The sequence below is a fragment of the Vreelandella glaciei genome, assembly GCF_013415125.1.
Taxonomy (GTDB): domain Bacteria; phylum Pseudomonadota; class Gammaproteobacteria; order Pseudomonadales; family Halomonadaceae; genus Vreelandella; species Vreelandella glaciei.
In genome coordinates this window covers 171152-228822 of the sequence record NZ_JACCDE010000003.1, presented here as the reverse complement: position 1 = coordinate 228822, position 57671 = coordinate 171152, and the positions used below count along the sequence as shown (strand labels likewise).

Here is a 57671-nt window from a genome sequence, read left to right as displayed (position 1 = left end):
CTAATACGATAGAGACGTTTGTTGGGCATCGTTTCTGCTTCGCTGCGTGTATCATAGGCAGGGTTTATTGACAGTGAAGTCCCTCGATCGAGTCGGCAGCCTAGGAGGATGACTTGTCGCACGCCCAGTTGCTCATCAGTTATGGTCAAGCATTTGTTGCGCCGGACCGGCGCCTGCACCGCAGCTCAATGTCGGTTCGCTTTCCTGAAGCGCCGCTGCTGCGCGCCAAAGGTGGCTGTGCCGTCATCAGCGACTCTATCTCACGCAATACCATGGCCAAGCAGGCCGGTGATTTAAGCGTGCGCGGCTTTCTGGCCGATTACTTCTCGACCCCTGATCACTGGGATGTCAAAACATCGGCGACGAGAGTGCTGCGCGCGCTCAATAGCTGGTGCTATAGCCAAAGCCAGCATGTGAAAGAGGGCAGTTTTGTTTCCTCCATGTCGGCGATGGTGTTCCGTGGCCGCGAAGCGCATCTGTTTCACATGGGCGACACGCTGGTGTTCCGTTTGCGCGGGGCCGAGTTTGAGCAGTTGAGTCGTGATCATGTCACCGACTTAGGGGGGTACCGTTATCCTTCCCGGGCGCTGGGCATGGATGGCAGTGTTGATATCGATTACACCCATATAGCGCTCAAACAGGGTGACCTGTTCTTGTTCACCACTCAGGGTGTGCGCGGTACGCTGCTGCCTTCCGACTATGTGCGCTTGATCCGCCAAGATGCCAGTGATCTGGATGCCGCCTGCGAACGGCTTGCCGATGAAGCGAAGCAGCGCGCCCAGGATCGTGGCTACGGTGGCGATCAGTTCTGCTTCCAGTTGGTGCGAATCGATGAGTTGCCTGACGAAGTGACAGAGCATCCCGGGCAGCTTTATGGTGACCTGCCGATTCCGCCCGAGCTGGCGCCAGGGGAGCGTTTAGACGGCCTTGAAGTTCTCGCTGTGCTGTCTCGCACGGCGCAGTCGCGGGTTTATCGCGTCCGCGATGTGCATAGTGAACGTGAAATGGTCATGAAAGCGCCCAGCCCGGAACTTTCGTTGCGCAACGCTTATCTGGAGCACTTTCTGCTTCAGCAGTGGGTGGTCGAGCGCGTCAATTCGCCGTTTGTGGTCAAAGTGATGGAGCCGTCGCGGCCGCGCCGTTATCTCTATTACCTGATGCAGCACATTGAAGGTGAAACGCTGCGACAGTGGGCCGAACGCCATCCTCAAGCCAGCTTAACGCAGCGCTTAGATATTGCTAACCAGCTGGGTAAGGCGGTGCAGGCGCTGCATCACCGGGAAATTGTTCATCAGCAGATCAACCCTGATAATATTCTGATCGACCCGCACGGCAAGCTGGTGCTTACCGATTTTAGCGCCTGCCATATGCGCGATGGCGAAGGGCACCGCCACTCGGGTGAGTTGCTCCGCCAAATTGGCTTTAACGAGCACACTGCCCCTGAGTATGCGTTGGCCGACAGCATTGGTCGGCGCAGTGACCAGTACTCGCTGGCATCCACGACCTACTGGTTATTGACCGGTGCTTTGCCCTATACGTTGACGCCCAATCGGCTGCGCAGCCATACCGATCTTGAAGAATTAACCTACCGCAGCGCGCGCACAACTAACCCTGAGATATCCCAGGACTTGGACGATGCGCTACGCCGTGCTTTGGATCCGCAGCGGGCTCTGCGCTTTAGGCGTCTATCGGAGTTCTTGCATGCCCTTAGGGTGCCGCTGGGGCGGTTGCCGAACCGGAAAGAGAACCGCCAGGAGCCGCGGCGTTTCTGGCAGGGGGTAGCAGGTATATTGCTATTGCTGCTCGTGCTTTCCTGGCTGTTGCGTTAGTCGTCAGCAATAAAAAACGGGGCGATGAAATTATTCATCGCCCCGTTTTTTATTACCGCACAGCTTGTTTCGCTGCGCGGAGTGTTTACAGCGTAAAAGTAGGCAACTTGCGCTCTGCTTTTGCCAGTTTCAGCTTGGCCACTTTCGGCAAGCCATTCTCAAACGGGGGGAAATCCTCGCCCTGGATCAATGGTGAGAGGTAATCCCGGCACGTCTGGGTAATGGCAAAGCCGTTGTCGCTGATAAAGTCGCGGGGCATAAATTTCTCTTTATTGGCCACCTGAGACAGCGGAGCGGAGATGACATCCCACTGGTAAGGTGACTGAGAAATGCGGCGAATAGCGGGCATCATGGCATTTTTGCCTGCCAGTGCCAGCGTCACCGCTTCGCGACCCACCGCATAGGCTTGTTCAACGTCGGTTTTTGAAGCCAGGTGACGCGCGGCGCGCTGTAGATAATCGGCCACCGCCCAATGGTACTTATAGCCCAAATCCTGCTTGATCATACCCGCAAGTGTCGGTGCGACGCCGCCTAATTGGCGATGGCCAAAGGCATCGGTATTGCCTGCGTCAGCCAGGAAAGTGCCATCTTCATAGCGCGCGCCTTCAGAAACCACGATCACGCAGTAGCCATATTGTTTAACGCTTTCTTCAACCCGCGCCATGGCCGCTTTACGGTTAAACGCAATTTCCGGAAATATGATCATGTGCGGCGGCTCGCCTTCGCCTTCGCCCGCTAAACCACCGGCAGCGGCGATCCAGCCCGCGTGGCGACCCATTACCTCAAGCACAAACACTTTCGTTGAGGTAGCGCACATGGAAGCGATATCCAGCGAAGCTTCCAGGGTTGAAGTGGCAATATACTTGGCCACACTGCCAAACCCTGGGCTGTTGTCGGTAATCGGCAGGTCGTTATCGACAGTCTTAGGCACGTGGATGGCGGTGAGCGGATAGCCCAGCTTCTCGGAAAGCTGAGAGACCTTCAAGCAGGTATCGGCGCTATCGCCGCCACCGTTATAGAAAAAGTAGCGAATATCGTGAGCTTTAAAGACTTCGATCAAGCGCTCGTACTGGGCGCGGTGAGTATCAATGTCTTTAAGCTTATAGCGGCAAGAGCCAAAAGCGCCGCCTGGTGTATGGCGTAGGGCTGCAATCGCTTCATCACTCTCTTGGGTAACGTCGATAAGGTCTTCCGTTAAAGCCCCGATAATGCCGTTATGACCGGCGTAAACCTTGCCAATCTGATCGGGTGCCTGACGGCAGGCTTCGATAACGCCGCAGGCGCTGGCGTTGATCACGGCGGTGACGCCACCGGATTGGGCGTAAAAAGCATTATGCTGGGCCATGGAAACGTCTCATCTCCTGAAAATGGATAAAATTAATCGATATCGTTTTATCACCGCCACACACGCGCTAACCGGCATTGTCGGTGGTAAAGCACATTGCTGTAATGCGGCAAAGTTTAGCGTAAAGCCTGGTTTTCTGCATTAGCGGCTCTCTGCATTAGCGGCTAGGCGGCGGATGCCAGGTGCTAATCAGTGCTATCCATCTCTTGTTCGCGCTGAGCAAGCTGCCAGCCGCCCAAATCTTTATAGCGATTCACCATGGAGCAAAACAGCTCGGCGGTTCGCTCAGTATCGTAACGGGCGGAGTGGGCAGCTTTATTATCAAACTCAATGCCAGCTGCACGGCAGGCGCGGGCAAGCACGGTTTGTCCATATATCAAGCCAGCCAGAGTGGCTGTATCAAAGCTAGAAAATGGGTGAAATGGATTGCGCTTAATGCCGCAGCGATTCACCGCCGCGTTCAAGAAGCCTTGATCGAACGCCGCATTATGACCAACTAAGATGGCGCGAGTGCAATCGTGAGCTTTGATTGATTTACGTATAGGGCGAAAAATTTCATTGAGTGCTTCAGCTTCGCTAAGCGCGACCTGGCTGCGTAACGGGTCATCCAGGTTAATGCCGGTAAAATCGAGTGCCGACTGCTCAACGTTCGCCCCTTCAAAGGGGTGAATGTGGTAAGCATAGGTAGCATCAGGCAGCAGGTTGCCTTCCGGATCCATGGTCAGCGTAACGGCAGCAATCTCAAGTACGGCATCACCTTGGGCATTAAATCCCCCGGTTTCTAAATCAACGACCACTGGCAGGTAACTGCGAAAACGTTGGGCCATTAATTCGCGGGCAATTGCCTCGCTCATGCAGCTCTCCTTATGTTCAAGCGAGTAATAGTCTTCAAGCGAGTAATCATTCGACATTAGCGGCAAGCCGCCGCTTTGAATGGAGTGATTCTAGCAGCTTTAGCCCCCAGGCGTCGTTGACGGTATTCGCTGGGCATTGAGAACGCTATACTCAGTGTCTGTCTCAAATCCAATCGCTTTTTAAAGGAGCAAAGAATGTCCGATGTCAAAAAGGTTGTGCTGGCATATTCAGGCGGCCTGGACACATCCGTTATCGTTAAGTGGTTGCAAGAAACCTACAACTGCGAGGTAGTGACTTTTACTGCCGACATCGGTCAGGGCGAAGAAGTCGAACCTGCGCGAACTAAAGCGCAAGCGCTTGGCGTAAAAGAGATTTACATCGAAGACCTGCGCGAAGAGTTCGTGCGTGATTACGTCTACCCAATGTTCCGCGCTAATACTATTTACGAAGGTGAGTACCTGCTGGGTACCTCTATCGCCCGGCCATTGATCGCCAAGCGCTTGATCGAAATTGCCAATGAAACCGGCGCCGACGCTATTTCACACGGTGCGACGGGTAAAGGTAACGACCAAGTTCGCTTTGAGCTTGGCGGCTATGCCCTTAAGCCTGGCGTAAAAGTAATCGCCCCTTGGCGTGAGTGGGACTTAACCTCCCGCGAAAAGCTAATGGCGTATTGCGAAGAGCATAAAATTCCGGTCGATTTTGCCAATAAAAAGAAAAAATCACCGTATTCCATGGATGCCAACTTACTGCATATCTCTTACGAGGGCGGTATTTTGGAAGATCCTTGGGCTGAAGCAGAAGACGATATGTGGCGTTGGAGCGTCTCTCCTGAAGCCGCACCAGATACCCCTACCTACGTTGAACTGACGTATGAAAAGGGTGATATCGTGGCCATTGATGGCGAGCCGTTGAAAGCTCACGAAGTGCTGGAAAAGCTCAACAAACTAGGTGGTGATAACGGCATTGGCCGTTTGGATATTGTTGAAAACCGCTACGTGGGCATGAAATCTCGTGGCTGCTATGAAACGCCCGGGGGCACCATTATGTTGCGTGCTCACCGTGCCATTGAATCACTAACGCTAGACCGCGAAGAAGCCCACCTGAAAGATCAGCTGATGCCGAAATACGCGGAAGTGATCTATAACGGTTACTGGTGGAGCCCAGAGCGTCGCATGCTGCAAGCGGCCATCGACGAGACCCAAAAGAATGTATCGGGTGTCGTGCGTATGAAGCTCTATAAAGGCAATGCGACCGTCGTGGGTCGTAAATCCGATGAGTCGCTATTTGATGAGTCGATCGCTACGTTTGAAGATGATGCGGGCGCTTACAACCAGAAAGATGCCGAAGGCTTTATCAAGCTGAATGCTCTTCGCCTGCGCATTGCTGCTGGCAAAGGCCGTAAGCAAAGCTAATTTTTAAAGCGCATATGTTGATAGGGCGGCAGCTAATCGCTGCCGCCCGGCATATTAAGGAACCCCTATGTTCAAAAAATTATTATCCGGACTCTTTGGTAGTGATCGTCAGGCTGCTCCCGGCGCTACCACCAAAGCGGCTGATGCCGTGGAATACAAAGGCTATGAGATTGTGTCTCAGCCGGATGATCAAAGCGGTCAATACCGCGTTAGCGGTTGGATTCGTAAAGCTGATGCCAGCGGTGAAACCCTTGAACACCGTTTTGAGCGCTCCGATATGCTGCCAGGTCGCGAAGCGTGTGATGCCATGCTGGTCACTAAAGCGCAGCGTTATATCGATGAAGTCGGAGAGGCAATGTTCGAGCCTGACCCACGTCGTGCTGGCGACAGTACAGAGTAAGCCGACACAAACGTTCGTAAAGGAGAGGCGTATGCGAGTAGTACACCAAGCCTCGCCCTGGCGCTCCTTATTCAACGAGCATGGACGTTTTAACACCGTGGCGCTCGACGCGCCGCTCCAGCATCTTTTCTCAAAACTCTCTTCACCTCAGTCTTCCATTGCCGACGCCTATGCGTGGCAACCCTCCTTGGTTGAAACACTGATACATTACGATTTACCCGCTTGGCGTATTAGCCAAGTCATCAGTGATCATAATGCCTGGCTATATCGACGAGCGATTGCGCAATCCCTTGATGAACTGCAGGCGCAAGGGTGGGGCACACCACCGGTCAATTACTGTGTGTTGATGTTAGGTTCGGCGGCCCGCTACGAGAGCCTGCTCGGCCCCGATCAGGATAATGCGCTGATTATCGATGATTACCCTGACCATCGGCATGTTGAGATTGACGGCTACTTTCAAGCCCTGGGCGAGCGGTTTACTCAACGCCTGGATGAAGCCGGCATTCCACTGTGCCGCGGCCATGTGATGGCCCGCTGGCCCATGTGGCGCAAGCGGATAAGTGAATGGCATGCACAGCTTGAAATCTGGAGCGCGGATCGACGGGTGAAGCGCGTTCAGCAGACCAATATTTTGCTCGATTTTGCCCCCGTCGCTGGCAATTCAGCGCTTGCTGAGCAACTGGGCGTGAGCATCGCTTCAATACTTCCTAAAGCGTCACTATTTATGGATGAAATGGCAGCGTTACTTGATCAGTTGCCGGTCGCGCTGGACCGTTTTGGGCGAATCGCCTCAAGTCCGCATCTCGATGCCCCGCACGACCACGCCGTTAATCTTAAACACCAAGGCTTAATGCCGCTGATCAGCGCAGCGCGTTTGCTCTGCGTTCGTCATGGCCTGCGTGAAATAGCCACTCGAGAGCGCTTGATAAGGCTCAGTCATGTGGAAAATGTGCTGCCTAGGACGCAATCCGACCTATTGCTGGCAGTCTTTGAGCGACTTCAGCAGCGCCTGTTGGATCAACAGCGTATCAACAAAAGCGCTGGCCAAGCCGCTGACGGTTGGGTGGATCTTCGCCGCCTGCGTGAAGACGAGCGCCTGCTGTTAAAGTTTGATCTGCAGCAGATTAGAGCATTTATTCAGCGCGCCAAAAGTGCTTAGCGGGATAGCATCAAGCGTGAGTGTCATTCGGCGCCGCGGGTAGCTCCAGTGTTAAACAGGCACCGCCCAGCGTTTTGGCATCCTCAACCCAGAGGCGTCCACCCAGATGGGCGATAATTCCACGGCTAATGGGTAGTCCCAAGCCACTCCCTCTGGGGCGCCCTCTGGGAATATCGTCGTTCTGCTGTATCTGATGGAATTTTTCAAACACCCGTTCACGCTCATCCGCGCTAATGCCGGCGCCGTTATCCTCTACGCTTAAACGGAAATGGCGGCGATGGTGATAGAGCGACAGGCGCACTTTAGGCTGGTTTCGATCAGCAAACTTACTAGCGTTATCAAGCAGGTTAATAATCACCTGTTCTAAACGATCATGGTCGCCAACCACCATCGCTGGGTCTGCTTCTAAATGAACCTCTAGCTGGATACCACGCTCTTGGTGCAAATGCGCAATGGCGTCAATGCTATGTCGAGTAAGGGCGGCAAGGTCGAGTGGCACCGGGTTAAGCGTTAAACGGCCACTTTCCAGCCGGGCAAGGTCGAGAATTTCTTCGATTAAGCGCGAGAGCCGTTGGCTTTCGAGAACGATGACACCCAGAAAATGCTGGCGCTTTTCATCGGACAGCTGGCCGCTATCGCGCAAAATTTCGGCAAAGGCGCGGATGGAGGTAAGCGGCGTGCGGAGCTCATGACTGACCATGGCGACAAACTCATCTTTCAAACGATCCAGCTCCCGCAGCCGCTCATTAGCGCTGCGCAACTCTTCGCCGATCTGGACGAGCTCTTGGGATTTCTGCTCCAAGCGACGGTTGTACTCAAGGGTTTGTGAGGTGGTATCCAGAATGCTGAGAATCGACTCAATATCCAGTGCTTCGCCACGGACCACTGAGTTGATCAACACGCGGGCTGAAGAGCTGCCCAGAGCCCCCGCCAATGCCTGCTCTGCCCGTGTAATCAACTCGGCGGCAGCGGGCTCGTCCGCCACAAATGCGTTTTTGGTACTGCTGTGGCTGAATACTCGACGGGTAGTCTGGGCACCTAGATAGCGAACCAAAAGCTCTTTGAGTGCCCCCTGAGTGGTTTGACCGCGCATTAATGACGCAGAGAGTGATGTTGTTTGTAGATTGGGGTGCATGGCTTCGGTGAATAGCGCCGCCTGAGTTTGCTCCAGGGGCGTTGGGCGGGTAAACAGCGAAACACCGACTAGCAACCCGACATTGACCAGCATGCTCCAGAGCAGCGAGTGGGTGTAAATATCCCAATTTTCGAGTCCAAACAACGCATAGGGTTTCAACCAGCCGATTCCCCATGGCCCGTTTGTAAGTAGCGTGGCATCCAACCATCCCGACTGGGCAAAGCCCGGCAACAGTAGCGTATAGCACCACACCAAGAAGCCCGCGATTAAGCCTGCTGTGGCGCCCTGGCGAGTCGCACCACGCCAGTAAAGGCCTATCAATAGCGCCGGTGCAAACTGTGCCGCACCTGCAAAAGAGACCAGCCCAATGGTGACCAGGCTGTATGAGTCGCCAATGAGCGCATGGTAGAGATAACCCAGCAGTAGAATAAGCACGATAGCGACCCGGCGAATTCCCAGTAGCCAACCGGCAAGTTCGCCTTTGGTACTTAAGTGTAAGCGTCGTGAGCGCAGCAGCAGTGGCATCACCAGCTGGTTGCTAACCATGGTGGAGAGGGCGATTGTCTCGACGATCACCATGCCGGTGGCTGCTGAAAGCCCCCCAATAAAGACCAGTAGCGGCAAGCCTTCTAAACCTGCTGAAAGCGGTAGCGTCAGAACAAAGCTATCGGGATCACCTGCGCTCGCACCTAGCAGCAGGCCTGCCAGGGCGATAGGGATCACAAACAGGTTGATCAACAGCATATAGAGGGGAAATAACCAGCTCGCTCTCGCTAAATGCTGTTCATCGACATTCTCAACTACCAGTACCTGAAACTGGCGGGGCAGGGTTAAAAAGGCCAGGAAGGCGAGCACCAACATGCCCACCCAGCCGGTGGCGCCACCAGGAACGCTGTCCAGCCGCATGCTATCGACCAGCGCTGGCGTGGATGCCACCTGTGCAAACAGCGCAGCGGGGCCTTCAAACATCACAAAGACCACGAACACACCGACGGCCATAAAGGCGACTAGCTTCACCAGGGATTCCAGCGCGATGGCGGCCACCATGCCTTCGTGGCGTTCGCTAGCATCCAAGTGGCGGGTGCCAAAGAGAATAATAAACACCGCCAGCACCAGCGCGACCCAGAGAGACTTATCCATCCAAAAGTGTTCATCCACCAGCGTCGTGTCGGCCGCTTGTGGATAGTTGATAAGGACTGCATGGCTAACGGTAATCGCCTTCAATTGCAGGGCAATATAAGGCGTGATACTGATCAGGGCCATTAAGGCTACCAGTGCGCCTAAGCTGGTACTTTTGCCATAGCGGGCACTGATAAAATCGGCAATAGACGTAATGCGCTGGCGGGCGGCAATGCGCACCATCTTGCGTACCACAAAGGGTGCCAGCAGCATGGCGAGGGTGGGGCCAAGATAGATGAGTAAAAAGCTGGGGCCGAACTCTGCGGCGCGCCCTACGCTGCCGTAGAAGGTCCAGGCCGTGCAGTAAACGGCAATGGAGAGGGCATATACCGTGGGCGAGCCGATCAGCGATCGCCCTTGCTCGGCACGCCGGTCGCCCCAGGCGGCGACCACAAACAGCAGCGCTAAATAGCCAAAGGCAGTGCCCAGGATGACGGCGTCAGTACGCATCATCAGCGATCCGCACGGTGTTCCATTAGCCAAGCCGTCAAACCGATGACGACTGCCCAAGCGCAAAACAGATAAAGCGGTAACCAGCCGACGTTAAAGGAGGGAAGTCGGTCTATTACGATTATCAGCGGTGGACAGAACAGCAGTAAAGCGACCGCTACCAGGGCCATTAAGCGTTCGCTTTTGCGCGATTGAGTGCCTGAGTTTTTCATGTCGCTGTGTCCTTCATAAGGCACTCGCATCCTGTCGGTCAAAGGCATTGGCTTGCAGCGCTAACAGCTGTTCCAGGGTGTCGACGCCGCGGGCCTCTAAGCGTGGCAGCAGGGCTAGCCAGAGTTCTGCGGTGACTCGAGCATCGCCTAAGGCAGTGTGGCGGGTGCCGGGAGGGAATGCCAGATCGTAGCGCTGGGCAAGGCTATCCAGGTCATGCCCGTCCAAGGCTTCGTCCAGCGCCCGAGAAATCAGCAGGGTGTCGATGACGGGAATATCAAAAGCGACACCTTTGTGACTGATGGCGAGCAGATCAAACGCGGCGTTATGGGCCAGCAGTACGGCTTCGCCTACAAAGTCACGAAAGCGGGTAAGCACGATATCCAGCGGTGGTGCGCCCATGACATCGGCATCGGTAAGGCCGTGAATGGCCGTGCTGGCGGCAGGAATAGGCCGCTGAGGATCGACTTTTTGATCGAAGTCCTCGCTAGCCAACAGCCGCGCGTTGACCACGCGACAGGCACCCAGACTGATCACCGTGTCGCCTCGGCGCAGCTCAAGCCCGGTGGTTTCGGTATCAAACGCCACGACCTCCAAGCTGCGCAAGGAACGACTAGCCAGCGCTTCATCCGGCGGAGGCAGGTCGGCAATGCCAAAATCATGAAACTCGGGCCGTGGTGGTGCCGTTTCCCGCGGGGCACCGACGCGTTCAACGGCGGGGAGCGGAAGGCGCAGGCGGGCATGCACCCCATCATCGTCAGTCAGACTCCAGATGTCGCTGGCGTGTTGGCGTAGCACGTCGGCAACGCTGGGCGTGAGGGGCAGCGAGCTGAGCGGTTGCTGGCGCCACTCCGCCAATTCATGTTCGGGGATCGCTTTGCCGCGCCAGATAAGATCTAAATAGACACGCTTATTGCCCAGGCATATCTCACCTTCAAAGCCACTCTCGGGAAGGTGGGTACTGAGGTGCTTCACTAAAGAGTCGAACAGCGCAATCAGGGCGGGGGCATCGCCTTTAAACCAAGCGGGCATTCCCACTGGGGTAATTAAGCGATGCTCTGGATCTAGGCGTTCATCCAGGGCTTGCCAGAAATCGTTCGACCACATCGGCGTTAAGCGCTCGCCCTGATGCTGCATATCATCGAGCAGTTGGCCGATTTTGGCCACGTTGTCGCCTAACGTGATGCCTTCCTCATGAATGACGCGCTCAAACCGTTGACGCAGCAATGACGTGCTGGCTTCGTTTTGATGGCGGAGTTGGATCAGCGCATCGGCGGCGCTGGTGAGACTGGCGGTATGCTGGCGTAGGGGGGTCAGCATATCGGCCAATTCGGCTCTTACCCCCATTTCACTCGACCACGACGCCGTTGCATCGCCAAACGTCAGCAATGTTTCGCCATCGCTACCCGGCACGCGACGCAGTATCACTTTGAGCCAGCGGTTATCGCAGGGGGCGAGCAGCTCTCGCGGGGAGCCGTCGTTAGGCAGTTGGCCGAGTGCTTGCTGCAAGCTGGCCACAGGGAGCAGCGCTTCAAGTCGTTTGCCCAGGCCTAACCCTGTATTACCTTCAAAGAAGTCTTCTGCCGCTTGGTTAAACAGCATCACACGACGGTGGTAGTCACATAAAAGCAGGGGCGTTTCGAGTACCTGCAGCAGTGTTTCCAGCTCCTGACGAATGCGCGCCGCACTGCGTGCGCCGTCGGCGTGGGCAGTAGCGAGGCGGCTACGATCTTCGCGCCAGCTTTCGCGCACACGGCGTAAATCTGGCCCCAGCCCTTTTAGCCAACCCTCGGGTGGGTGTTCGTCACGGGCGTCGGGATTGGCAACCAAACGTGCCAGCTGAACCTGTAAATGACGCAGCGGTGTAAACAGCATGCGTTCAAGCACTAAGCCCACCAAAAATAGGGTCGCGCCGCCGGAAAAGCTGCCTATCCATAGCGCCATGCGGGTGACGCCTGTGGGCGCGAGCTGAGCATCCAGCCAAGCGGCAAAAATAGCCCCGCCCAATAAGCTGATGCCGCTTAGCGAGAGCCATAGGCCAATCAGGCGCTGGCGTTTGGGCAGCCCACCTCGGGTCATGGCTGCTCCTTAATGAGTAGCGCTTTGACTTTTTCCACCAAGGATTGGGTGGAAAAAGGCTTGGTAATGTAGTCATCAGCGCCCAGCGCCATGCCTTTTTCACGTTCTACATCACGGCCGTGAGCGGTGAGCATAATAATCGGCAGTTGGGCGGTGGCCTTTTCGTTGCGTAGGCGTTCTAAAACGTCAAAGCCGCTAATCCCCGGCAGGCTAATATCGAGCAAGAGTAGATCAGGTTGGCTATCGGTAACACGTGCTAGCGCCTGTTCACCATCTTCGGCTGTTACTACCTCAAACCCTGCTTGCTCCATTAAGAACTCAAGCGATAGAACAATGTTGGGTTCGTCATCGACGACGAGCACTTTGGCCATAGTGTTCTCCAGCTTTTATTTGTTTTAACGATGCATGCTTGCAGTCTAGATAGATCGAGACTGCCAGCCAAGACGACCTTGGCCGAATGCACCGGCAGATAAACTGCTAGCAGCGAGCAATTGAGCCTGGTTTGGTACACTGCTTAGCTCCTGTGCCATGGCTTAACATGCTATGTCTTAAAGTGCTATGGCCTTACCACTGATCTGCTTGCTAAGGCTGTGAATGCGCGTACTACTGTTATCCGCCTACGAAGCGGTGAGTCATCGCTACTGGGCGCAAAGTTTAATGGCGCAACTTGATGAGGTGTCGTGGACGCTTTTGTCCTTACCTCCACGTCATTTTGCCTGGCGCATTCGCGGCAACCCGCTGAGCTGGATGTTGAAAGAGCACGATAGCCTTAGCCAGTCGTATGAGGTGGTGCTTGCCACTTCAATGGTGGACCTGGCGACGCTCATAGGGCTGTTTCCGCACCTTGGACGAGCCAAAAAGATCGTCTATTTTCACGAAAACCAGTTTGCCTATCCTAAGTCTAGCGATCAGATACCCCAAGTAGAGGCCAAAATGGTCAATCTCTACACGGCGCTAGCGGCGGATAGTGTGGTGTTTAACAGTGCCTATAATCGTGACTCCTTTATCGATGGTGCACGGGCGTTTTTGAAAAAAATGCCGGAAAATCTGCCTGCGGCAAAGCCACTGGAGGCGCTGCGCGAGCGGTCTCAGGTTTTGCCAGTACCCATTTCTGAATGTTCAACATCCCGCCAGCAAACGGCTGTTCAAAAAACGGTGCCACAGCGCATTGTCTGGAATCACCGCTGGGAGTATGACAAAAATCCTGATGACTTCTTTGCCGTGCTGTTCGCGCTAAGCGATGCCGGAGTGGCGTTTGAGCTGGCAGTGCTAGGGCAGCGCTTTCGCCAAGCCCCGGCCATTTTTGACGAAGCCGAGCAGCGCTTAGCCAAGCATATTGTGGCTTGGGGGCCGCAACCCGAGGAGGCGTACCGTGAGTTGCTAGATAGCGCAGGCATTGTGGTTTCGACCACCTGGCATGAGTTTCAGGGCTTGGCGATTATGGAGGCGGCTCAGCGCGGGGCGCTGCCCCTGGTGCCGGACCGGCTTTGCTTCCCTGCCTTATATCCACCTGGCTATCGCTACGACGGCACCCGAGAAGGGCTGTATGAGCGACTCAATGCTTGGCTGACAAAGCCAGCCGCGCGTCCTGTCACCCTTGATACTTCGGTTTGGGAGTGGCCCGCTTGGCGCGAGGCCTACCGCCAGCTTCTATCAGTCGAGCCGGTCTAATCTCCGCGTCGGCCAGTGCACCACGGCGGTATGGCGACGCATCTTTTGCGCAAGCATCGGATGCTCACGGCGAATCACCTGCTCGGCAAACTCTGACAGAAAGTGGGATTTCAGCTCCGCGCGGGCGCGATCAACGCCGCTGTGCTGGTAAGGCGTCGAAGCCAGCAGCATAAAGCCATCGTCTGGGATGCGTCCGGCGCGCATATTGGTGTCAATGATAGTGGCCGCCGTGCCAATGGGGACTGCTAAGTCAGGCCCGTAGGGGCCGATGATCAATGCGGTGTTGGGCAGGTGCAAAAAATCAAAGCCTCGACCAATACAGATCACCCATTCGCGGTGCTCGATATCCAGCTCTCGTTCAACACCTTGCAGTTCACTAACGTGGGCGAGGTTGCCTTCTAGCAGGGGGAGTAAGTCCCGCTGCATGTCGTGGGGCATGTCTGGGCAAATGGCATTGAGTTGGCTGCTCAGCGCTTCAGGGGCGTGCCCAACCCACTCACTTACATCAAGGACTGCACCTTCGTACCCATGAATAATCAGTGCATCGCTGTCAGTTTCAAAACCGCACACCAGCGGGTAAACCTGCTGGTGGTCTTGGCCAAATAGCTTGCCCGCCTGATCGGCAATGGCGTAGGCGTGGGCTTTGGCTGCTTCGGTGTCACAGTTAAAACCGGCGCAGCCACGGGCTGAATTGCCGCGGGAAAAATGATAGGTAATCAACATTAGCGTCCCGCGACCCGCCTGAGCCGCATCGATAACCGTGTCCGTCAGCAGCTCGCCCAAGTAGGGCCAGCCCAGATCAAAAATGCCGCCCAGGTTGCGAAACGGGGTAATGATTCCTAACGGCGTGCGCGTGGCGTGGGGAATATGTATCCGCCCATCCATACACTTCATTACCACGATAGAGGTGGTGTGCTGGGCCATATAGCGTTGCCGCGCCAGCCATGCCCCCGGGCTACAGAAGTGCTCGGCGTGTTGCCGTGACAGATCCAGTAGTGCATCAATACGCTGCTCAATGGGCTGATCATGCAGTAGCGTGGCAGGGGTAGGCATGAAGGACTCCGTCTAGGCGATTTCAGTTTTGTCTTTATAGTCGCACAAATCCTCAATAATGCAGCTACCGCAGCGGGGTTTGCGGGCAATGCAGGTGTAGCGGCCGTGCAGAATCAGCCAGTGGTGAGCATCTTGAAGAAAAGCCTTAGGTACATGGCGTAGCAGTTTCTGCTCCACTTCAACGACATCTTTGCCTTTAGCGATGCCGGTGCGATTGGATACCCGGAAAATATGCGTATCCACCGCCATGGTGGGCTGACCGAACGCCGTGTTGAGAATCACATTGGCGGTTTTACGGCCGACCCCCGGCAGGGCTTCTAACGCTTGGCGGGTGTTGGGTACTTCGCCACCGTGCAGGTTGACCAGCATATGGCAGGTTTTCATCAGATTTTCGGCTTTGGTGTTATATAGGCCGATGGTTTTGATATGTGCTTTAAGTTCGTCGATACCCAAATCAATGATCGCTTGGGGCGTATTCGCTACCGGGTAGAGCCGTGCGGTGGCTTTATTGACGCCCACATCGGTGGCTTGGGCAGAGAGCAGTACTGCCGCAAGCAGTTCAAAGGGGGTGCTCCAGTTCAGCTCAGTGGTGGGGTGCGGGTTCTCTGCCTGAAGGCGAGCAAAAATTTCATGACGCTTTTGGGCATTCATGGCGGGTCTCTTGATAAATGCGAATGATGAATATGAGCAACTGTTTACACGTCGATGTTTGAGTATCTTGCCAGCTATTTAATCGTGCCGGTGACCCGCACGCGACGCTCAGGCCGAGGCGTTGTGGAGACTGGCTTGGCGCGTGCAGCGCTGCGTTGGTCAATGACGTTTTTCAGCGCGATTAACATGCCTGCCACAAAAAAAGCCCCAGGCGGCAGCACAAAAAACAGGAACTGGTAGTCGTCGGCTATCGTCAGCTGCCAATTGGCGGCTTGAGGCCCAAACAGCAGCGCCATATCGCTGAATAGTGTGCCTTGGCCGAGTAGCTCGCGTAGCGCGCCCAGGAGTACCAGTACGGCGCCAAACCCTAGCCCCATCATAAAGCCATCAATGGCCGCTGGAATGACAGGTTGGCGCGAGGCAAAGGCATCCGCGCGGCCTAAAATGGCGCAGTTGGTGACAATCAGCGGAATAAAAATCCCCAGCACTTGATAGAGCGGGTAGGCGTAGGCGGCCATCAGTAGCTCAGCGCAGGTCACAAAAGCAGCAATCACCATCACGAACGCGGGCAGGCGCACTGCACTGGGTACCTGGTGTCGAATCATTGAAATCGCTGTGCTGGCGCTCACCATGACCAACAGCGTGGCAAGCGCCAAGCCCAGCGCATTCACTACACTGCCGCTAACGGCTAACAGCGGGCAGAGCCCCAGCAGTTGAACCAGAGCAGGGTTGTTCGACCACAGCCCATCTCGGGCCAGTTGGCGCCATTGGCTTATTGGATGGAGGCTCATGCGCCGGGCTCCTTGAAAGTAATGGGTAACGGAGTGTCAGCGGCATATTGCAGCGCTTCATGTACGGCATTCACCACGGCGCGAGGCGTTATCGTTGCACCAGTAAAAGCATCAAAGTGACCGCCGTCTTTAGCTACCGCCCAGTCTTCCGGTGGCAAGCTCGCTAACCCTAAGCCATTAAATCGCGTAATCCAGTCGCTGCGGCTCCGCTCAATATCGTCGCCTAGCCCAGGGGTTTCCTGGTGTTGAGTGACACGCACACCGCTAATGCGCTGCTGTTCGTCAATGCCGATCAGTAGGCGAATTTCACCGTTATAGCCTTGCCTGGTGAGCACCGGCAAAATGACGGCACTGTTCTCGCTGTCGCTTACCCACCAGCCTTGGCTGTCGCTTTTTAACCCCAATGCTTCGGGATTAGGCAGTGTAAAGGTGCCTTCTATCACCTGGGTGACGGGTATATTTCCCATCGTTTGGGGGAGTACTTCGTGTAGCTGACGGTGCTGGTAAGCCAACTGATGGGTCGCTATTTGCTCGGCGGTAAGTGCACGCGTGAGTGCAACGCTACCCGCAGTAACCAGAGCAAAGGTGCCCAATGCGAGAGCACCGCGCTGCATGGCTTGGAAGAGCGTCATGGCTGCTCACCCCGGGAGCTTTTTAGATGCCCCGTCGGGCGTGGCACGCTGTATAGGTCTAACAGCGGTACGCATAGATTCATCAGCAACACCGCAAACGCCACTGCATCCGGGTAACCGCCAAAGGTGCGAATAATGATAATCAAGGCGCCGATACCGGCTCCATAAAGTAGTTTGCCGCGACGGCTGGTGGCGGCGGAGACCGGGTCGGTGGCGATAAAAAACGCCCCAAACAGCGTCGCCCCGGTAAGCAGGTGAAAAAGCGGTGAGGCAAAGTGGCTGGGGTCGCTGAGATAAAACAGTGTGGCAAGTAGTAATACGCTGCCAAGCATCGCCACCGGGATGTGCCAGCTAATAATTCGCTTTACGAGTAAAAGGATGCCACCCGCTAACCAAGCAAGGGCTACCCAGCGCCAGGCATTAAGCGTCCCATCGGGCAGTGGGTTAGTTGCCCAGAATTCGCTGGCAAGCACTGCCTCGCCTTTGTGTTTAAAGGCATCGAGCGGTGTGGCACCACTTAGGCCATCTAGCTGAGCCGTAGGTAGCGTTCCAGTGATTTGTGCCCACAAGCCCTCCGGGAGTAGCTCTTGGGGTGGCGCCCACAGCGTCATGTAGGTAGGAAACGACACCAATAGCAGCGCATAACCGATCATGGCCGGGTTAAAAGGATTGTGGCCTAAACCACCGTATAGCTGCTTGCCCACCACGATGGCGGCGATCATCCCAACGCCGATCAACCACCAGGGGCTAGCGGGGGGCAGCGAAACGCCGAGCAAAATAGCAGTGAGTAGAGCGCTGGCGTCATTCAATGTAACGCGAATGGGCCGCTTGCGGAGCCGCAGAACCGCGGCTTCAAGCGCTACACCCAATACAGCGGCTATTAATATATTGCTGAGTACGCCCAGACCAAAAAAGTAACTCATGGTGGCGATGCCCGGCAGCGTCGCCACGATCACCCAGCGCATTAAGCTTGCTGTGGGCGGCACGAAAGTCGTCAAGGGGGCGTCGTTAACGCCTGACGCGTGCATCATGCTCATGAAGACTCCTCGCTTTGGGAGGGGGCAGAGGCTGCTTGCTGTTCCTTCGCCTGGGCAAGTTGGGATTCGGCTGCTTTCAGGTTCTCTTGGGCAGTGGCAAGCTGCATCTCCAAATCATCTAGCGGCTGTTTGGGGTCTTCCTGGGCGACGCGTGCCAGGGTCTTTTCAGCTTTTTTAACCGATGCCTTGGCAGCGGCATGGGCAATTCTTAGGCCCCGTAAATCGACCTTTTCACTGCTGGCAACTGCGCTGGTCGGCGTGCGACGTTGTTGCGATTTGCGCGCTTCTTTGCGTGCCTGTTTTTCTGCCTCTTCCCGAGCGAGCCGCGCTTGGCGAAACTCAAAACGGTGCTTGGCGTACTCCGCTTTTGCTGTCTCAATCCGCTGCAGGCGTATCCGGCTTTTAGCCTCGCGGTAATCCACGACTAGCGGAATATGGCTGGGGCAGACGTAGCTGCAAGCGCCGCACTCTATGCAGTCGAACAAATGATAGCGCTCCATCTTGGCATCGTCGTTGGCGCGGGCGTACCAGTGCAACTGTTGGGGTAGCAGCGACACAGGGCAAACGCTTTCACACTCACCACAGCGTATGCAGGGCGATTCCACAGGCGCAGGTGGTAGTTCGACAATAGTCGCCGCGATTAAACAGTTGGTAAGTTTGGTAACCGGCGTATCGAGTGTTAGCAGCGGCGCCCCCATCATGGGGCCGCCCTGAATCACTTGGTGTAATGCTGTGTGATCTAGTCCGACTTGTTCCAGCAGTTCTTTGATGGAGGTGCCCAACCTTACCCAGCGATTACCGGGCTGACTAATCGCTTCGCCTGTTAGCGTGACAACCCTGGACACCAGCGGCTGACCATCACGCACGGCATGTAGTATTGCCAGCAAGGTGCCGGGATTATGGCACAGCACGCCCACATCGGCGGGCAAGCCGCCGCTGGGAACATTAAGGTCTAGCAGTCGCTTAATCAGTTGGCGCTCGCCGCCGCTGGGGTAGCGGGTGGAAATCACTTTGAGCTCAACGGTAATCGGCTGGCTCTTCTGTATCGCCTGACGCAGCGCTTCAATGGCCTCGGGTTTGTTATCTTCAATGCCAATAACGATATGTTGCGCGCCACACAGTTTGGCGATTATCTGTGCGCCTTCGAGTACGTCGCTCGCGTAATGGCGCAGGGTGAGGTCGTCGGCGGTGATATAGGGTTCGCACTCCGCAGCGTTAATCACCAAGGTGTGGATCGTATGCCGTTCAACCACTCTCGCTTTAATATGCGTGGGGAACCCAGCACCGCCTAATCCAACAATCCCACTCTCGTTTAAGCGTTCAAACAGCGCATTGGGGGCGGCGCGTTGCCAGTCGATACTGGGTAGCCGGTTCCACTCATCCTGTCCATCGCTATCAATGATGATTTGGGTAGTGCTCACCTCGCGCACCGTGCCGCTAATACTGGCGTGCAGATGGCTGGAAATCATGCCTTCGCGTTGGGCAATGACGCTACCTACTTTGACTGTATCGCCCGGTGCGACACAGGGCGTGGCGGGCTGGCCGCTGTGCTGTTGCAGCGGCAGCGTCACTCGGCCAGGTAATGGCGCGTCGATCAGCGTGGCCTGATTCGATCGCTGTTTGCGCTCGGGCGGGTGAATCCCACCGGGGAAATCAAAGGCGTTCGACATGAACACTCCCAACGGCAGGCTGGCGGTCACTGGTAATTAAACCTGGGGAGTGCGCTATAACCGGTTGCCACTGGTGGAGCGGTGCCGTGCGCGGCAGCATATCGATACAATCCACGGGGCAGGGGTCAAGGCACAGATCACAGCCGGTACACTCATCTTCAATCACCGTATGCATTAACTTAGCCGCACCAATAATCGCATCGACTGGGCAGGCTTGAATGCACTTGGTACAGCCGATGCACTCCGCTTCACGAATAAACGCCACTTTTGCCTCGCTTTGAGCTTCACCGTCCAGGGGCTCAGGCTCCCGGCCTAATAGATCAGCGAGGGCGTGGATCGTCGCTTCGCCACCTGGCGGGCATTTATTCAGTGCATCGCCTTGATTAATCGCCTCGGCATAAGGGCGGCAGCCTGGGTAGCCGCACTGACCGCACTGAGTTTGTGGCAGCAGTGCATCAATTTGTTCCACCAGCGGGTTATCTTCCCGCTTGAAGCGTTCGCTCACCAGGCCTAGCAGGGCACCAAAACCCAGGCCTAAGCCGGTTAATACCGCAACGGCGCTAAGCATGCTGATAGCATCGAATGTGTCACTCATTATGCGCTACCTTCACCCTTGTACTAATCCGGAAAAGCCGAGAAACGCTAGCGACATAAGGCTAGCGGTCACCATGGCAATCGCCGCACCTTGAAATGGTTTAGGAATATCCGCGCCTGCCAAACGCTCACGCATGGCAGCAAATAGTACCAAAATTAGCGAAAACCCCAGCGCCGCGCCCAATCCATAGAGGGTGGTATGAAAAAAGCTCAGTTCGCGGTTCAGCGATAGCAGCGCTACGCCCAATACCGCGCAGTTGGTGGTAATAAGCGGTAAGAATATTCCCAGTACTTGATGCAGTAGTGGGCTTAATTGACGAACCATAATTTCTGTAAATTGAACCACCGCGGCGATCACCACAATAAAGCTGATGGTGCGCAGGTACGTGACATCCAGCGGCACCAGCAGCCCATGATAGACCACGAAGCTAGCTGCTGACGCCAGGGTCAGTACAAAAGTGGTGGCCAGGGACATGCCCATGGCCGACTCCAATTTATTGGAGACGCCCATAAATGGGCATAGACCCAAAAATTGAACCAGTACGAAGTTATTGACCAGCGCAGTGCTGATCAAAATGATAAATAGCTCACTCATGATGGCGCACTGTGCGAAGAAATTGTGGCGTTGGCGAGCGAAGGCGTATAAACCTTGGCGCAGTGGCGCCCTGCAGCTTTGGCTGCGTAAAGCGCCTGGTCAGCGGCCGTCATTAATCCGCTGGGCGTCATCACACCTCCTATATCCAACTGGCTAATACCAATGCTGACGGTGACATACGAGGCCACTGGCGACCTCTGGTGAGGATGCTTTAATTGGTCAATAGCATCACTAAGCGATTGGCTTTTTTCCATTGCTTGGGTGGCGGTGTTCGCAGGCAACATAGCACTGAATTCCTCCCCACCTGTGCGCGCGATAAAAAAACCATGGGCAGTGGCAACGTCATGCATCGTCTGCGCTACTCGTTGCAAACATATATCGCCTTCGGGGTGTCCGTAATGGTCGTTAAACAGTTTGAAATGATCAATGTCTATCATCATTACCGACAAGGGCTGACCTGTGTTCAAGGATATATTAACGACCTCTCGCAGGCGCTGATCGAATAATCGGCGATTGGGCAGACCGGTCAATGGGTCATGGGTAGATAGCTCGATAAGCTCTGCATTGAGCTGCTGTTGATGCTTGAACTGCTCTTGAAAGGCGCGTGCTAGGACGCCAATTTCATCTCCGCGTCCTAATAGATTGCTTGATCCCTTTAGATCCACGCTGGCTTGCTGAGTAAACTGGGTCAGAGTTCTGAGTGGCTTCAGAATAATACGCTCCAGTAGCAGCAGAACAAGGCCAATCACTAATAGCATCAAGCAGGCTGTCCATAAAAGTACGTAGCGAAACGTTTCTAGACTGGCCAAATAACTGGTGCGATTAAGCTGGGTTCCCAATGCTAACTGCTCGTTATGCGGGTAGGTAGTTAAATAGCGCTGCGCCTGGATCGTATTGCCTGAGATAGTGACGGCTGTGTCATTATTGATACCGCCTTCCACCATCGAAAGCGTCGTTGGTAGCCCTGTATAGTCTTCTGTGATCGTCAACCAAGCATCGTCCATTGGCCTCACTTTGAATAGCCATCCTTGGGGCGGGCCGCTCTCATCAATTCTCACAATGGGATTGGATGCTACCATTAGCGGCGTTGTACCCGCATACAGCCTGCTTTTCCCCTGTTCTGGATCTTCTTTAATAGAAGACTGCATCGTGCGAATCAGCCCCGACATCCAGCGGCACTCACGTTCTGCGGTATAGCAAGTGTGGTATTGGCCGGTAGCAGGATTGAGACCTGCTAGAAAATGTACATCGCCCTCCGCGTTGAAAAAGGCCATTAGCTGGTAGCGCATTTCTTCAAACATCTGTTGGCTAAAATTGGTATCCGTATAGCCAGGGTAGTTACCCTGAATAAATTCATAGGTATCGTCCCAGATCGACCAGTCTCGCGCTTGCGCTAGTAGCTCCTGTTGGCTGATATTGAGGCTGCGTTCAATTTGCGCTAGCTCCTTTATTACTACCGCACGCTCCTCCTTGTGAAGTGCTGGGAATATTACCCATTTACTCAGTGCAGCTAAGGAAATTAGGGCAAGGAGAAAAACGCCTCCCAAGGCTGCTAGAAAACGAAAACGTAAAGAGCGTGAGAAGCGCTGAACCATAAGGAGAGCCTGAACTAAGCGGTGATAAAGTAAGACATGAACAAAATAAAAACAAAAGGGGCAAGGGGGTTAGCCCTTGCCCCTCTAAAACACTGTGTGTCTACTACGTTACCCGCTGGCCCGGTTCGGCACCGGTGTCCGGGGAAAGCAGATAAATACCTTCTTCATTGGCTGAGGCTAGTACCATACCTTCAGACATTCCAAAGCGCATTTTACGCGGAGCCAAGTTGGCAACCATAACCGTCAAGCGACCTTCCAGTGCTTCAGGCGCGTAAGCAGAGCGAATGCCTGAGAATACATTGCGCGTTTCGCCCCCCAGGTCGAGGGTCAGTTGCAGCAGCTTATCAGCGCCTTCCACGTATTGGGCTTTGGTGATACGCGCAATGCGCAGGTCAACCTTGGCAAACGCCGCAAAGTCGATTTCAGCGGCGATGGGGTCATCCGCCAGCGGGCCTTTGGGCGTTTCTTTCAGTTTTTGCTCTTCCACAAGATCTTCCTTCGACGCTTCGATCATCGCATCGATTTTATCCCGGTCAACGCGGGTCATTAGTGGCTTGAATTTATTGATCGAGTGATCGGTCAGGACAGCTTGGCGCGTGTGCCAATCCAACGACTCGACATTAAGAAATTCGCGGGCTTGCTCAGCCATCGCGGGCACTACCGGGGCTAGATACACCATCAACTGCCGGAACAGGTTAATACCGACCGAACATATCTCAAGTACTTCAGCGTCGCGGCCATCTTGCTTGGCCAGTGCCCAGGGCTCTTTATCTGCAATATAGGTGTTGGCCTCGTCTGCCAACTCCATAATTTTACGCATTGCCCGGCTAAATTCGCGGGCTTCAAAGTCGTCGGCAATATCATCACCGGCGGCAATAAAGCGGGCGACCATTTGCGGTTCTGCGCAGTGAGCCGAGAGAGTGCCACCGCCAATTTTTTTAACAAAACCGGCGCAGCGGCTAGCAATGTTAACTACTTTGCCGACTAAATCTGAGTTTACCCGTGCGGCAAAGTCTTCCAGGTTTAAATCCAAATCATCAACTTTGGAGGTAAGCTTTGCGGCAAAGTAGTAGCGCAAGTATTCCGGGTTGAGGTGATCGGCGTAGGTGGCGGCTTTAATAAACGTCCCGCGGGATTTCGACATCTTGGCGCCGTCTACCGTCAGGAAGCCGTGGCAGTTGACGGCTGTCGGCGTGCGCAAGTCAGCGCCATGCAGCATGGCGGGCCAGAAGAGCGCATGGAAGTAGACGATATCTTTGCCAATAAAGTGGTACACCTCGGCGTCAGAGCCTTTTTTCCAGTAGCTGTCGAAGTCGATATCTTCGCGGTCACACAAGTTCTTGAAGCTGGCCAAATAGCCTATCGGCGCATCCAGCCATACATAGAAGTACTTGCCGGGGGCATCAGGAATTTCAAAGCCGAAATAGGGCGCGTCACGGGAAATATCCCACTCGTTAAAGCCGGACTCAAACCACTCCATCAACTTATTACGGATTTGCGGCTGAACGTGACCGTCGTCAATCCAGCGCTGTAGGAAGTCGGCAAAGTCGGGCAGCTTAAAGAAGTAGTGGGTTGAGGTGCGTACTTCGGGCGTTGCGCCAGAAATTGCTGAGACTGGATTAATCAAGTCAGCGGGGGTGTAGGTAGCACCGCACTTTTCACAGTTGTCGCCGTACTGGTCCTCTGAACCGCATTTAGGGCAGGTGCCTTTAATAAAGCGGTCGGCTAAAAACAAGCCTTTCTGGGGATCAAACATCTGCTCAATATCACGCGTGGCAATATGACCTTTATCGCGCAAGCGCTTATAAATCATTTCACTGAAGTGGCGATTTTCAGTGGAATGAGTCGAGTGATAATTATCGAACCCAACACCAAAACGGGAAAAATCGGTTTGATGATCCTTGGAAACCCGCTCAATAAGCGCTTCGGGGGTTATACCTTCTTGCTCGGCGCGCAGCATAATGGCGGTGCCATGGGCATCATCAGCACATACGTAGTAGCACTGTTGACCACGGCTTTTCTGGAAACGAACCCAGATATCCGTCTGAATATATTCAAGCAGGTGGCCGAGGTGAATAGCTCCGTTGGCGTAAGGGAGCGCGCTAGTCACCAAAATATTGCGCGTGGCGGTAGTAGACATGGTGAAGGTTAATTCCGAGTGAATAAGGGTGCCGATCAGGCGGTAACTAAAAACACGGCGAAGTCACTGTGGGCTTCGCCGCTGGCTTTCCTTAGCAACGATTAATACGATGCTTTATACAACATTTAATACAAGGCCTGCTCTTCCTGAACCACTTCGCGCAGCAGTTCTAAAAAAAGCTTATCAGCCTCAGAGTGCTCAGCCGGATCTTCCGGAATATGCACGCTGGTAGTATCGGAAATTTCGTTAGCAATCCGTGCCATGGCCGCGGGGCTGTTGCCTTCGGTCAGTTGCTGCCTGGCGATCACAAGGGATTGCTCAAGAATTTTGGGGTCTTGAAGCAATTTGCGAATAAAGCCACGCAGCTCATTGATGACACGTGTTTTCTGGATTTCTGAACCGGACATGGGAGTCTCCTTAGGATCGCGAACGACGACAGGGCCAAGCGAAGCCAGTCAATGCGTTGACCATAGCATTTTTTCTGCCAACGGGCATGAGTTGCACGGCATTAAACCTGCAGATTAAAACGCTGGTTTAAAGCGTCAATCGACCGGCTTTGTGCTTGACGGGGTTCGCGTATTGAGCAAGCCAATATGGCCTTAACGCCTCAGGTACATCGGCAAGTCGTGCATTGAAACGCTCCCTGTCTTGTTTAGTAATCGCTTTACGCGCTACTAATTCCGGTGCTTCACCCAATGCTTCAAGCGCTAAATAGTGGCTGGGAAAGAGGCGGTACCCGCCAATCACCTGACGATCAATCTCCGCGGCCACTTCGTCTGGCGTTGCCATATCAGCACCAACTGGCGTACCAAAATGCAGCCGCACGCGTCCCTTAGAGCCGGTAATGCCAGCCACAATGGAGCGAATATCTTCAAACTCACTTTTGGCGTAACTGCCTTGGGTGTCAATATCGTACAGCTCCTGGGCTTTTTGCACGTCGCAGGGGTCATATTCATAGCTAATCGACACCGGCACCAGTTTTAGCTCAGCGATGGCCTCACCAAAGACCATGTCGCGCTCTGAAGCACGTCTCGCCATGATTAGCATTTTGATGATCGCAGGCTCGGTATGGTCGATACCGTTCTTTGCCCGGCCTTCACGTTGTGCCATCCAGATGGAGTGCTGGTCTTCGGTAATCGTGTGGCGAATATAGGCCGAAAGCTGTTGATACGCTGCCAGCATTGCCCGTTTGCCCCGTGCACTACGCGGCACAATAAAGCTTTTATTGAGTCGCATTAGGTCAGTGACATAGGGCTTTTTGAGCAGGTTATCACCGATGGCGATACGCACGGTGTCACGATTCGCTTGATAGAGCGCATAGTTGACGAAAGCAGGGTCCAACGAGATATCGCGGTGATTACCAATGAATAAGTAGGCGCCCTTGGGGTCAAGCTTATCAAGCCCAGTGACTTCAAAGGCATCCGTGGTGGTACGAATCATGCGCTCCATATAATGCGCAATACGCATTTGAAATTCGTAGACCGATGTAACTCCTTTCACTTCACGACGGACCGCGCGACTGGCAAAGCCACGCGCCAGTGACGGCGCCCAGCGTGCCAAGCGCGGAAGCCGAAAGCGAGTCAGCGCATCCAGCAACTCGTTGTCCCGTGAGAGCCTAGCAAGAACATCGGCTACTTCATGATCCATAAAGGGCCGAATGTCAGCCCACGGGTCTGTCTCGTTAGCGGTATTAGTAGCGTTATTGTGATGAGTCATGCGAACCGTTGGATGATAAACCGTTGGTGATTAGGAAGAGTGTCGATTATGAGCGTTAAAGCGAAGATTTATAGAGCTATTGCTAGAACACTTTTTAGAACTATTTATTTTAGAGCTATTTATTGAGCTGCGGGTTCCCGCTGCGTCTCGCCACCGAGCCACTCTATCAAGCGCGGAATATCGGTAGATAGTGCCTGCGCCATTAAAATAAAGTCTGTTTCCAGGCGGGCGAGCGCATCGTCACCGTCGTCAGCATGGTCCGCCTCTTCAATGAGGGCGTCGCCAAAGCGCAACGATTTCAGCGCCAAATCATCGTGCAGCACGAAGCTTAACCGGCCTTCTAAGCTCACAGCGAGTTTGCTGGCCTGGCGGCCGCTTTCGAGTAACTGCTGGATTTCATCACTGTCTAAATCGACTTGGCGCGCGCGAAGTACGCCGTCATCGCCTTTCGCTTTGAGCTCGACTTGATCACCCAGCTGCAGATCGACAGGGCGGCTAGCCACATCGCCCAGCCAAGTGGTCATGGCGCGAATAGGCAACGTTTGCGAACTCAGCGGGGTGACTTTCAAGCTGCCTAGCGACTCACGCAGCAAGTCCAGGATATCCTCGGCACGGGTCCGCGAACTGGCATTGATGCCGATCATCTGGCCTTTGGTGTCCCACCAAAGATCGATTTTCTGGCTACGCACAAAGGCGCGAGGCAGCAAATTTTCAGTGACCTGCTCTTTAAACGCGGTTTTTTCTTTGCGGGTAACTTTACGGCTTTCGCTGGCTTCGATGTCGGCGACGAGCTCGTCGACCTCTTCTTTGACTACCGAGGCAGGCAGTAGCCGCTCTTGGCGAAGGGCGGAAAGTAAACGGTGTGATTGAATTTCGTGTACCAACTGCCCGCCGCCCATACGTCCAGCCGGGGCTGTCCAGCCCAGGCGGCGTGCATCAGCGTTGCCGAGTGGTTTGGCGGCATGCTCTTGTAAAGCGCTAGCGAGCGCATCGCTGGATAACTCGGGCGCGTCGTGCAGGCGGTATAAATGCAAGTGCTTAAACCACATGAGGCCAATCCTGTTCAAAAGGTGGCACATTATGGCGAAAGCGGGGCATTCCTACCAGTGGATGCCATCAATCGTCTCTGTTGCACGTGTTTCAAACTTGTGTTTGATTGAGGGTTTGCCAACTAAATACTATTTGCCAATTAATTGCATTGTTTAACTGAACAGTAGGAGGGGTTATGAGTACATCGCTGTCACGGGTTCAATTACGCGTTCGTGGCTATCACTTGGATGGCTATGGGCATGTGAATAACGCTCGCTACCTGGAGTTTATGGAAGAGGGCCGTTGGGATTACTTCGATCAACACCCAGCGATGATCAAGGAGCTCCACCAGGCTGGTCGGGCGTTTGTGGTGGTTAACTTGAATATTGATTATTTGGCCGCGGCGCGTCATGGCGATGATTTAGAAATCATGACGGGTATCGTCGACGTCGGTGAGCGTAGCGGCCTCTGTCATCACCGCATCGTGCGCAAAGACGGTACCGTCATTGCCCAGGCAGATTTGACCTTCGTGCTGCTGGATATGCGGGCTAATAAAGCCGCTGCCATTGAGGGCGAGGTGCGTGAAGCGTTAACGGCGTTAATCTTGGAGAAAGAGGCATTTACCCCCTAAACGGCTTTGGTGAGCTCCCTGGCTGCCCTTGCTGCTTTTGCAGTGGTATGATGGCGAAGTATTTGCGCGCCGCTCCATTGAGTTTTTAGGGGCGGTGTTTTTAAGCGCTTTCAACTCTCGCAGTGCCAATGCAGTGCAAAGGATCTGACTTTCATGGGTGACATCGCCAGAGAAATCTTGCCCGTCAATATTGAAGACGAGCTTAAACAGTCGTATCTCGACTATGCGATGAGCGTCATTATCGGCCGCGCGCTTCCAGATGTGCGGGATGGCCTTAAACCGGTTCACCGGCGTGTGCTGTTTGCCATGCATGAACTGGGTAATGACTGGAATAAACCGTACAAGAAGTCGGCGCGTGTCGTCGGCGATGTCATCGGTAAATACCATCCGCACGGTGATAGCGCGGTATACGACACCATCGTACGTATGGCGCAGCACTTTTCGATGCGTCATGTGCTGGTCGACGGCCAGGGCAACTTCGGTTCAATTGATGGGGATAACGCGGCCGCCATGCGTTATACCGAGGTGCGGATGTCGCGCCTTGCCCACGAACTGCTCGCGGACCTGGAAAAAGATACCGTCGACTGGGTCGATAACTACGACGGTACTGAACGTATTCCCGCGGTCTTGCCTACCAAAACGCCCAATTTGCTGATCAATGGCTCCTCGGGCATTGCGGTAGGTATGGCAACCAATATTCCGCCGCACAATATGCGTGAAGTGATTGATGGCTGCTTAGCCTTAATCGACGACTACACGCTGACCGTGGATGACCTGATGGAGTACATCCCCGGGCCTGATTTCCCCACCGGGGCGATTATCAATGGTCGCGCGGGTATCTTGTCGGCCTATCGTACCGGCCGTGGGCGTATTTATGTGCGCGCCTGCCACACCATCGAACATCATGATAAAACCGGTCGCGATCACATTATTATTAGTGAGCTGCCGTATCAGGTGAACAAAGCGCGGTTAATTGAAAAGATTGCCGAGCTGGTGAAAGAGAAGAAGATCGAAGGCATCGCTGAGCTGCGCGATGAGTCGGATAAAGATGGCCTGCGCGTGGTGATTGAAATCAAGCGCGGCGAGTCCGGCGAAGTAGTGGTCAATAACCTGTTTGCCCAAACGCAGCTGCAAAACGTGTTCGGGATTAACATGGTGGCGCTGGAAAATGGTCAGCCCCGCACGCTCAACCTCAAAGAAATGCTGGAAGCCTTTATTCGCCACCGGCGAGAAGTGGTTACCCGGCGAACGCTGTATGAGCTGAAAAAAGCCCGTGAGCGTGGTCATTTGTTGGAAGGCTTGGCCGTTGCTATCTCGAATATCGACGAAGTGATCGAGCTTATCAAAGCTTCACCCAACGCGGCAGAAGCGCGTGAAAAGCTCCTCGCTCAAACTTGGCAGCCTGGTCAGGTGACCGCCATGTTGGAACGGGCCGGGGCTACTTCTTGCAAGCCAGAGGAGCTGGAAGAGGGCTTTGGATTAAATACCGCGGCCACCTCTTATCGGCTTTCGCCCGCCCAGGCGCAGGCGATTCTTGAGTTACGTCTGCACCGTTTGACGGGCCTTGAGACCGAGAAACTGCTCGACGAATACTTGAATATTCTTGAGAAAATTGCCGAGCTAACCGAGATCCTGGCATCAGCTGATCGCTTGATGGAAGTGATCCGGGAAGAGCTGCACGCCGTGCGTGATCAGTTTGGTGATGACCGTCGTACTGAAATTCAGGCCAGCCACCTGGATCTTTCGATTGAAGACTTGATCGCCGAAGAAGACATGGTCGTGACCGTGTCGCGCTCTGGTTACGCCAAGACGCAGCCGCTGTCGGATTACCAAGCCCAGCGTCGTGGTGGTCGCGGTAAGTCTGCTACCGCCATGAAAGACGAAGATGTGATTGAGCACCTTCTGGTGGCGTCTACTCACGATACCGTGCTGCTGTTCTCCAATCGCGGCAAAGTGTACTGGCTGAAAGTGTATGAAATGCCCAACGCCAGCCGCGGCTCGCGTGGCAAGCCGCTGGTCAATATGCTGCCGCTGGAAGAGGGCGAAGCGGTTAACGCGATCTTGCCGGTGCGCGACTACAATCCTGATAATTACATCTTCTTTGCCACGGCCAAAGGTACCGTCAAACGTACCAGCCTTGAGCAGTTCTCGCGCCCGCGTAGCGTAGGTCTTATCGCCATTGACCTTGAAGAGGGCGACCGCTTAGTGGGCGCTGCCATTACCACCGGTAATGATCATGCCATGCTGCTGTCGTCTAACGGCAAGGCCATTCGCTTTGAAGAGGGTAAAGCCCGCGCCATGGGTCGTACTGCTCGGGGCGTGCGTGGTATGCGCTTGGCCGGCGATGCGGAAGTCATCAGCTTGATTATTCCCAAGAGCCAGCAAATCGACGCCGAAGCGGATGCCGAAGAAGAAACTCAGAATGGGACGCAAGAGAGCGTCGTGACCGAAACCGCCGATGGTCAGATCTACATTATGACCGCCAGTGAGAACGGTTATGGTAAGCGCACGCGCCTGGAAGAGTTCCCGCTGCGTGGTCGTGGTGGTCAGGGTGTTATCGCCATGCAAACCAGCGAGCGTAACGGTTCGCTAGTGGCGGCGATGCAGGTTTATGACAGCGATGAAATGATGCTGATCACTGACCGTGGCACGCTGGTGCGTACGCGTGTTGAAGAGGTTTCAACCACCTCGCGTAATACCCAGGGCGTGATGTTGATTCGTCTGGGTAAAGAAGAAAAATTAGTCAAAACCGTTCGTGTTGATGAGCCCGCCGAAGTCGATCTGACCGCTCTTGAGGAAGGTGCCGAAGAGGGTGTCGAAGCTAGCCTTGATGAGCGACCTGAAGACGTTCAGACGAGTGAATCATCCGATGACGCACAGGAACCGGGGACTGATGACACGTCATTATAATTTCTGCGCAGGGCCAGCGGCCCTGCCAGTAGCCGTACTGGAACGCGCCCAGGAAGAGTTACTGGACTACCATGGACGTGGCCTTTCCGTCATGGAAATGAGCCACCGCAGCGACGAGTTTGTTGCCATTGCTGAACGTGCAGAAGCTGATTTTCGTGAGCTTCTAGGCGTGCCAGATAACTATAAGGTGCTGTTTTTGCAGGGCGGCGCCAGTATGCAATTTGCCATGCTGCCGATGAACCTGCTGGGACAGGGCGGTAGCGGCAACTTCATTCAGACCGGTATCTGGGGCAAAAAAGCGCTTAGCGAAGCAAAGCGCCTTGGGTTCGCTTGTCATGTAGCCGCAAGTAGCGAAGCTAATGGCCACATGGCGGTGCCTGCGCTGGATACCATTAGCGTTAGCGATGACGCGGCCTATTTACACTACACGTCGAACGAAACGATTGGTGGCTTGGAGTTTGACTATACGCCCAATGTGCAGCGTGCCGATGGCGCTAGCGTACCGTTGGTCTGCGATATGTCGTCAAATATCCTGTCTGGGCCGATCGATGTTAGCGATTTCGGCGTGATCTACGCGGGGGCGCAGAAAAATATCGGCCCCGCTGGTTTAACGTTGGCCGTCGTTCGTGACGACTTGTTAGGCAAAGCCCAAGCCAACATTCCTTCGCTGTTTGATTACAAAATGCTGGCCGAAGCGGGTTCGATGGTGAATACGCCGCCGACCTACGCTTGGTATTTGGCGGGCTTAGTCTTTCAGTGGCTAAAAGACGACATTGGTGGACTAGCAGCGATGGACGTCATTAATCAGCGCAAAGCCGATAAGCTTTATGCGGCGATTGATGCCAGCGACTTTTATAGCAACCCGATTGCTAAGCACAATCGCTCGCGTATGAACGTACCGTTTGTCTTGGCCGATGCGGCGCTGGATAAAGCGTTTTTACAACAAGCCGATGCGGCGGGGCTGCTCAATTTAAAAGGCCACCGCAGCGTGGGCGGTATGCGGGCTAGCCTATATAACGCAGTGCCTGAGTCTGCGGTAGATGCGCTGATCGCATTTATGGCCGATTTCGAACAAACAAGGGGCTAAACACCATGTCCGACACGTCGATCAATCTGGATGAGCTGCGCCAGCGAATCGATCAGCTAGATAGCGATATTCTGAATCTGATCAGTGAGCGCGCCAGCTGTGCCCAGCAAGTGGCGCATGTGAAGCTGGCCGAAGATAAAGATGCGGTGTTCTACCGCCCTGAGCGAGAAGTGCAGGTGCTGCGGCGCATCATGGCCTTGAATAAAGGCCCACTTGATTCAGAAGAGATGGCGCGGCTGTTTCGTGAAATCATGTCGGCGTGTTTGGCATTAGAGCAGCCGGTTAAAGTGGCCTATTTGGGCCCTGAGGGCACTTTCACTCAGCAGGCAGCGCTCAAGCACTTTGGTGAAAGTGCGGTTAGTTTGCCCATGGCGGCGATTGATGAAGTGTTTCGTGAAGTTGAGGCGGGCGCTGTGCATTACGGCGTGGTGCCGGTGGAAAACTCCACCGAAGGGGTAGTCAATCACACTCTTGATACCTTTATGGACTCCTCCATCAAAATTTGTGGCGAGGTGGTGCTGCGTATTCATCATCATCTGTTGGTCAGCGAAACGACCCGCCGCGATAAAGTGTCGCGTATCTATTCCCACCCGCAATCCTTCGGGCAATGTCGGAAATGGCTCGATGCTCACTATCCCCATGCGGAGCGCGTGCCGGTTTCCTCTAATGCGGAAGCGGCTAAGTTAGTCAAAACCGAGTGGCATAGCGCGGCCATTGCGGGGGATATGGCAGCGAAGCTATACGGACTTACTCACATTGCTGAAAAGATTGAAGATCGGCCCGATAACTCGACGCGGTTTTTGATTATTGGTAACCAGGATGTGCCCATGGCAGGCGAAGACAAAACCTCCATTGTCGTCGCCATGCGCAATCAGCCGGGGACGCTCCACGCTCTGCTTGAGCCGTTTCATCGTCATCAGATCGATTTAACCCGTCTCGAAACGCGCCCTTCGCGCACCGGCGTTTGGAACTATGTCTTTTTTATCGACTTTAAAGGCCATCGTGATGAGCCCAAGGTCGCGGCAGCGCTTGAAGAGGTGCAGCTGCGAGCAGCGGACTTGCGTGTGCTGGGTTCCTATCCGATAGGGGTACTGTGACATTAATGGATGGAAGCAGCGTAACAACATCATCTTGTCATGAGTCGCGCTTATTAATTGTTGGTCTGGGATTGATTGGTGGTTCGCTTGCGGCAGCCCTGCGCGCTTCAGGATTTAAGGGGCAGATTGTTGCCTGTGATCCTGATAAAAATGAAATCGCCCGCGGTATAGAGATGGGGCTGATCGACTCAGGCGGTACCCATCTTGCGGCGCAGGTGAGTGGCGCTACCATGGTGGTGCTGGCGGTGCCGGTGCTGGCAATGGAAAGTGTAATGACCCATTTGGCGGGTGTCCTGGCATCTGCGTCACCGAGTGTGGTTATTACCGATGTTGGTAGCACCAAGGCCGCTATCCGCGCCTGCGCCCAACGAGTATTTGGTCAAGTGCCTACCAATATGGTGCTGGGACACCCTATTGCCGGTTCAGAGAAAAGTGGTGTGGCGGCGGCGAATCCACGCCTTTATGTGGATCATAAGGTGATACTTACCCCCGAGCCCAACGTAGATGCCGACGCTTTGATGCGAGTGCGTTGCTTGTGGGAAGCCTGCGGTGCCGATGTGCTGGAAATGGACGTAGAGCGCCATGATCAAGTGCTGGCGCGTACCAGTCATTTGCCCCATCTGCTTGCATTCTCATTGGTGGATACGTTGGCCCGTCAGGATGAGCGGTTAGATATTTTTCGCTATGCGGCCGGCGGTTTTCGCGATTTTACCCGTATCGCGGGTAGCGACCCGGTGATGTGGCGAGATATTTTCATTGCCAATAAACAGGCGGTTTTAGCATCGTTGGATGATTTTGAAGCGGGGCTTTTGCGCTTGCGTCAGGCGGTAGAAGCCGGTGACAGCGATGCGCTGATTGCCACCTTTGATCGGGCCAGCCATGCCCGGCACTATTTCGACTCCTTATTGAATAAAACCAGTTATCAGGCGGAATATCATATGCAACCACAAGGTAAGGTCACCTACCGTGTGCAGCCGGGCGGTCAAGCCCAGGGGCGCTTGCGCGTACCGGGCGATAAATCCATGTCGCATCGCTCCATTATGCTGGGCGCGCTGGCAGAGGGTGTTACTGAAGTGAAAGGCTTTCTGGAAGGCGAAGACAGTCTGGCGACCCTGCAGGCGTTTCGTGAAATGGGTGTGGCGATCGAAGGGCCACATCAAGGTAAAGTCACCATCCATGGCGTTGGCATGCACGGTTTAAAAGCCCCCGCAGGGCCGCTCTATGTAGGCAACTCGGGCACCGCCATGCGGCTGTTTTCCGGCCTGCTCGCGGGTCAGGCGTTTGATAGCGAGCTAACCGGCGATGAGTCGCTGACCAAGCGCCCCATGGGGCGCGTGGCTGACCCGCTACGCTTAATGGGAGCCACTATTGATACGGCTGAGGGTGGTCGCCCACCGCTGAAAATTCACGGCGGCGCTAACCTCAAGGGCATTCATTACGATATGCCCATGGCCAGTGCCCAGGTGAAATCCTGCCTGCTGTTGGCGGGGCTTTACGCGGAGGGCGAAACGCGGGTGCGCGAACCTGCGCCGACCCGTGATCATACCGAGCGTATGCTCAATGGCTTTGGTTATGCGGTTTCCCGAGAAGGCGATACCTGCTGGCTGCAGGGTGGCGGTAAGCTAACAGCGGGCCCGATTGATGTGCCTTCTGATATCTCTTCTGCAACCTTCTTCTTGGTTGCGGCGGCGATTACGCCAGATGCTGATATCACGTTAGAGCACGTGGGAATTAACCCTACCCGGATAGGCGTCATCAATATTCTGAATTTGATGGGGGCCGATTTAACGCTTGAGAACGAGCGCGAAGTAGGCGGCGAGCCGGTAGCCGATATTCGTATCCGCTATGCACCGCTGAAAGGCATCGATATTCCCGTTGATCAAGTGCCGTTAGCGATTGATGAATTTCCTGCCCTCTTTATTGCTGCCGCCAACGCCGATGGCGTGACCCGTCTAAGAGGCGCCGAAGAACTGCGCGTCAAAGAGTCTGATCGCCTCCAGGCGATGGCGGATGGCATGGCTATTTTGGGTATTAAACACACCCTGCTTGACGACGGTATAGATATTGACGGCAATGGCGATGCGCAAAAAGCGAGCTACGGCGGCGGGTGTATCGATAGTCTGGGCGATCACCGTATTGCCATGGCGTTCGCGATTTCATCACTGCGTGCGAGTGCAGAAATTGAGATTGAAGACTGCGCTAATGTGGCGACCTCTTTCCCAGATTTCGTTGAATTAGCCACGCGCATCGGCATGCGCGTTAGCGTGGAGGGTGCGCATGAATGATCGCGCTTCAGCTGTTCCCGTTCTCACCATTGATGGCCCAGGTGGGGCGGGTAAAGGCACCATTAGTGGTTTAGTGGCGGAACGCCTGGGCTGGCATTTACTGGATAGTGGTGCACTTTATCGGCTGACGGCTCAAGCGGCGGTTAAGCATAACGTAGCGGTTGACGATGAGGCTGGGCTTGCCCGCTTAGCGGAGCAGTTAGATGTGGCCTTTCCGGTTGAAGATGGCCAGCCGCGTACGTTGCTAGAAGGAGAAGACGTTGGCCAGGTGATTCGTACCGAACAGGCTGGCGAGCGTGCCTCACAAGTAGCGGCGCTACCTGCCGTACGCCAAGCACTGCTGCAGCGGCAGCGCGATTTTTGCCAAACGCCAGGGTTGGTCGCGGATGGGCGTGATATGGGCACAGTGGTCTTTCCCGATGCCCCGCTAAAGATTTTTTTGACGGCAAGCGCCGATGAACGGGCGCGTCGACGTCATCTGCAGTTGCAGGAAGCCGGGGTGAATGCTAGTCTTTCGAGTCTTTTGAAGGAGATTCAGGCACGCGATGCACGCGACACGCAACGCAGCGTGGCCCCTCTCAAGCCGGCAGATGATGCCATTACGCTTGATACCACGCGTCTGAGCATACCGGAAGTGGTTGATCGACTGACCGAACTGCTCGCCCAAAGAGGGCTGGTAAGCGGCGTGTGATTCTCCCTTGCGGCGCTTTTGGATAGGTGTCACGACGTGGCAGGGCACTAAACTCACATCGGTGAGCCCGGTCAGGTCTAACCAGCGTTAACACCCCCAAAGGCTGAGTGACATTAGGCCCGCACTTGCTGGTGGTGCGGAGAAGGCATTTATGCCTCAACAACGTAATTACGTAGGAACACCATGAGCGAAAGCTTTGCTGAGCTGTTTGAACAGTCTCTTAACGACATCAACATGGAGCCAGGCGCAATTGTCGCGGCTCAGGTTGTCGACATTGACGGTGACTGGGTTACTGTCAACGCTGGCCTAAAATCTGAAGGTCAGATTCCGGCGTCACAATTCCGCGATGAACACGGTAACCTGAACATCGCTATCGGTGACGACGTGCACGTTGCACTGGAAGCCGTTGAAGATGGCTTCGGTGAAACGCGTCTGTCTCGTGAAAAAGCCAAGCGTGCAGAAGCTTGGAAGATTCTGGAAGCAGCCTTCGAGAAAGACGAAATCATCAAGGGCGTTATTAACGGTAAGGTTAAAGGCGGCTTCACAGTTGAAGTTGACTCTATCCGTGCCTTCTTGCCTGGCTCGTTGGTTGACGTTCGTCCGGTTCGCGACACTGCGCACCTGGAAAATAAAGAGCTGGACTTCAAAGTTATCAAGCTCGATCCGAAGCGCAACAACGTTGTGGTATCACGTCGTGCGGTTCTGGAAGCAGAGAACAGTGCCGAGCGCGAAGCGTTGCTGGCTACTCTGCAGGAAGGCCAGCAGATCAAGGGTATCGTTAAGAACCTGACAGACTACGGCGCTTTCGTAGACCTGGGTGGTGTTGACGGCCTTCTGCACATTACAGACATGGCGTGGAAGCGTATCAAGCATCCGTCCGAAATCGTTGCCGTTGGCGACGAGATCAACGTCAAGGTTCTGAAGTTTGACCGTGAGCGCAATCGCGTTTCACTGGGTCTGAAGCAGTTGGGCGAAGATCCGTGGGTCAACATTAAAGAGCGTTACCCAGAAGGCATGAAAGTGCACGCAGTCGTCACTAACCTGACTGACTACGGTTGCTTTGCCGAGCTGGAAGAGGGTGTTGAAGGTCTGGTTCACGTCTCTGAAATGGACTGGACTAACAAAAACATCCATCCGTCTAAAGTCGTTCAAGTAGGCGATGATGTTGACGTCATGGTGTTGGATATCGACGAAGAGCGTCGTCGTATTTCTCTGGGTATTAAGCAGTGCACTGCTAACCCCTGGGAAACCTTCAATACTGACTACAACAAGGGCGATCGTGTTTCCGGTACCATCAAGTCAATTACTGACTTCGGTATCTTTATCGGCCTAGAAGGCGGTATTGACGGTCTGGTTCACCTGTCTGATATTTCTTGGATTGATACTGGCGAAGAGGCCGTACGCAGCTTTAAGAAAGGCGACGAAGCTGAAGCCGTTATCCTGTCTATTGATCCTGAGCGTGAGCGCATCTCGCTGGGCATCAAGCAGATGGATTCTGACCCCGTTGCTGAGTACCTATCAGTCAATGATAAGGGCAGCATCGTAACGGGTCGCGTCATTGAAGTTGATGCTAAAGAAGCTCAAGTTGAATTGGCGACTGACGTTATTGCTGTGCTGAAAGCCTCTGAAATCAGTGCTGACCGCGTAGAAGATGCGCGCAACGTGCTGAATGAAGGCGACAGTGTAGAAGCCCGTATTGTGAGTGTTGACCGCAAGAGCCGCCAGATTAATCTGTCGGTTAAAGCGAAAGACCAGGACGATACGCGTCAGAATCTGAAGAAGATTCGTGAGCAAGAGCCGGAAACTGCGGGTGGCCCGACTACAATCGGCGACCTGATCAAGCAGCAGATGGGCCAAGACTAATTATCGATTAGTTATTGGTTGATAAAAGCGCCGCCCTTATGGGCGGCGCTTTTGTTTGTAAGTGTTGAACGCTTCTAATAGATGACACATAGCAATGATGCGCTATTAGGGTTATAAAACACTTTAAATAGCAGTTGTGTTTTTAAAAAACGATTAGTAATTGAGTAAAAATCAACTAGACTGTTGTCAGTTAGTCTTTTTGCAGCAATAATGTCCCAGCATTCTGAACTAGTAGGTGCCAAGGTTGTCAAGTTAGCACCTAAACCAGTTGAACCCCTTTCAGTTGGACCCCGTTCAGTTGGATACGATACTAAAGGAACCTCGATGTCATTACTTAACGAATATATCCAAAAAGAACAGCAGCTGAAGCAGCTTCAAGAAGACCTACAGCGCTTAGAAGGCGATCAGCGCCTTAAAAGCGAGTTGGAATTCAAGGCCAAACTTGAAGCGCTTATGACTGAGTTCGGCAAGCGTCCCAGTGACGTCATTGCTTTATTAGATCCCGCTTCTGACCAGCGTAGTGTTAAAACGACGGCTAGTGGCAATGCGCGCCGTAAGCGTCGTCTTAAAATTTATAAAAACCCTAAAACTGGGGAAGTCATCGAAACGCGCGGCGGCAATCATAAAGGTCTGCGTAGCTGGAAGGATGAGTATGGTGATGAAGCCGTCGAATCCTGGCTGGTTCGCATGGAAGATTAAGCAAGTTAATAACCGGCATTTCTTTACAGGAGTGCCGGTTTTTTATGATCTCTGCTCAGCGGTGCCTCAAAGACGTTATCCTTCCTGCTGGCCTATAAGCGGGAGCCGAAGCTCTAAATAATGTGCTTTCCATAAGGCCTGAGGCGGCTGGCCGCTTACGTGGAAGCTATCCTGACTGTAAAGCACGTGCGTGATGGTCTGCGCCAATGCACCATAAAGATCAGCTAAATCACCAAAGCGTACTTGAATAGTAATGGGTTGGAGTGTCGGCCCGCCGATAAGGCACCGGTAAGGCAATGTCTTGAGCGTTATCTGTTTGTTCAAGGTAAAGACCTACGTCTGTGCGGTAAGAATGAAAATATTCATTATTAAGTGCATCCACTTTGGCCGATAGTATAGCAGGTAGTGAAATGGTGGTTGTCGATAGGCTTAATCGCGCCGGTAAGCAGGCTAGCTGCTCGTTATGATAGCTTGCATCCCCTAGCCCTTTAATACGCTAGGGAGCTTGATAGAGGTGCATTAGGAGCATTTGGCGGTCACTGGCTTTTTGGATGTTCGTCTTGAGGCCTGAATTAGGCATTGAATATGACAACGCGCTTTTTAGTGGTTGCCGAAAATTGCGTGGCCTGAGCAGATAGCGACGCTGAAATGCGCGTGAAAAGGATGAATGATTATGATACCCACAACATATCGCAATTTGCGCTATATTGAGAGGCGTAAGGGCTAACAATACAGCCGCCCGTTCTAACCGTCTTTTTTTCGCGGTAGGCGCTCGGCGTAATTTGAAAGCTTTGGCGAAATTGGCGCCGAACTTGGGAAGACGAATAACCAGTATGGTTAACCAGGTCTTCAATACCGAGTGGCTTATCAAGTGTGCCCTGCAGCCAGATCTTAGCTCATGTCATCGCGTTGAACATTATCTGGCCTCTCATGCGTGAATCGTACAGGTCGTGCTTATCTCGCCTGTAGTGCACTCTCCCTGTGCGTTAGTGTTGGTAACCTAGCTGAAGAGCAAATATTCAGCGTTTAGATAAGAGTTGAATCTCTGTTCAGGCTACTTGTCGCTATGTTGATGCTAAGCATCAATTTTTGAGTTATCGCTGACTGTGGCGTATTTGATAAAATGTTTGTCACCCACGTGTGCCTAATGATGTTGCCTTTATGCTGGCAACAGGGTGGAAGAGGCAAGTTTGCTCGTTATCTTTATGCGTTTGTGCACAGTTTTTGCAAAAAACGCTACGTATGTAGCCATGTCGACCATTTCAAGCAAGGTGTAAATGAAACATCGATGAAATATCAAAAGGTTCAAAAGCCGGTAGATGAGCGTGAAAAGCTGCGTAAATTTCGTGAACTAGACGATGCCTTTGCGCAGGCGTTACGTCAGTTAGACGATCCTGAAAGCGATTTTGATATACCGACGGGGCCGCCGGTAAGGTCGCTTGCGGCATTGGAGCAAGATGATGTAGAAGCCAAGCAGAAGGAACAACAACAAGAGCAGGAGCGTGTGTTCAAACAGCGCTTTGAAGCTTTGCTGAATGAGTATGGTATTGACCATGGCGATCTGGCCGAACTGGTCGAAACACTACTTGGCTATGGGTTATGGCAGCAGGATCAAGTGCCAGGTAGAGATCAAGTGCCAGGTAGTTAGCACCTCTACTATATCCTACGTGTGGTATTGCTAACGGTAGCGGTAAACGCGCAAACTCGGCAGAAATACATCTGGCTCAAGCTTTTCATCGCGCCGACGTGCCCGTGTGCGGGTGGTGGGGGGCTGTAAAGCGGGCAGGTTTATGTGTGGCAGTCGCTGGTCATTGTCTGGCACGAAGATAGGCATGGCGGCATTCAGCGCCCGCCTTGTATGGCCATCATCGAGTGGCTCGGTAAAAAATAGATTTGCCCGCATAAGGGGAGCCTGCGTTTGCACCTGGGCGAGCACTTCGCCGCTTGGGATGCTGGCTAGTTTGCGTAGTTGAATACGGATATGCGCTGCATCGGTATCAAGCTTTAAAAGCTTTTGCTCAGCCTCTTGAACGCTCAGCCGCTTTATGGAGCGACCACTGCTATACCACGCAAAGCGAACCCGTGAAACGGGGGCTTGTGCGATGGGCAGTTGACGCCAGCTCTGCTTAAGATGCAGACGGGCAAGCCCATTGCGCCGTAACGCTTCATCAACGTAGGGATGGCGTTGCGGCAGGCGGCTTTTGGCGTCGCTCAAGGTTTGTGGAAAAGCCTGTTTAATATGCTGCAGCAGCTCAGCAAAACTTTTTTTAGCTTGGTTCACGGTGTCTACCGCTGCCAGTAATTCATCATTAGCAGCCACAATGGCAATGTAGTTGCGCGTTTCGCGACCATCCTGATCTTGTTCATGCCACATATCGAAAAGCGCTTCGCGTAGCCAGTGGCGAGCGGGAGTGGCTTGATGAAAGACCCACGATGCCGGTTGTTGGCGTTCAAAAAGCGAAACAGCGGTCTCAATCGTGTTAATTAAAGTGTCAAACTGCTGCTCCAGCTGAAGCAGCAGATGATAGGCCGAAGGCGATGGTTGCTCAGGCATTGTGGTAGCCATGTGGATTGCGGGACTTAAAACGTCGATTGCCTGGGTGCGTTAGGAGAGCGGCGCATCCTTGTCGGCTTGCGCCAACAGTGTCTCTATATCAGCTTCATCCATCGCCGATTCGCCCGATATGCGGTGCGACTCATCGGCCCAGGCACCTAAATCTAACAGTTGGCAGCGTTTGCTGCAGAAAGGGCGATAGGTGCTCTCAGGCAGCCAAGGCACGGGCTTAGCGCACTGAGGGCAACTAACTTCAAGCGGGGAATCGTTTGCAGGGCGAACCATAAAAACTCCAATTGCGTTAACGGGGGCGATATCTCAGTCGTTAAGCAGTTGACGGTAGCGTTGATCCAGCCGCACCACTTGCTCCATCATGCTGCGGTGGTCACCGCTGTTATCTATCACGTCATCTGCCTGTGCTAGCCGCTGTTCGCGGGAAAGCTGGGCGGCGAGAATAGCATGCACTTGGCTTTCGCTCACCCCATCACGTTGCTGGGTTCTCGATAATTGTAGCGCTTGTGGTACATCGACCACGACCGCTCGGTTGACCAGCGCATTTTGGCCCGACTCAAATAGCAGCGGTGATACCAGCAGCACATAAGGCGCGCCTTGTGTTTTAAGCTGCGCTAAGTGCTGCAATAGACGTTCTCTTATTTTGGGGTGTGTGACTGATTCTAACCACCGCCGCTGCTCTGGGTCTTTAAAAATAATAGCGCGTAGGGCCGCGCGATTAAGCGTGCCATCCTGATGGATGACCTGGTCACCGAAGCGGTTTTTAATGGCTAATAGTGCCGGTTCGCCAGGTAGAACGATTTCTCTGGCGACATCGTCAGCATCGACCGAGGCAGCGCCGAGCGTTTCAAAGGCGCGCGCAACCGTCGATTTGCCCGACCCAATGCCACCGGTTAATCCGATAATCATCTGCTGCCTCACTTAGCTCAGTTTTCAATAACCCAAATTCACTAGCTCAGTTTTAATAGCCTAAATTTAATAACCCAGCTTTAATAAAAAAATAACAATCGTTAAACGTTAAATAAGCAGGCTGAGATACAGCGCCATTAGCTCATCGCCAACTAATAACGCTACCCAACCAGCGAGGGCAAGAAAAGGCCCAAAGGGTAATGGTTTGCCACGTAAGCGAGGCGCGCAGGCCTGCGCAGTTAAACCAACCACCGCGCCAAGCCCTGCGGAAAGTATCAAGATAAGTGGTAAAAAGCTCCAGCCTAGCCAGGCACCCAGCGCTGCCAGCAGCTTAAAGTCGCCAAAGCCCATGCCCTCTTTACCGGTGACGAGTTTGAACAGCCAATAAAAACTCCAAAGAGAAAGATAGCCCACCATTACGCCAATAACGGCATCGGAGAGCATAAACGGCTGGAAGAGTAGCTGAAAAAGTAAGCCGGCCCACAGTAGCGGGAGCGTAATGATATCCGGCAATAACTGGGTGCGAAGATCAATCACGGCGAGTGCTAACAGCATCAGGCAGGCGCCGTAAATAAATAATGACTCTGCAGTGAGGCCATGGAGTGCCACTACCGCCAAGGCAAGGAGGCCACCGGCCATTTCCACTAGCGGATATTGTATGCTGATGCTCGTTTGGCACCCTGCACACCGCCCGCGGCGTTTAATCCAGCCAATCAGCGGCAGGTTGTCGTGCCAGGCAATCGGGGTTTCACAGCGGGGGCACATTGAGCCTGGTGTGGCCAAATTGAAGCGTGGCGAGGGTTCCTCATCCAGCTCAAGCGCTGCACGCGCTTCACGCCGCCAATGGCGCATCAGCATGACCGGTAGGCGCGTGATAACCACATTAAGAAAACTGCCTAAGCACAGCCCAACCAATAAAGCCATGAACCATACAATCAGTGGAGGGTAATGCATGAATGTCCCTATACGAATGGGTTAGTTTGAATGGATGAGTTGCCGGTGTAAGGCATTTTAGAAGGCCGCGCCTAAGTTAGAGAGCCGAGCCTAAGCTGAAGATTGGCAAGTATATAGACACAACGACGCCGCCCACCAGTACGCCCAATACGACGATAATAATCGGCTCCATTAGGGAGGTGAGGGCGTCGACTTTATTGTCGACTTCTTCTTCGTAATAATCAGCAACGCGGTTCAGCATGGCATCCAACGAACCCGACTCTTCGCCGATGCTGACCATTTGAATTGCCAGGGGAGGAAAGCGGTTGGTCATGCGCATGGCAAAGTGTAGCTGCTGCCCGGTCGCAACATCTTTACGGGTTTGTATGACGGCGCGTTCATAAACTTTATTGCCCACGGCCCCAGAGGCGGTCTCTAAACCTTCCATCAACGGTACGCCGGAAGCAAAGGTCGTTGCTAAGGTGCGCGCAAAACGGGCAAGGGAGGATTTATGCATAATGTCGCCGATCACCGGTAAGCGAAGCACCAAAACGTCCATGCCATAAGCAATCTTGGGTGAGCGTTGAACGCTGATTTTGATGGCTAGCCCCGTGGCCACCAGGCTACCCAGGGCCACAAGCCAATAGCGTTGAGCAAGTTCGGATAAGTTAACGGTCATTTGAGTCAGGGCAGGAAGCTCCGCATCAAAATTACTAAACATGCTTTCAAACTGGGGGACGACCTTAATCAGCAGCAGCAGAGTGACCGATATGCCGACGATCATCACGGCGCTAGGGTACCAAAGGGCTTTCTTAACGCGCGCTTTTAGCGATTCCACTTTCTCTTTGTAAGTCGCGACACGGTCCAGCATCTGATCCAGCGCACCAGCTTGTTCGCCAGCATCGATAAGGTTAACAAACAATTGATCAAAATGTTTTGGGTGACGGCGTAACGCATCAGAAAAGCTTGACCCCGATGAAACATCGCTCCTCATCTGCTCTACCAACATGGCCATGGCGGGCTTTTTCAGACTTTCGCCGACGACTTGGAAAGCCTGTAACAAAGGAATACCGGCGCGAATCATGGTCGCCATTTGGCGCGCAAACACCATCACGTCGGTAGGCTTAATACGGCCTGCGCCGCTGAGGCTGTTTATTTTGCGAATGCGCTTAACATTGATGCTTTGCCCCGCCAGTTCAGCCGTTACCTCCGCTTTATTACGGCCAAGGGTTTCGCCGCTCAGTGTTCTGTCTTGAGGGCCTTTGCCCGCCCATTTCCAACGATAAAGTTGAAGAGATGGGCGACGCTTACGCCGAGCGTTTGCCATTGTTTACTCCTTACTGACGCGGTTAATTTCTTCAAGGCTGGTAATCCCCCGCATGACTTTTAATAAACCGCTCTGGTGCAAACTGGGGTAGCCTTCGCGGCGCGCCTGCTGATCGATATCCATCGCGTTGGCGTTGCTCATAATTAATTGGCGCATGGCTTCCGTAATGGGAACGACCTCATAAATACCCACGCGACCTTTATAGCCATGCGTGCAGTGCTTACAACCTACCGGCTTGAAAATAGTGGCCTGTTGAATTTCTTCATCGCTAAAGCCCTCTTTGCGCAGTGCCTCGTGGGGGATAATAACCGGCTCCTTGCAGCGTGGGCAGAGTTTACGCGTTAAGCGTTGGGCAATAATCAGGCTAACGGCGCTGGCGATGTTAAACGACGTTACCCCCATGTTCGCCAGCCGCGTGAGCGTTTCGGCGGCTGAGTTAGTGTGCACGGTAGAAAGCACCAAGTGGCCTGTCTGGGAGGCTTTAACGGCAATGTCAGCGGTTTCTAAATCCCGAATTTCACCCACCATGACCACATCCGGGTCTTGGCGCAGAAATGCCCGTAGCGCACTGGCAAAATCAAGCCCAATTTTAGGTAACACGTTGACCTGATTAATACCGGCTACTTTAATCTCAACCGGATCTTCCGCCGTGCAAATATTGCGCTCCACTTTATTGAGAATATTAATGCCGGTATACAGCGACACAGTTTTGCCACTGCCAGTGGGGCCCGACACCAGTATCATTCCCTGGGGCTGATTGAGGGCACGTTCATAAAAGTGACGTTGATCATCAGTAAAGCCTAATTGCTCGATGCCGAGCTGGGTCGCGGAGGGGTCGAGAATACGCAATACCAATTTTTCGCCATACACCGTGGGCAGTGAGTTGACCCGAAAATCGAGCGAGCGCGTGCGCGATAATTTAAGTTTTATCGCTCCGTCTTGGGGCAGGCGCCGCTCAGAAATATCCAGCCGCGCCATAATTTTCAAGCGGGCGGCAACACGGTTACGCATGCCTAAAGGAGGGCGTGCGACCTCAATTAAGATGCCGTCAATACGAAAACGGATACGATACTGCGTTTCGTAAGGCTCGAAATGAATGTCGGAGGCACCACGACGAATCGCATCTAATAAAATCTTATTAACAAACTTGACGATGGGGCCATCATCACTGTTTTGGGGGGCCTCTTCCAAAGGCACTTCGCTGTCTTCGGCAACACTCAGCGTCGATAGCTCATCATCGAGGTCATTAAACTCGTCCAGCATGCCACGTTCGCTTTGCGTTAATGCTAAATAACTACTCAGCGTGGTGGCTAGCTGGTCCATCGGGGCTAATACCCCTTCAATGCTAAGCCCAGTGGCAAACTGTAACTCATCAAGCTGGGTAAGCGTGGCGGGGTAAGGCACTGCCACCGTTAAACGGTGCCCATGACGGGCCAAAGGCACCACATTTAAGCTTTGCAGAATCCTCACTGGGTAGTCAGCAACAGGGGGCAGCGAGCTAATACGAACGGCTTCTAAATTGATAACCGCTAGCCCGTACTCGTACCCTGCGGCAATCGCCGCGGCGGTGGGGGGCACAAGCCCGCTTTCAACCACGTGCTCTAACAGTGAAATATCGTTTTCCACGGCGGCGCTAGCGGCCGCCGCCGCCTGGGTTTCGGTTAGCAAGCCGTGCTTGATTAAACGCTGGGCAATACCGCGCTGCCCGCCGCGTGCGGCGGCGTGGCTTAGGGTTGACTCATAACTTAATGTTGATTCGGTAGTCGCTTGGCTCATCGGACGCTCGCCTGGGTTCCCACAATGCGGCTCACTTTTACCACAGTTAGTCGCTGAGGACAGTAGTGATAACGTAATGAGAGGGTAATCCTAAAGTGGCAGGGCGCTGGTTAATATTGGGAGGAGAGTGGAATAAAAGTGGAATAAGGGTGGGTTGAGAATAGGGTGATCAAAGTAGTCCTTAATTCATTGAAAACTCGTCAAATGTAAGTTAGTGTGGTATTTGTAACGCCAGAATTCGAAAGCCGTCATCCCGATGGTGTTTCACCCAAAAAAGCATTCTTTCTATACCGGCTATACAGGGAACAAACGATATGCAAAGCACTTTTCAACCGATTACCCGCAACACCAAACAAGGCGGTTTCACGCTAATTGAACTACTGATCGTTGTGGCGATCATTGGCGTTTTGGCAGCAGTGGCTATTCCGCAGTATGGAGCTTATACCGCCCGTGCGGCCAACAATGCTTGTCTTTCAGAAGCAACGTCTTGGGCGCGTATGTATGTAGTTGAAGATCAGGATCCTACCGGTGATGTGTCCACCATAAATATGGATTTTGAAGCCTGTGCTGTTGAAAATCTTCCGGAAGTTGATGAAGCTACCAATGAGGCTAGAATTGTAGCGAATGACCCGGCTACATCTGATGCTCTGTGTGATCTTGATACTGGTAGTTGTTCACTTGTAGAGCCTCTAGCAGAGTAATCTATTTTAAAGCTAGGTAGAACCAGTCAGCGGCCAGCAGAAATGCTGGCCGTTTTTTATATCTGTAAGCCGCATTGGCCAGCAATAGTCTATTACCCAAAATACTGGCCCGGCAGTTACCTCATATAAACTCCCTTATCCTTCCTCAATCCCTGCGCAATTATTCTTTATACTGTCAGCTCTAACCTTAAGCGAGGAGCTTACAGTGACCCCTACCAAACTGATTATCCTAACTGCCTGTGGCGCACTGCTACTCAATAGCGCTGCCTTTGCCCAACCCGACCATGCCCCGGCTCACGGTGCGCGGGATAAGGGCAGCAGTAGTCAACACCAGACTCAGCAGCACGACGCTCACCATACCGAAAGCGCTCAAAATGAGCGGGTTGATTTACCCCGCATTAATGAGGGTGAACTGCGCCAGCTATTGCGCCAGCACGATGCGCCGCGAGCCGAATCATTGCCGCCGGGTGTTCAGCGCAATTTAGAGCGCGGTAAGCCGCTGCCGCCGGGTATCGCCAAGCGCTTTGATGGTCGGCTAGCCGCTCAGTTACCGCAATACCCAGGCTATGAATGGGAGCGGGTGGGGGCGGATGTTGTCTTGATCGAAGCAGCCACCCGCGTTGTGGTGGATGTTCTGGTCGATGTTTTGCGCTAACGAGCATGATGTGAAGTCGGCATGACTCGAAAATTACCTCTCGTCGGCTTATGGTAGAGGCTCTTAGTAGCATCGCCTTCTAAAGGGAGATTCCATGAGCGACGACACATTAGCGGCACGTCTTGAGCGAGCCATTGCCATCGCCGAAGAAGCCGGGCAGATGATTATCCAGGCGCGTGAGCAACAAGGTTTTTCGCAGCGGTTGAAAAAAGATAATGAGCTGGTGACCGATGTGGATGTGGCCGTTGACCAGCTCATTAGCCAGCGGCTGGAAGAGCATTTTCCTGGTGAAGCACGGCTGAGTGAAGAGCTCGCCCCCGAGAGCGCTGTGCATGTGCAGGCGCCGCAGCTTTGGGTCGTGGACCCCATTGATGGCACGGTCAACTTTGCGCAGGGGTTGCGCCATGTGGCGGTGTCCATCGGCTGGATGGAAGAGGGCATTGCTAAGGTCGGTGTTGTACACGCACCGTTTTTAGGCGAAACCTTTAGCGCGGCAGAAGGCGGTGGGGCTTTTTGCAACGGCCAGGCCATCCAGCCTAGCCGTGCTGATTCACTGGCTCACACCCTGGTAGGAACGGGATTCCCCTACCGCAAAGAAGGGCGCAAGCACCTTTTAAAGCGGTTAGAGGCGGTGCTGGTTGAATGCCAGGATATCCGCCGTAACGGCGCGGCGGCCCTCGATCTGTGCGATGTGGCCTGTGGCCGTTTAGATGCGTATTACGAAAGCGTCTCGCCCTGGGATTTTGTCGCGGGCTGGGTCATTGCACGCGAAGCCGGGGCGCGGGTAGGCCACTTATATGAGCCGCCCAAATCGGTACCCGAAGACCTCTACCCAGAACACTTGCTGGTCGCTGCGCCGGGTGTCTATGACGCCATGGCCTATCTGCTGCTCGACGCTGACCAACACTAACGAGAAAGGCTGGATCGCGTTAAGGTGGTGAATGACAAATACTTGAAAAGAAAGCGCTATAAAGGCTTTTCATTTATGCAAGAAACCGCTAGTATACGCACCGTCTTGAGGCAAATATGTAGCGGCCAATAAAGACAGCGGAGCGTGGCGCAGCTTGGTAGCGCGTTGCAATGGGGTTGCAAAGGTCGCAGGTTCGAATCCTGTCGCTCCGACCAAGAACATATAAAACGGTCACTTAGCTAATTGCTACAGTGGCCGTTTTTGTTTGGAAAGTTTCTAGATTCTGTATGGATTTCAGTAAAAAGTGTAAGCACACGGCACATTTAGCACAGTTATTAGACATGCCTTACCCTAATGCTGCATTTCATTTTGTATTGCTAGCTAAAAGGCCATTGGCCCACCGCGGCGAAGGCGGGGGCATTCGTGCTTTCAGCAAGGCGTTTACACGATGAGCAGCGGCTCCAAAACTCCGCCTCCGTTATAACCAATAGAAGATCATCTTACTTGTACCTGAGGCATATAACATGGGCTAGTTGATCATCAAAGGTATAACTCATAGTTAACGAATCATTCACTAGCTGGGATGGCAACTGGTTAGCATTGACCACCTCTCAAGCGTCCGAAATAACCGGTCAATCAACCGCGAGGTAAGCTATCCCTCTCGTTTTAGGATGTTGGTGATATCTTCCAGACGAGCTTGATCCGGCTTTTTTTACTTTAAATTTAATTCAATAGTTAGGAGCTACCAGCTTTTCTTCCGCCGACTTCGCACAAAATGCCATAACAATGGCTCGAAAATGTATGATGAAATAATAGGGCTGAACGGTGGGGTACGTTGGAAATATAAACAAGTTTACTACGCGCCTAGATGTAGCATTCAATGCCATTATGATCAGTAACTGCTGCTTCTAGCGCTTGGCAAAATGCTTGAAAGGCTTCACTGGAATGGCCAGGCCGCTGGTGAAGCTCTATTTCCACATGCCCAAGATCAGGTAATCCATCGGCTTCTGTCACGATACGACAACCTGGCGGAACACTGCGCGGTGTCTTAACGGTTAGCGCAAGCCCATTTTGCACAGGGACATTAATGCCGGTCGGGGATTGGCTAATGTAGCGAAGCTCCCAGGGTTTTTCCTCACGTCCGAGCGCTGACAACGCATGCGCACGAAAAATGCAGCCTTCGGGGTTTAAAGCCAATGGAAGTATTGGCCATTGCGCCAACGGGACATGTTCAGCAATCACCCACACCATTGGCTCCCAACCGAGTAGTTGCCCTGATTGAGTGGGCTTATGTCTTACCGACAGCACGACATCCAACAACCCTTCCTGAAAGCGCTTCACCAGCGCGTCGCTGATATCACACTGTACCTCTAATTGAATATGGGGAAACTGTGCCGAAAAGCGGGGCAGCAGATCTGGCAAGTAGGTAGCCGCTTGTTCTTCAGAAGTGCCTAGTCGAATGATTTCGCCATGTGTCCCTCCTTTAAGTAAGTCTTTGGCTTCATCTTCTAACTTGAGTATGTGGCGTGCGTAGGGCAGCAAACGCTCTCCGGCGGCCGTTAGCAACACGCTGCGGCTAGTGCGCTCAAAGAGTGACTGCCGCATCTGATCCTCAAGGCGCTTTATTTGCAGGCTCATCGCCGATTGGGTTCGATGCAACACCTTACCGGCGGCGCTAAACCCTTGGCATTCCGCCACGGTGACAAAGGCGCGAAGTAAATCCGTATCCATAATTCATGAGCCTTTTAAATGGGTCGTATCTCAACTATTCATTTCTATTATGAGTCATCCATCACTACCCTGTCCAAAACGTTATTCAACGTGACCTTATTCACCAGATTATTCGTTAATTCGACAGGAGTATTTTTCATGCAAGCGACTGCGGTTGCTCCATCGGCGAATACATTAGATGGCCTTATCGATCTCAAAACGTATCCCATTGATGCGCTGGACAGTGAAACCGGACGTGCGTTAATCGCACAGTGTCGCAGTCAGCTAGGTGAAGATGGCTGCGTCGTGCTTAAAAACTTTGTTCCTGAGGAGGCTCTAGCACGTCTTGAACGGGAAACAGAGCGGCTGTCGCCGGATGCTCATTACAACCAAACGGAGACGAACCCGTATAACAGTGAAGGAGACCCTTCACTGCCGGCCACACATCCCAAAAATCGCTTTGACGATCGCACAAATGGTTTTGTGGCAGGGGATCGTATCGGTAGTGACACTATTATCCGGCAAGTGTATGAAAATCCAGAATTTCAACGCTTTATTGGGGCCGTGGTGGGAAGGGAAAAAATTCACCAGTACGCCGACCCGTTGGCGGACTTAGTGGTAAACGTGTTGCGTGAGGGCTGCCAGCACCCTTGGCACTATGACACCAACGAGTTCATTGTCACGATGATGACGCGTCAATCTCATGGTGGCGGCCGTTTCGAGTACGCGCCGGGGATCCGTAGCCCTGAAGGTGAAAACTTCGCAGACGTTGAGAAAGTCATCGACGGGGATCGCTCACAACTGAAAACCCTTGATCTTCAACCGGGTGACTTACAGGTGTTCTTTGGTCGCTACTCTCTCCACCGAGTGACGCCGGTTGAGGGAGATAAAGAGCGCCACACCGTCATTTTTGCCTACGCCAAAGAGCCAGGCTTTGTGGGTCGGCCGGAACGTGCTCAGCGTATCTTTGGCCGCATGGCACCAGTTCATGAACAAATCCTTAAAGACGGCATGCAGCGTAGCGATAGCCTAGCAGATTAGGAGTCGTTTAGACGTTCCCCGCGACTCCAACCAACCCTGAGGCGAGAGATACCATGAGTATTGTCGAAAGCGAAAACCTTACCGATAACGAACCTGATCAGATTCCAGTGGTGCCGTCGGCGCCGATGGGCAACGGCGATAGCATTCCCACCGCCTTTGATCCTAAACAGCTGCGCGCTGGGCGGCTTCAGCGTCTGCGTGCCATGATGGCGGAAGAAGGGTATGCAGCACTGGTGCTGTTTGACCCGAATAACCAGCGCTATGCGACAGGGTCGCGCAATATGTTTGGTTACTTCCTGCGTAACTCCACGCGATACGTTTATGTCCCGCTGGAAGGGCCAATTATTCTATTTGAGTATCCCGGTAGCGCGCACGTGTCCACTTGGCTTGAGACCATCGATGAGGCGCGCACCTCTAAGGTGGTGTGGTCAGCGGTGAATCAGCGCGATGGCATGTCGTCTGACCCCTTTGGTGTGGAAATTGCCGAATTGGTTAAGGAACACGGCAGGGGTAATAAGAAAGTGGGCCTTGACCGTTGCGCGCTTAATCTCGCGCGTGCATTAGAAGCACAGGGGCTTGATGTCTACGATTGCATGCAGGATACGTTGCACTGTCGTCGCATCAAAACGCCTGAAGAAATCGCTTGTTTGGCTCAGTCGATGGCCGCCAGTGAAGCCGCCGTGGCGGAAGTCGAAGCCGCGATTAAACCGGGCATCACTGAAAACGAGCTGTTTGCGATCATGTACGGCGAGGTGATCAGAGGCGGGGGCGAGTTTATCGAAACCCGTCTTCTCTCTTCTGGGCCGCGTACAAACCCTTGGTTTAATGAAGCCAGTGACCGCAAAATTCGCCCTGGCGAGCTGGTCGCACTGGATACCGACACCATCGGTTGCCACGGTTACTACTCGGATTTCTCGCGCACGTTCCACGTTGGTCCAGGCAAACCTTCGGCCTATCAGCGCGAAATATATCGCATGGCGTACGACCAGGTACACCACAATATGGGCTTGCTTAAACCGGGCATGAGCTACCGTGAAATTGCCGATAAAGCCTGGAAAATCCCCGATCGCTTTATCGACCGCCGCTACCCATCGATCATTCATGGGGTGGGGATGCATGGTGAAACGCCGCTGGTCGCGCACCATATGGATTTTGATAAGTTCTCCAAGGACGGTGTTCTAGAGCCAGGCATGGTGGTGTCGGTCGAAAGCTATATTGGCGAGGTCGGCGCGGCTGATGGTGTCAAACTCGAAGAAGAGGTATTGATTACCGAGACCGGTATCGAAAAGCTCTCACGCTATCCCTTCAACGACGAGCTGCTAAAATAAGGAAGTGTAATCCCGTGATTGATTCATCGCTGACGACTGTTCCCCAGTGGATAGGAGGGAGCCCCGTAGAAGCAGCTCGTTACTTCCCCGTGGTAGATCCAGCCTTTGGTAAAACGGTGCGCCAAGTGGCAATGGCGGACACGCAAACGGTCAATTCAGCCGTGAAAATGGCGCTAACGGCGTATCCCACTTGGCGTGATATGCCGCCTAGCAAGCGCGTACAGGTCATGTATCGCTTCAAAATGCTGTTAGAGCGTGATGCTGAGGCGCTGTGTAAGCTGATTAGCGAAGAACATGGCAAAGTGTTGGAAGATGCCATGGGAGAACTCAAACGTGGCATTGAAAACGTCGAATACGCATGCGGTATTCCTGAGCTATTAAAGGGCGAGTATTCCCATAACGCTGGACCGGGTATTGATACGTGGTCAAACCATCAGCCGGTGGGGATTGTCGCGGGCATCACACCGTTCAATTTTCCCACGATGGTGCCGCTATGGATGTTCCCCATAGCGATTGCATGTGGCAACTGTTTTATTTTAAAACCGTCAGAGCAAGTGCCCTCCGTGGCGATCAAAATGGCGGAGCTACTTGAAGAGGCAGGCCTGCCCGCCGGTGTGTTTAGCGTCGTACAAGGAGACCGCGAAGCCGCCGATGCGCTCATCGAGCATTCAAAGGTTAAAGCGCTATCGTTCGTTGGTTCTACGCCGGTAGCCAAAGCAATATACGAGCGTGGTGCCAGCCTGGGTAAGCGCGTGCAAGCATTAGGTGGGGCGAAAAATCATGCGGTCATACTGCCTGATGCTGACCTTGAGAATGCGGCTAATACCTTGATTGGTGCCGCTTATGGTAGCGCTGGTGAACGCTGCATGGCGATTTCGGTGGTTGTTTGTGTGGGAAATCAAACCGCTGATGTGTTGGTAGACAAGATTGCTGAAAAAGCGAAGCATCTCAATATTGGACCCGGAACAGAGCCGGGGTTGGATATGGGCGCGTTGGTAAACCAAGCCCACCGTGATCGGGTGGCAGACTATATCGGTCAAGGCGAATCAGCTGGTGCAGTATTAAGACTCGATGGTCGCAAACATCCGCTAGTGGAAAACGCCCCTGGCTACTTTATGGGCGCGACGCTATTTGACCACGTCACTTCAGCGATGCGTATTTACCAAGACGAGATTTTTGGCCCCGTCTTGTGTGTCGTTCGCGTGGATGACTTTGATCAAGCCATTGAACTCATAAATGCTCACCAGTATGGAAATGGTACCTGCTTGTTTACCCGCGCTGGTGAAGCAGCACGCCGCTTCACCGATGAGGTTGAAGTCGGCATGGTAGGTATTAATGTGCCGCTACCCGTACCGGTAGCCTTTCATAGCTTTGGTGGGTGGAAAGAGTCACTGTTTGGCGACTTGCATGCCTATGGGCCCGACGCTGTGCGCTTTTACACTCGGCGAAAGGCAGTCTCACAGCGCTGGCCGACGGAAAGTGCCCAAGAGACGGCACAGTTTAGCTTTCCCTCCCACTGAACCTACCTTTCCCCCCTGCCCGCCGGATACTTACTCTGGCGGGTGAGTTGGCCGTTGCTAGCGATAACCCGCCATAAGCTCCCTGACCAGTGGTGTATCCGCATCACGATGTGTGGGTAATTCAAAGCGTGCTTTGGCAATCGCGGTACGGGAAAGATCCGCCATAATCAGCACTTCTTCATCGTCGGCTTGCGCAAGCGTCTCACCACCCGGGCCGAGAATGCGTGAGCCGCCCCAGAAGTGGCTGTCACCCTCCGGCCCAAAGCGGTTCGCCATAATGACCGGTGTGCCATAGGTCATGGCGTAAAACCGGGTATTCAATGCCCAATTTTCTTCATTGGAAAAGTCCTCACTAACGATGCCGCTAGCTGAGTTAATCGGCGCGCAAAGCACCGTCGGGCGAGCGAGCAGGGCGGCATGCACTAATGCTGGGTTCCATAAGTCGGCACAAATCAGCTGAGTGGCCGACCAGCCAGGGCAAATATCGGTATGCGTGAGTTCACTGCCATGGGTAAACCACTTGCCTTCTTCCAGCCCGCCATAGGTGGGCAGATTAAGCTTACGATGCACGCCCATTAGCTGGCCGTGCTGAAAGATGGCCAGCGCATTGTAGTACTCACCGGGGCTCGCCTCTTCGACAAAACCCATCACGACCTGCATAGAACCACAGGCATTGGCTAGCGTTTTAAGGCGTGGGTCTTCCAAGGGCATCGCCACCTGCATCACTTGGTTCGCTAGGCGATAACCTGTCAATGACAACTCGGGGAATACCAACAATTCCACCCCTTTACGCTTTGCCTCGGCAATTAGCGATAAATGGCGGTCGATATTGGCGTTCAACTCACCCAATGTTGTATTGATCTGCGCGGCACCGACGCGAAGCTTGTCTTGATAATGCATTGGCGTCTCCATTGAAAAAGCCGCTCAAATAGAGCGGCTTTGCTGTGATGTGATGGCAAGACACTATGCCAGCGCTATGAGCATGTGCCTAGCGGTGTTAGAGCAAATCATTCTCATCTAGGAAGCTCTCTGCCACGTCTTCGATTGACTCACGCTCAACGTCCACGCTGGCATTGAGTTCGGCCATCGTCGCGTCGTTTAAGAGTGCCGAGAGTTTATTCATCTGGTCGGCAAGCTCAGGATTAGCTTCCAGGGTTTCCGTACGCACCACCGGAGCGAGCGCATAAGACGGGAAAAAGCCTTGATCGTCTTCAAGAACATAAAAGTCAAAGGCAGGAATACGGCCGTCGGTGGCAAATACGAGGCCGACGTCGACTTCTTCATTGCGCAGTGCTTGATAGACTAAGCCTGTATCCATGCGGCTCACTTCGCTGCGACCAACACGAAAGTCGTAGGCTTCCATTAGCGGGCGCCAACCATCTTCACGGGCGTAGAACTCGGCATTGAGCGCAAAGGTTAGACCCTGCTCATTATTGACCGCGTCGGCCAGGTCAGAAAGCGTTTCAATGCCACTTTCCTCGGCGGCAGCTTCGCGCATGGCGAGCGCATAAGTGTTGTTGGCCTCCGACGGTTCAAGCCAGGTAAGGCCTTTCTCGGCGTCGAGTTCCTTGACCCGTTGGTAGGTTTCTTCAGGGCTTAGGCTTTCGCTGATGTCGTTGTAGTTGATCAGGGACGTGCCGGTGTACTCCCAATAAAGATCAATCTGACCATTTTCCTGCGCTTGGCGAAGAATGGCCGAGCCCATGCCAGAACGGCTATCAACATCGTAACCGAGGTTGTCCAGATACTGTGTCGTCATGGTGGCCAGTATCTGCTGCTCGGTGAAGTTCTTACCGCCAACGCTAATTTCGTTGGCGTTTGCGAGCGAAACGCTGCTCGCCAAGGCAATACTAGTCAGTGCTGTCGTAAATGTTTTCATCATCGAATCCTTCTTTTGTTAGAAAAGCTTCATGAGTGGCGGGGCTTAAGTGCGACCGGGATTGACCCCACGAGGGACAACTAGAAACGCAATAACCGCGATCAGCGCATCGACCACGATCGCTAACAGCGCGGTCGGAATGGCACCGGAAAGCATCATGACCGGGTCATAAAGATCAATGCCGGTAAAAATAAGCTCACCGAGACCGCCCGCACCGATCAAAAACGCCAGGGGAACAGTGCCCACATTGATCGTTAGTGCTGTGCGCATCCCTGCAAAAATTACGTAGAGGGCATTGGGCAGCTCGACTTTGAAAAGCCGTTGCATCGGTGACATGCCAATCCCCGCAGCCGCTTCCATGAGTGCTGGGTTAACTCCCTTCAATCCCGTATAGGTATTACGGGTAATGGGTAGTAGCGTGGCCACAAAAAGGCCAAAAACAGCCGGTACCGTGCCAATGCCTAAAAAGCTCATCGACAGCGCAAGCACGGCTAGGGTGGGGATAGTGGTCCCAACGTTGAGCACTTGCATGAGTGATTCGGCTACATTCGCCATTTTGGGGCGCGATAGAACAATACCCAGCGGAATGGCAAAGAGAATTGCCAAGCTACCGGACATCACCGTGAGCCAGATATGCTGAACCATCAAATACTGAACGTCAGGTAGATACCACAAAAACTCATCAATAACGCCGCTAGACTGGCTCCACACTCCGGCGAAAAAAATGGCCACCAGCACCAGTACCTTAAGCGCCCCTTTTATGGATCGAATAGGCATGGTTATTCCTTAATGGCCGCAGATGGCTTGCGATCATCCCCTTGGCGAGCGCGATAGCGTGCGCCTAGGTGGCTGGTCATGGCGCGCTGGGTTATTTGGCCGCACACCGTTCCTTCTTGGTTGACGCAGGGCAGCCAAGTTTGGTCGTGAGCAAACATCAAAGAGGCGGCTTTGCGTAGGTCATCGTCGAGATCAACAACCGCAGGAACAGCTTGGAAGTGATCGCGGCAATAGCCTTTAGTAGTGCGGGCGACGGAGCGGCTAATAATCCCGGCGGGCTGCTTCCGTTCATTCACCATCAAAATAGCGTTTTGATAACCGTAGTCGTCAATTTTCGCCAACGCTGTCTCTAACGTATCGCTTGGCAAGACGGTGCCGATTTCGTCGGTAACAATCTCACGCACTTTTACCAGGTTTAACCGCTTAAGCGCACGGTCTTCACCGAGAAAGGATTCCACAAAAGCGTTTTTGGGCGCCGCCAGCAAGTCATCGGGCGTGGAGTACTGAACCAGCTTCCCCTCACGGAAAACCGCTACGCGGTTGCCCATTTTGATAGCTTCATCGATGTCGTGGCTTACGAACATGATGGTTTTGTTGAGTTCCTGCTGCATTTTAAGGAACTCATCTTGAATGACGGCCCGGTTGATCGGGTCGATAGCCCCAAACGGTTCATCCATCAACATCACTGGCGGATCGGCGGCGAGTGCACGGGCCACCCCAATGCGTTGCTGTTGACCACCCGATAACTCACTGGGGAAGCGCTTAAGAAAGGCATCCGGCTCCAGCGCGATCATCGCCATCATTTCGCGTGCCCGTGCTTTGTATTTGGCCTTATCCCAGCCCAATAGCTTGGGCACAATGGTGATGTTTTCCTCGATGGTCATGTTGGGAAACAGACCAATTTGCTGGATCACATAGCCAATATTGCGACGCAGTGTCTGAGTATCGAGGCCGGTTGTATCCTCGCCATTGATAAACACTTTGCCAGCAGTGGGCTTAACGATCCGGTTGATCATCTTCAACGTGGTGGTTTTGCCGCAGCCCGATGGCCCCAAGAGGACACAGATTTCCCCTTCAGGCACTTCCATATCGATATGGTCAGCGGCCACCACCGCGCCTTTCGGCGTATCGAACACCTTGGTCAGG

At 53.6% G+C, this 57671-nt stretch carries 51 protein-coding genes, 1 tRNA gene and 1 pseudogene (1 of these 53 cut by a window edge); 21 read left to right on the top strand and 32 right to left on the bottom strand.

Annotated elements, in window-relative coordinates; genetic code table 11:
- The first annotated feature begins 113 nt into the window (after window positions 1-113).
- Complete coding sequence (locus HZS80_RS03580; RefSeq protein WP_179915194.1) at window positions 114-1829, top strand: bifunctional protein-serine/threonine kinase/phosphatase; 1716 nt, start codon at window positions 114-116, stop codon at window positions 1827-1829.
- Between the two features lie 85 nt (window positions 1830-1914).
- Here the strand turns inward: HZS80_RS03580 and HZS80_RS03575 are convergent, their stop codons facing one another.
- Complete coding sequence (locus HZS80_RS03575; RefSeq protein ID WP_035558614.1) at window positions 1915-3174, bottom strand: 6-phosphofructokinase; 1260 nt, start codon at window positions 3172-3174, stop codon at window positions 1915-1917.
- A 185-nt stretch (window positions 3175-3359) separates the two neighbouring features.
- Window positions 3360-4028, bottom strand: coding sequence for a ribonuclease T (gene rnt, locus HZS80_RS03570; protein WP_008957300.1), 669 nt, complete (start codon window positions 4026-4028; stop codon window positions 3360-3362).
- Between the two features lie 195 nt (window positions 4029-4223).
- Between rnt and HZS80_RS03565 the strand changes: the two genes are divergently transcribed.
- From HZS80_RS03565 to HZS80_RS03555, 3 genes are all read left to right on the top strand, one after another.
- On the top strand, window positions 4224-5444 hold the full coding sequence (locus HZS80_RS03565; RefSeq protein WP_179915193.1) for an argininosuccinate synthase: 1221 nt from the start codon (window positions 4224-4226) through the stop codon (window positions 5442-5444).
- 67 nt (window positions 5445-5511) lie between these two features.
- On the top strand, window positions 5512-5844 hold the full coding sequence (locus HZS80_RS03560; RefSeq protein WP_179915192.1) for an HlyU family transcriptional regulator: 333 nt from the start codon (window positions 5512-5514) through the stop codon (window positions 5842-5844).
- A gap of 31 nt (window positions 5845-5875) precedes the next feature.
- Complete coding sequence (locus HZS80_RS03555; protein WP_179915191.1) at window positions 5876-7003, top strand: DUF294 nucleotidyltransferase-like domain-containing protein; 1128 nt, start codon at window positions 5876-5878, stop codon at window positions 7001-7003.
- Window positions 7004-7013: 10 nt separating this feature from the next.
- Here HZS80_RS03555 and HZS80_RS03550 read toward each other — a convergent pair whose 3' ends face one another.
- From HZS80_RS03550 to HZS80_RS03535, 4 genes are read right to left on the bottom strand one after another with little or no spacing between them, the layout of a single operon-like run.
- Window positions 7014-9767 carry a sensor histidine kinase gene (locus tag HZS80_RS03550; RefSeq protein ID WP_035558766.1) on the bottom strand — a complete coding sequence of 918 codons (2754 nt, stop codon included), beginning with the start codon at window positions 9765-9767 and terminating at the stop codon, window positions 7014-7016.
- A gap of 2 nt (window positions 9768-9769) precedes the next feature.
- A complete protein-coding gene (locus tag HZS80_RS03545; protein ID WP_035558603.1) occupies window positions 9770-9979 on the bottom strand; it encodes a hypothetical protein in 210 nt (69 codons plus the stop codon).
- A 13-nt stretch (window positions 9980-9992) separates the two neighbouring features.
- A complete protein-coding gene (locus HZS80_RS03540) occupies window positions 9993-12056 on the bottom strand; it encodes a 3'-5' exonuclease (protein WP_179915190.1) in 2064 nt (687 codons plus the stop codon).
- Window positions 12053-12427 (bottom strand): response regulator transcription factor, encoded by a 375-nt coding sequence (locus HZS80_RS03535; RefSeq protein ID WP_179915189.1) that lies wholly within the window; start codon window positions 12425-12427, stop codon window positions 12053-12055. Before HZS80_RS03535 ends, HZS80_RS03540 begins: the two co-directional genes overlap by 4 nt.
- A 223-nt stretch (window positions 12428-12650) precedes the next feature.
- On the opposite strand from HZS80_RS03535, the gene HZS80_RS03530 reads away from it, so the two are divergent.
- On the top strand, window positions 12651-13727 hold the full coding sequence (locus tag HZS80_RS03530; protein WP_035558596.1) for a tRNA-queuosine alpha-mannosyltransferase domain-containing protein: 1077 nt from the start codon (window positions 12651-12653) through the stop codon (window positions 13725-13727).
- On the opposite strand, the gene HZS80_RS03525 is transcribed toward HZS80_RS03530, so the two are convergent.
- From HZS80_RS03525 to HZS80_RS03465, 13 genes are all read right to left on the bottom strand, one after another.
- Window positions 13710-14780 (bottom strand): carboxysome shell carbonic anhydrase, encoded by a 1071-nt coding sequence (locus HZS80_RS03525; RefSeq protein ID WP_179915188.1) that lies wholly within the window; start codon window positions 14778-14780, stop codon window positions 13710-13712. The two genes, HZS80_RS03530 and HZS80_RS03525, sit on opposite strands and share 18 nt — an antisense overlap.
- A gap of 12 nt (window positions 14781-14792) precedes the next feature.
- Window positions 14793-15431, bottom strand: a complete 639-nt coding sequence (nth, locus tag HZS80_RS03520; RefSeq protein ID WP_035558592.1) for an endonuclease III — start codon at window positions 15429-15431, stop codon at window positions 14793-14795.
- Between the two features lie 74 nt (window positions 15432-15505).
- Window positions 15506-16207 carry an electron transport complex subunit E gene (locus tag HZS80_RS03515; protein WP_035558762.1) on the bottom strand — a complete coding sequence of 234 codons (702 nt, stop codon included), beginning with the start codon at window positions 16205-16207 and terminating at the stop codon, window positions 15506-15508.
- Between the two features lie 11 nt (window positions 16208-16218).
- On the bottom strand, window positions 16219-16854 hold the full coding sequence (gene rsxG, locus HZS80_RS03510) for an electron transport complex subunit RsxG (RefSeq protein ID WP_179915187.1): 636 nt from the start codon (window positions 16852-16854) through the stop codon (window positions 16219-16221).
- Window positions 16851-17891, bottom strand: a complete 1041-nt coding sequence (locus HZS80_RS03505; RefSeq protein WP_179915186.1) for an RnfABCDGE type electron transport complex subunit D — start codon at window positions 17889-17891, stop codon at window positions 16851-16853. The genes rsxG and HZS80_RS03505 overlap by 4 nt, the downstream gene beginning before the upstream one ends.
- Entirely contained in the window at window positions 17888-19561 is a 1674-nt protein-coding gene (gene rsxC / locus HZS80_RS03500; RefSeq protein ID WP_179915185.1) for an electron transport complex subunit RsxC, read from the bottom strand. Before rsxC ends, HZS80_RS03505 begins: the two co-directional genes overlap by 4 nt.
- A complete protein-coding gene (gene rsxB / locus HZS80_RS03495; RefSeq protein WP_035558581.1) occupies window positions 19545-20156 on the bottom strand; it encodes an electron transport complex subunit RsxB in 612 nt (203 codons plus the stop codon). Before rsxB ends, rsxC begins: the two co-directional genes overlap by 17 nt.
- Window positions 20157-20168: 12 nt before the next feature.
- A complete protein-coding gene (gene rsxA, locus HZS80_RS03490) occupies window positions 20169-20750 on the bottom strand; it encodes an electron transport complex subunit RsxA (protein WP_007114112.1) in 582 nt (193 codons plus the stop codon).
- Complete coding sequence (locus HZS80_RS03485; RefSeq protein ID WP_179915184.1) at window positions 20747-22345, bottom strand: sensor domain-containing diguanylate cyclase; 1599 nt, start codon at window positions 22343-22345, stop codon at window positions 20747-20749. Before HZS80_RS03485 ends, rsxA begins: the two co-directional genes overlap by 4 nt.
- A gap of 103 nt (window positions 22346-22448) precedes the next feature.
- Window positions 22449-24485, bottom strand: a complete 2037-nt coding sequence (gene metG / locus HZS80_RS03480; RefSeq protein WP_179915183.1) for a methionine--tRNA ligase — start codon at window positions 24483-24485, stop codon at window positions 22449-22451.
- 125 nt (window positions 24486-24610) lie between these two features.
- Entirely contained in the window at window positions 24611-24892 is a 282-nt protein-coding gene (locus tag HZS80_RS03475; protein ID WP_035558576.1) for a hypothetical protein, read from the bottom strand.
- A gap of 127 nt (window positions 24893-25019) precedes the next feature.
- Window positions 25020-26201: a 1-acyl-sn-glycerol-3-phosphate acyltransferase gene (locus HZS80_RS03470; protein ID WP_035558574.1), complete on the bottom strand. Its 1182-nt coding sequence runs from the start codon at window positions 26199-26201 to the stop codon at window positions 25020-25022.
- A 119-nt stretch (window positions 26202-26320) separates the two neighbouring features.
- A complete protein-coding gene (locus tag HZS80_RS03465; RefSeq protein ID WP_179915182.1) occupies window positions 26321-27250 on the bottom strand; it encodes a recombination-associated protein RdgC in 930 nt (309 codons plus the stop codon).
- 176 nt (window positions 27251-27426) lie between these two features.
- Between HZS80_RS03465 and HZS80_RS03460 the strand changes: the two genes are divergently transcribed.
- From HZS80_RS03460 to HZS80_RS03425, 8 genes are all read left to right on the top strand, one after another.
- Entirely contained in the window at window positions 27427-27861 is a 435-nt protein-coding gene (locus HZS80_RS03460; protein WP_179915181.1) for an acyl-CoA thioesterase, read from the top strand.
- Between the two features lie 153 nt (window positions 27862-28014).
- Window positions 28015-30771, top strand: coding sequence for a DNA gyrase subunit A (gene gyrA, locus HZS80_RS03455; RefSeq protein WP_179915180.1), 2757 nt, complete (start codon window positions 28015-28017; stop codon window positions 30769-30771).
- Window positions 30755-31858: a 3-phosphoserine/phosphohydroxythreonine transaminase gene (gene serC / locus HZS80_RS03450; protein ID WP_035558563.1), complete on the top strand. Its 1104-nt coding sequence runs from the start codon at window positions 30755-30757 to the stop codon at window positions 31856-31858. The genes gyrA and serC overlap by 17 nt, the downstream gene beginning before the upstream one ends.
- 5 nt (window positions 31859-31863) lie before the next feature.
- Window positions 31864-32955, top strand: a complete 1092-nt coding sequence (gene pheA, locus HZS80_RS03445) for a prephenate dehydratase (protein WP_035558560.1) — start codon at window positions 31864-31866, stop codon at window positions 32953-32955.
- Window positions 32956-32960: 5 nt separating this feature from the next.
- A complete protein-coding gene (locus HZS80_RS03440; protein ID WP_179915179.1) occupies window positions 32961-35240 on the top strand; it encodes a bifunctional prephenate dehydrogenase/3-phosphoshikimate 1-carboxyvinyltransferase in 2280 nt (759 codons plus the stop codon).
- Window positions 35233-35931: a (d)CMP kinase gene (gene cmk, locus HZS80_RS03435; RefSeq protein WP_035558555.1), complete on the top strand. Its 699-nt coding sequence runs from the start codon at window positions 35233-35235 to the stop codon at window positions 35929-35931. Before HZS80_RS03440 ends, cmk begins: the two co-directional genes overlap by 8 nt.
- A gap of 183 nt (window positions 35932-36114) precedes the next feature.
- A complete protein-coding gene (rpsA, locus tag HZS80_RS03430; protein ID WP_179915178.1) occupies window positions 36115-37794 on the top strand; it encodes a 30S ribosomal protein S1 in 1680 nt (559 codons plus the stop codon).
- Between the two features lie 324 nt (window positions 37795-38118).
- Window positions 38119-38493, top strand: a complete 375-nt coding sequence (locus tag HZS80_RS03425; protein WP_008957328.1) for a histone-like nucleoid-structuring protein, MvaT/MvaU family — start codon at window positions 38119-38121, stop codon at window positions 38491-38493.
- A gap of 496 nt (window positions 38494-38989) precedes the next feature.
- Here HZS80_RS03425 and HZS80_RS23350 read toward each other — a convergent pair whose 3' ends face one another.
- Together HZS80_RS23350 and HZS80_RS23945 are read right to left on the bottom strand one after the other, a co-directional pair.
- Entirely contained in the window at window positions 38990-39319 is a 330-nt protein-coding gene (locus tag HZS80_RS23350; protein WP_340162608.1) for a helix-turn-helix domain-containing protein, read from the bottom strand.
- Window positions 39300-39347 (bottom strand): annotated as a pseudogene (locus HZS80_RS23945) (hypothetical protein); the annotation flags it as partial. The gene HZS80_RS23350 and the pseudogene HZS80_RS23945, both read right to left, overlap by 20 nt.
- A gap of 293 nt (window positions 39348-39640) precedes the next feature.
- Here HZS80_RS23945 and HZS80_RS03415 point away from each other — a divergent pair.
- Window positions 39641-40141, top strand: a complete 501-nt coding sequence (locus tag HZS80_RS03415) for a hypothetical protein (protein WP_340162607.1) — start codon at window positions 39641-39643, stop codon at window positions 40139-40141.
- Window positions 40142-40171: 30 nt separating this feature from the next.
- Here the strand turns inward: HZS80_RS03415 and HZS80_RS03410 are convergent, their stop codons facing one another.
- The 6 genes from HZS80_RS03410 to pilB form a co-directional block, all read right to left on the bottom strand.
- A complete protein-coding gene (locus HZS80_RS03410) occupies window positions 40172-41047 on the bottom strand; it encodes a DNA replication terminus site-binding protein (RefSeq protein ID WP_179915177.1) in 876 nt (291 codons plus the stop codon).
- 51 nt (window positions 41048-41098) lie between these two features.
- The gene (gene yacG / locus HZS80_RS03405; protein WP_179915176.1) at window positions 41099-41332 is read right to left on the bottom strand and encodes a DNA gyrase inhibitor YacG; all 234 of its coding nucleotides are present in this window, start codon (window positions 41330-41332) and stop codon (window positions 41099-41101) included.
- A 33-nt stretch (window positions 41333-41365) separates the two neighbouring features.
- Window positions 41366-41968, bottom strand: coding sequence for a dephospho-CoA kinase (gene coaE / locus HZS80_RS03400; protein WP_035558541.1), 603 nt, complete (start codon window positions 41966-41968; stop codon window positions 41366-41368).
- Window positions 41969-42076: 108 nt separating this feature from the next.
- The gene (locus HZS80_RS03395; protein WP_179915175.1) at window positions 42077-42922 is read right to left on the bottom strand and encodes a prepilin peptidase; all 846 of its coding nucleotides are present in this window, start codon (window positions 42920-42922) and stop codon (window positions 42077-42079) included.
- 76 nt (window positions 42923-42998) lie between these two features.
- A complete protein-coding gene (locus HZS80_RS03390) occupies window positions 42999-44228 on the bottom strand; it encodes a type II secretion system F family protein (protein ID WP_218927562.1) in 1230 nt (409 codons plus the stop codon).
- A 3-nt stretch (window positions 44229-44231) separates the two neighbouring features.
- On the bottom strand, window positions 44232-46004 hold the full coding sequence (pilB, locus tag HZS80_RS03385) for a type IV-A pilus assembly ATPase PilB (protein WP_179915174.1): 1773 nt from the start codon (window positions 46002-46004) through the stop codon (window positions 44232-44234).
- A 314-nt stretch (window positions 46005-46318) separates the two neighbouring features.
- Between pilB and HZS80_RS23800 the strand changes: the two genes are divergently transcribed.
- The 4 genes from HZS80_RS23800 to HZS80_RS03365 all read left to right on the top strand — a co-directional run bounded on the left by HZS80_RS23800 (window position 46319) and on the right by HZS80_RS03365 (window position 48485).
- A complete protein-coding gene (locus tag HZS80_RS23800) occupies window positions 46319-46705 on the top strand; it encodes a pilin (RefSeq protein ID WP_179915173.1) in 387 nt (128 codons plus the stop codon).
- A gap of 205 nt (window positions 46706-46910) precedes the next feature.
- Window positions 46911-47360: an anti-virulence regulator CigR family protein gene (locus tag HZS80_RS03375; RefSeq protein WP_179915172.1), complete on the top strand. Its 450-nt coding sequence runs from the start codon at window positions 46911-46913 to the stop codon at window positions 47358-47360.
- Window positions 47361-47454: 94 nt separating this feature from the next.
- Window positions 47455-48270, top strand: a complete 816-nt coding sequence (locus tag HZS80_RS03370; protein WP_008956854.1) for an inositol monophosphatase family protein — start codon at window positions 47455-47457, stop codon at window positions 48268-48270.
- Window positions 48271-48408: 138 nt separating this feature from the next.
- Window positions 48409-48485: transfer RNA gene (locus HZS80_RS03365), tRNA-Pro, on the top strand.
- Between the two features lie 649 nt (window positions 48486-49134).
- Here HZS80_RS03365 and HZS80_RS03360 read toward each other — a convergent pair.
- Entirely contained in the window at window positions 49135-50001 is an 867-nt protein-coding gene (locus HZS80_RS03360) for a LysR family transcriptional regulator (protein ID WP_179915171.1), read from the bottom strand.
- Window positions 50002-50139: 138 nt separating this feature from the next.
- On the opposite strand from HZS80_RS03360, the gene HZS80_RS03355 reads away from it, so the two are divergent.
- Genes HZS80_RS03355 through HZS80_RS03345 form a run of 3 tightly spaced genes read left to right on the top strand, consistent with a single transcriptional unit; the run spans window position 50140 to window position 53869 of the window.
- A complete protein-coding gene (locus tag HZS80_RS03355; protein ID WP_179915170.1) occupies window positions 50140-51021 on the top strand; it encodes a HalD/BesD family halogenase in 882 nt (293 codons plus the stop codon).
- 53 nt (window positions 51022-51074) lie between these two features.
- On the top strand, window positions 51075-52349 hold the full coding sequence (locus HZS80_RS03350) for a M24 family metallopeptidase (RefSeq protein ID WP_035558483.1): 1275 nt from the start codon (window positions 51075-51077) through the stop codon (window positions 52347-52349).
- Window positions 52350-52378: 29 nt separating this feature from the next.
- Complete coding sequence (locus HZS80_RS03345; protein ID WP_179915212.1) at window positions 52379-53869, top strand: CoA-acylating methylmalonate-semialdehyde dehydrogenase; 1491 nt, start codon at window positions 52379-52381, stop codon at window positions 53867-53869.
- Between the two features lie 57 nt (window positions 53870-53926).
- Here HZS80_RS03345 and HZS80_RS03340 read toward each other — a convergent pair whose 3' ends face one another.
- The 4 genes from HZS80_RS03340 to HZS80_RS03325 all read right to left on the bottom strand — a co-directional run.
- Window positions 53927-54769: a nitrilase-related carbon-nitrogen hydrolase gene (locus tag HZS80_RS03340; RefSeq protein WP_179915169.1), complete on the bottom strand. Its 843-nt coding sequence runs from the start codon at window positions 54767-54769 to the stop codon at window positions 53927-53929.
- A gap of 97 nt (window positions 54770-54866) precedes the next feature.
- Window positions 54867-55751, bottom strand: a complete 885-nt coding sequence (locus tag HZS80_RS03335; RefSeq protein WP_179915168.1) for a glycine betaine ABC transporter substrate-binding protein — start codon at window positions 55749-55751, stop codon at window positions 54867-54869.
- Between the two features lie 42 nt (window positions 55752-55793).
- Complete coding sequence (locus HZS80_RS03330; protein WP_035558475.1) at window positions 55794-56525, bottom strand: ABC transporter permease; 732 nt, start codon at window positions 56523-56525, stop codon at window positions 55794-55796.
- A gap of 2 nt (window positions 56526-56527) precedes the next feature.
- Window positions 56528-57671, bottom strand: the 3' portion of a protein-coding gene (locus tag HZS80_RS03325) for an ABC transporter ATP-binding protein (protein ID WP_035558471.1). Its footprint extends 17 nt past the window's final position; 1144 of the gene's 1161 nt are visible here — the last part of the coding sequence; its start codon lies off the right edge, out of view; its stop codon occupies window positions 56528-56530.

Coding starts and splice junctions, on each gene's coding strand:
- HZS80_RS03575 (WP_035558614.1), bottom strand. CDS start 3,174: ATGGCCCAGCATAATGCTTTTTACGCCCAATCCGGTGGCGTCACCGCC.
- rnt (WP_008957300.1), bottom strand. CDS start 4,028: ATGAGCGAGGCAATTGCCCGCGAATTAATGGCCCAACGTTTTCGCAGT.
- HZS80_RS03565 (WP_179915193.1), top strand. CDS start 4,224: ATGTCCGATGTCAAAAAGGTTGTGCTGGCATATTCAGGCGGCCTGGAC.
- HZS80_RS03560 (WP_179915192.1), top strand. CDS start 5,512: ATGTTCAAAAAATTATTATCCGGACTCTTTGGTAGTGATCGTCAGGCT.
- HZS80_RS03555 (WP_179915191.1), top strand. CDS start 5,876: ATGCGAGTAGTACACCAAGCCTCGCCCTGGCGCTCCTTATTCAACGAG.
- HZS80_RS03550 (WP_035558766.1), bottom strand. CDS start 9,767: ATGCGTACTGACGCCGTCATCCTGGGCACTGCCTTTGGCTATTTAGCG.
- HZS80_RS03545 (WP_035558603.1), bottom strand. CDS start 9,979: ATGAAAAACTCAGGCACTCAATCGCGCAAAAGCGAACGCTTAATGGCC.
- HZS80_RS03540 (WP_179915190.1), bottom strand. CDS start 12,056: ATGACCCGAGGTGGGCTGCCCAAACGCCAGCGCCTGATTGGCCTATGG.
- HZS80_RS03535 (WP_179915189.1), bottom strand. CDS start 12,427: ATGGCCAAAGTGCTCGTCGTCGATGACGAACCCAACATTGTTCTATCG.
- HZS80_RS03530 (WP_035558596.1), top strand. CDS start 12,651: ATGCGCGTACTACTGTTATCCGCCTACGAAGCGGTGAGTCATCGCTAC.
- HZS80_RS03525 (WP_179915188.1), bottom strand. CDS start 14,780: ATGCCTACCCCTGCCACGCTACTGCATGATCAGCCCATTGAGCAGCGT.
- nth (WP_035558592.1), bottom strand. CDS start 15,431: ATGAATGCCCAAAAGCGTCATGAAATTTTTGCTCGCCTTCAGGCAGAG.
- rsxG (WP_179915187.1), bottom strand. CDS start 16,854: ATGACGCTCTTCCAAGCCATGCAGCGCGGTGCTCTCGCATTGGGCACC.
- HZS80_RS03505 (WP_179915186.1), bottom strand. CDS start 17,891: ATGAGCATGATGCACGCGTCAGGCGTTAACGACGCCCCCTTGACGACT.
- rsxC (WP_179915185.1), bottom strand. CDS start 19,561: ATGTCGAACGCCTTTGATTTCCCCGGTGGGATTCACCCGCCCGAGCGC.
- rsxB (WP_035558581.1), bottom strand. CDS start 20,156: ATGAGTGACACATTCGATGCTATCAGCATGCTTAGCGCCGTTGCGGTA.
- rsxA (WP_007114112.1), bottom strand. CDS start 20,750: ATGAGTGAGCTATTTATCATTTTGATCAGCACTGCGCTGGTCAATAAC.
- HZS80_RS03485 (WP_179915184.1), bottom strand. CDS start 22,345: ATGGTTCAGCGCTTCTCACGCTCTTTACGTTTTCGTTTTCTAGCAGCC.
- metG (WP_179915183.1), bottom strand. CDS start 24,485: ATGTCTACTACCGCCACGCGCAATATTTTGGTGACTAGCGCGCTCCCT.
- HZS80_RS03475 (WP_035558576.1), bottom strand. CDS start 24,892: ATGTCCGGTTCAGAAATCCAGAAAACACGTGTCATCAATGAGCTGCGT.
- HZS80_RS03470 (WP_035558574.1), bottom strand. CDS start 26,201: ATGACTCATCACAATAACGCTACTAATACCGCTAACGAGACAGACCCG.
- HZS80_RS03465 (WP_179915182.1), bottom strand. CDS start 27,250: ATGTGGTTTAAGCACTTGCATTTATACCGCCTGCACGACGCGCCCGAG.
- HZS80_RS03460 (WP_179915181.1), top strand. CDS start 27,427: ATGAGTACATCGCTGTCACGGGTTCAATTACGCGTTCGTGGCTATCAC.
- gyrA (WP_179915180.1), top strand. CDS start 28,015: ATGGGTGACATCGCCAGAGAAATCTTGCCCGTCAATATTGAAGACGAG.
- serC (WP_035558563.1), top strand. CDS start 30,755: ATGACACGTCATTATAATTTCTGCGCAGGGCCAGCGGCCCTGCCAGTA.
- pheA (WP_035558560.1), top strand. CDS start 31,864: ATGTCCGACACGTCGATCAATCTGGATGAGCTGCGCCAGCGAATCGAT.
- HZS80_RS03440 (WP_179915179.1), top strand. CDS start 32,961: ATGGATGGAAGCAGCGTAACAACATCATCTTGTCATGAGTCGCGCTTA.
- cmk (WP_035558555.1), top strand. CDS start 35,233: ATGAATGATCGCGCTTCAGCTGTTCCCGTTCTCACCATTGATGGCCCA.
- rpsA (WP_179915178.1), top strand. CDS start 36,115: ATGAGCGAAAGCTTTGCTGAGCTGTTTGAACAGTCTCTTAACGACATC.
- HZS80_RS03425 (WP_008957328.1), top strand. CDS start 38,119: ATGTCATTACTTAACGAATATATCCAAAAAGAACAGCAGCTGAAGCAG.
- HZS80_RS03415 (WP_340162607.1), top strand. CDS start 39,641: ATGATGTTGCCTTTATGCTGGCAACAGGGTGGAAGAGGCAAGTTTGCT.
- HZS80_RS03410 (WP_179915177.1), bottom strand. CDS start 41,047: ATGCCTGAGCAACCATCGCCTTCGGCCTATCATCTGCTGCTTCAGCTG.
- yacG (WP_179915176.1), bottom strand. CDS start 41,332: ATGGTTCGCCCTGCAAACGATTCCCCGCTTGAAGTTAGTTGCCCTCAG.
- coaE (WP_035558541.1), bottom strand. CDS start 41,968: ATGATTATCGGATTAACCGGTGGCATTGGGTCGGGCAAATCGACGGTT.
- HZS80_RS03395 (WP_179915175.1), bottom strand. CDS start 42,922: ATGCATTACCCTCCACTGATTGTATGGTTCATGGCTTTATTGGTTGGG.
- HZS80_RS03390 (WP_218927562.1), bottom strand. CDS start 44,228: ATGGCAAACGCTCGGCGTAAGCGTCGCCCATCTCTTCAACTTTATCGT.
- pilB (WP_179915174.1), bottom strand. CDS start 46,004: ATGAGCCAAGCGACTACCGAATCAACATTAAGTTATGAGTCAACCCTA.
- HZS80_RS23800 (WP_179915173.1), top strand. CDS start 46,319: ATGCAAAGCACTTTTCAACCGATTACCCGCAACACCAAACAAGGCGGT.
- HZS80_RS03370 (WP_008956854.1), top strand. CDS start 47,455: ATGAGCGACGACACATTAGCGGCACGTCTTGAGCGAGCCATTGCCATC.
- HZS80_RS03360 (WP_179915171.1), bottom strand. CDS start 50,001: ATGGATACGGATTTACTTCGCGCCTTTGTCACCGTGGCGGAATGCCAA.
- HZS80_RS03355 (WP_179915170.1), top strand. CDS start 50,140: ATGCAAGCGACTGCGGTTGCTCCATCGGCGAATACATTAGATGGCCTT.
- HZS80_RS03350 (WP_035558483.1), top strand. CDS start 51,075: ATGAGTATTGTCGAAAGCGAAAACCTTACCGATAACGAACCTGATCAG.
- HZS80_RS03340 (WP_179915169.1), bottom strand. CDS start 54,769: ATGCATTATCAAGACAAGCTTCGCGTCGGTGCCGCGCAGATCAATACA.
- HZS80_RS03335 (WP_179915168.1), bottom strand. CDS start 55,751: ATGATGAAAACATTTACGACAGCACTGACTAGTATTGCCTTGGCGAGC.
- HZS80_RS03330 (WP_035558475.1), bottom strand. CDS start 56,525: ATGCCTATTCGATCCATAAAAGGGGCGCTTAAGGTACTGGTGCTGGTG.